A 44,058-nucleotide genomic window follows, 5' to 3' on the forward strand; every position below is an offset into this window, starting at 1 on the left:
TGAAATTGGCGCTGTCCGTCACCTTCTCGGCGTCGACGCCAAGGTGCTCGACGACGATCTTCTTCACGCGCTCGGCGATATCACTCATCGGTTTGTCCTCAGTTCCACTTGTCGAAGGCCCGGGAGCATCACTCTCACTCGCGGACCCGGGAAAACACAACTTCCAGCTTGAGGCCAAGGCGGAGCGGGCTCTCCTGCCCCCTCCCGCACCCGGCCAGCCAGCACGAAACCCATGGGTATCGGCGGGCACGGACAGGGTTAGAACGGCTTGTTAACACACTCGGATCGTGAAGGCGAGAGGCCTTGCCGGCCCGGTGAAACGATTCCGGATTCCGCTATAACTCATTCAGAACATTGCCATTCCGCCGTTCACATGCAAGGTCTGTCCGGTGACGTAAGCGGCTTCGTCGGAGGCGAGATAGACGACCGCCGCGGCCACTTCCTCACCCGTTCCGAGCCGGCCGGCCGGCACGTTGCCGAGGATCGATTCCCGCTGCTTGTCGTTGAGCGCATCGGTCATCGGCGTCTCGATGAAGCCGGGGGCGACGCAATTGACGGTGATGCCGCGGCTCGCGACCTCGGCCGCGAGGGCCTTGGTCATGCCGACGAGGCCGGCCTTGGCGGCGGCGTAGTTGCCCTGGCCCGGATTGCCCGTGGCGCCGACGATGGAGCCGATGCCGACGATGCGGCCGAAGCGACGGCGCATCATGCCCTTCACCGCCGCGCGTGACAGGCGGAAGGCGGAGGTCAGGTTGACGGCGATGACCGCGTCCCACTCCTCGTCCTTCATGCGCATGAAGAGGTTGTCGCGCGTGATGCCGGCGTTGTTGACGAGGACGTCGAGCCCGCCGAGGGCCTGCTCGGCCGCCGGCACCAGCGCCTCCACTTCGGCCGTGTCGGCGAGGTTGGCGGGCACCACGTGCACCCGCTCGCCGAGCTCGCCGGCGAGCTTTTCCAAAGCCTCGCGGCGCGTGCCGGAGAGCGCCACCTCGGCACCGCGCGCGTGCAGCGCCCGCGCGATGGCGCCACCGATGCCGCCTGTCGCGCCCGTGACGAGCGCCTTGCGACCCTTGAGTTCGAACATGCGACCCTCCGCTGTCAGAGCCCGCGCGACGCCTTGTAGGCGGCGACGTCTTCGGGCGCGCCCACGGCCTGGGCCGAGGCCCCGGCGACGATGCGTTTGGCAAGGCCCGTCAGCACCTTGCCGGAGCCGAGCTCATAGAATGAATCAACGCCCTCGCCCGCCATGAAGGCGACGCACTCGCGCCAGCGCACGGTGCCGGTGACCTGCCGCACGAGCCCTTCGCGGATCGCCTGCGGATCGGTCACGGCGCGCGCATGGACGTTGGCGACGAGCGGCGCCTTTGGCGCCGCGATCGCGACCGTCGACAGCGCCTCCGCCATCACGTCGGCCGCTGGCTGCATCAACGAACAATGGAACGGGGCGGACACCGGGAGCAGCATGGCGCGCTTGGCACCGCGCTGCGGGGCGAGCGCGACCGCCCGCTCGACCGCCGCCCTGTGGCCGGACACGACCACCTGCCCGCCGCCGTTGTCGTTGGCGGCCTCGCAGACCTCTCCCTCGGCCGCCTCGGCCGCGACCCTGGCTGCGTCCTCGAAATCCATGCCGAGGATGGCGGCCATGGCGCCCTCGCCAGCCGGTACAACCTTCTGCATGGCGTCGCCACGGATGCGCAGCAGTCGCGCCGTATCCGCCACGGAGAGGCTGCCCGCCGCGGCGAGGGCCGAATATTCGCCGAGCGAGTGGCCGGCGACGAAGGCGACGTCGCGCGCAAGGTCGAGGCCGGCCTCGCTCTCCAGCACGCGCACCACGGCGAGGCTTACGGCCATGAGGGCCGGCTGGGCGTTCGCCGTCAGCGTCAGCGTGTCCTGCGGCCCCTCCCACATCACCTGCGAAAGCTTCTGGCCGAGGGCCTCGTCGACCTCGTCGAAGACGGCTCGGGCCACCGGAAAGGCCTCGGCGAGGGCCTTGCCCATCCCGACGGCCTGGCTGCCCTGGCCCGGAAAGGTGAAAGCGACTGGCATGCGGCACTCCAAGAAAACGTCGGCGGGCAGTGCCATTGGTTCTGCCGCGCTGTCAAGCCGCGCCGGTTTCACCTTGTGGACCGGAGGGCTCCTCGTCCTCCCCTTCCACCGCCTCGACACCGTCGAGGAAGGCGCGCACGCTCGCCTCCAGCGCATCGGCCTGCTGCGACAGCCGCGAGGACCATTCGTTGACGGCGGCGGCAGCGGCGCTGGCGCGGACCACCTCGTGCTCGACGCTGCGCATGGACAGGGCGCCAGCGCGCGCCTCGGCCGCGACGGCCTGGGTCTTGGCCGCCATGCGGGCGACGATGCCGTGCTGCTCGCGCGCCGCTTCCGCAACGCCGGTCGCCACGCCCGACACTTCCGCCACCAGGCCGTCCATGGCGCCGACGGAGTGCTCCGCCGCTGCAGACGCCTCCTGGATCTCCTTGATCTTGGCCGCGATCTCGCTGGCGAACGCGGCCGTCTGGCCGGCGAGCCCCTTCACCTCCTGCGCCACGACCGCAAAGCCGCGGCCGGCATCCCCGGCCCGGGCCGCCTCGATGGCGGCATTGAGCGAAAGGAGGTTCACCTGGTCGGCGATGGCGTGGATGATGTCCGTCACCTCCTCGATGCGGGCCGCGCGCTCTGCCAGGCTGCGGATCGTCTCCACGGTGTGGCCAATGGCGACGACCGCCTGTTCGGCGACGGCATCGGATTGGGCCGCGCGGTTGGCGATGCCTTCCGTCGATGACGTGAGATGATCCACGCCGGCCGCGACCGAAGCCACGTTGTCCGACACGCCCGTGACGGCAACCTCGGCCTCTCTAGCCTTGTGCGACACGCCGGCCGACATGTTCATGAGGTCCGCAGCCATGCCGTCGAGCAGGCGCACGCCATCGCGCACGCTGGCCAGCGTGCGGGAGATGTCCGCCTCGAAACGGGTGACGAGGGCCTCCAGCCGCTCCGCACGCCGCTGCGTGACCATGGCATTCCTGTTCGCATCGGCGATGAGCGCGTCGCGCTGGCGGGCGTGGTCGCGGAACATGGCGACGGCCTGCGCCATCTCGCCGATCTCGTCGTGCCGGCCTTCGCCCATCACGGCCACGTCCCGCTCACCGGCGCGCAGCCGCCGCATGGCGACGATCATGCTCTGCAGAGGCCGCGACAAGCCGCGCGCCATGAGATAGGCGGCGGCGCCGGACAGGACGACGGTGATGACGAGGGCGAGGACCTGCACGTGCCGCAGCACCGAACTCGTCGCGCCCATAGCCTCGAGAGTCGCCGCTTCGTGCTGGGCGGCAAGGCCGACCATGCGCCGGGCCACCGCGATGCCGTCGCGCAGATGCTCCGTGAAGGCGGCCTCCGCGGAGCGCCGCGCCGCCGTGTCAGCGATGTGGCGGTCGAAGGCCGCGCGATAGACGCCGACATACGGCGTCACCTGCTCGGCCAGCCAGCGCTGATCCGCCGGTACGGCCGCCAGCTCCTGCTCGAGCGCCTGCAGGGCCTGCCGGTGCTGCCCCAGCGCCTGCTGGGTGCCGGCGATCATGTAGTCCTTCTCGTAGCGCCGTACCATCAGCAGGGCGTTCATGGCTCGCAGGCGCCACACGGTAGCCTCCTGCGGCGCACGCGGGACGAGCCGCCGCTCCGCCTCGCCCGCCGCCTCGCGGAAAGTGCCGCGCAACCCCTCGTCGAGCGTGAAGCCGATGCGGTCCTGCGCCGCAACGAGGTCGGCGAACCGCTCGCGCATGCGGGCGAGCGCTCCCTGGATGGCGCCGACCTCGCCGCGCAGCACAGCCCCCGCGTCGAGAGCCGTCAGGCGCGCGAGAAGGCTCTCCGCCTGCCCGATATGGCTCTCCACATGAGCGAGGCTCACCTCGCCCTGGCCGAGCAGGAGTTGCTCGACCGACAGATCGATCTCGCGCAGCTCGGACTGCATGACGAGTGCCGTCTGCTCGAGCTGCGAGGCGCGCGCGGCGCCCTCCTGGGCGCTCTCTATGGCGGCAAGGCCGAAGAGCGAGATGGCGGTGACGCCGAGCATGCCCAGAAAAGGCACCCCCGCCAGCAGCATGAGCCGCAGGCGCAGCGATACGCCTGATCGTCGCCACATGAGCTCCCTCACCTTCGCATGGTCGGCCATGTCCGGCTTTTGACGAGATTTCACGCACGGCTCTTAAAAATGTCGGAAAGTCGATCATTAATTTTGCAAATACTCGCTCCGTAGAGAGCCGCACGGTGGCAAGCGCACGTCGGGCTTGCATTGTTTGCCAATGATGCCATGCCTCGATGGTGAGAGTTGCAAGTGGTCCGATTCGCTTGCGCATGGCGCGATCTTGTGGCGCGATCTTGCCGCCCGATCTCGAGGAAGAACGTGACCGATACGGCCTCCACGCATGATGTCTTCAACCAGACGCCCCCCTTCACCGACGTCAACCTGGCCGCGCTCGACCAGGCGCTTCTCGACGCGCTGAAGAGCGCCGGCGTCGACGCCATCGGCAATGGGCTCCTGTCCTTCGGCGAAAGCTGCGGCACAGCCGAGCGGCTGAACCTCGGCCGCCTCGCCAACGAGAACCCGCCGCGCCTGCGCACCCACGACGCCCAAGGCCGGCGCATCGACACCATCGAGTTCCACCCGGCCTATCACGCGCTGATGGAGGCCGGTGTCGAGGCAGGCCTGCACGCCTCGACCTGGGACGCGGGCAGCAACGGCCGTGCCCATCCGTCGATGAACGGCTCCTCGCACATCGGCTCTGCTGCCGGCTCCCATGTCGCCCGCGCCGCGCGGCTCTTCATCACGGCGCAGGTGGAGAGCGGCCACGTCTGCCCCCTCACCATGACGCACGCGTCGCTCGCCGCGATCGGGGCCTCGCCGGAGCGGCTGCGCGACTGGCTGCCCATGGTCCGCTCGCGCCACTACGACCCGCGCTTCGTCCCCTTCTGGGAGAAGCGCGGCGTCACCGTCGGCATGGGCATGACGGAGAAGCAGGGCGGCACGGACGTCAGGGCCAACACCACTCGCGCGGTGCCTGCAAGCGGCGACGAGTACGAGATCACCGGGCACAAGTGGTTCATGTCGGCGCCGATGTGCGACGCCTTCCTGGTGCTGGCACAGGCGCCGGGCGGCCTCACCTGCTTTCTTCTGCCGCGCTTCCGGCCGGATGGCAATGTCAATGCGCTCCACCTGCAGCGGCTCAAGGACAAGCTCGGCAATCGCTCCAACGCCTCCTCGGAGGCGGAGTTCCACAAGGCCTTCGCCTGGCGCATCGGCGAGGAGGGCAAGGGTGTGCGCACCATCATCGAGATGGTGCAACTGACCCGGCTCGACTGCGTCGTCGCCTCGGCCGGCCTGATGCGCATGGGCCTCGCGCTCGCCATGCACCACGCCCGCCACCGCTCGGTCATGCAGCGCAAGCTCGTCGACCAGCCGGTGATGGCGGCCGTCCTCTCCGACCTTGCCCTCGAAAGCGAGGCGGCGACGGCGCTCGCCCTGCGCCTCGCCGCGAGCTTCGAGCATGCCGCCGAGAACCCGCGCGAGGCGGCCCGGGCGCGCATCCTGACGCCGGCGGCGAAATTCCTCGTGTGCAAGGCGGCGCCGGCCTTCCTCTACGAGACGATGGAATGCCTCGGCGGCAATGGCTATGTCGAGGAAAGCCCGATGCCCCGCCTCTACCGCGAGGCGCCGGTCAACGCCATCTGGGAGGGTTCCGGCAACGTCATGGCGCTCGACGTGCTGCGTGCCGCCGAGCGCGACGCCGAGGCGATGGCCTCCGTGCTCGTCACCCTTGGCGAGGATGTCGCTGACCTGCCGGGCGCCCGGCACGCACTGGCAGATGTCGAGGCGATGCTCGCCGGCAGCGAGCGGGAGCCGAACGCGCGCCGCATCGCCGAGACGCTGGCGCTCGTGGCCGCTGCGGGGGCGCTTGCGTGTTCCGCGCCGTCGCCGATTGCCGAGGCCTTCGCCCGCACACGCCTCGCCACGCCGCGACGCGGCTTCGGCGCCAACGACCTCGCCGACTCGGGCGGCCTACTGCTCGGCCGGGCGCTGCCGCTGCTGTGAGGCCGGGTGGCCTTCCGTCACGGCTCATGCGAGAACAGACCCGACGACCGATTGGACAAGAACCTTGGCCCGACGCCTGAAGCCCCCGAAAGCCGCCCACCACCACAGCCCCGTCCGCGGCGATGCGCACATGCCGACGAAGGAGGCCATCGCCGCCTTCATCGCCGAATCGCCCGGCAAGGTCGGCAAGCGCGAGATCGCGCGCGCCTTCGGCATCGGCGGCGGCGAGCGCATCTGGCTGAAGCGCATGCTGCGCGAACTGGAGGACGAGGGCGTCATCGACCGGCGGCGCAAGGTGCTGCACAAGGCCGGGCGCCTGCCGCCCGTCGTGCTCGCCGACATCACCGGCCGCGACACCGACGGCGAGCTCGTTGCCGAGCCGGCGGAGTGGAGCACGGAGGAAGACGGCAAGGCGCCGCGCATCATCATTGCTCCGTCCCGTCGGCAGCGCGCCGGGGAGCCGGCGCCGGGCGTCGGCGACCGCGCGCTCATCCGCGTCGAGCCGGCCGGGGAAGAAGGCCCGCAGGTCTATACCGGGCGCATCATCAAGCTCATCGCCAGGATCAAGGCCCAGGTGCTCGGCGTCTATCGGGCCAACCGCGAGCGTGGTGGCGGCTATCTCGTGCCCGTCGACAAGAAGTCGCTCGGGCGGGAGATCATCATCCCAGCCGGCGCCGAGGGCGAGGCGGAGGACGGCGATCTCGTCAGCGTCTCCGTGGCGCGCGGCACGCGCCTCGGCCCGCCACAGGCCAAGGTGCGCGAGCGTCTCGGCTCCCTCAAGTCCGAGCGCGCCATCAGCCTCGTCGCCATCCACGCCCATGGCATCCCGCACGTGTTCCCACCGGCGGTGCTGCGCGAGGCGGAGGCGGCGAAGCCCGCGACGCTTGCGGGACGCGAGGACTGGCGCGCGCTGCCGCTCGTCACCATCGATCCCGCCGACGCCAAGGACCACGACGACGCCGTCCATGCCGAGCCGGACGAGGACCCGGACAATCCGGGCGGCCATGTCCTCCGCGTCGCCATCGCCGATGTCGCCGCCTATGTGACGCCGGGCTCGGCGCTCGACCGGGAGGCGCTGGAGCGCGGCAACTCGGTCTATTTCCCCGACCGGGTCGTGCCCATGCTGCCCGAGCGCATCTCGAACGACCTGTGCTCGCTGCGCCCGGGCGAGGATCGGCCGGCGCTCGCCGTGCGCATCGTCATCGACGCGAGCGGCCGCAAGAAGCGCCACAGCTTCCACCGCGTGCTCATGCGCTCGGCCGCCAAGCTCGCCTATCCGCAGGCGCAGAAGGCCATCGACGGCAGGCCGGACGAGGTGACCGACACACTCGTCGAGCCCGTTCTGAGACCGCTGTGGGCCGCCTATCACGCGCTCGCCCGCGCCCGCGACGCACGCGAGCCGCTGGCGCTCGACCTGCCGGAGCGCAAGCTCCTCCTCAAGGAGGATGGCACGGTCGACCACGTGCTCATTCCCGAGCGGCTCGACGCGCACCGGCTGATCGAGGAATTCATGATCCTCGCCAATGTCTGCGCCGCCGAGACCCTTGAGAAGAGCGACCTCCCCTTCACCTACCGCGTTCACGACGAGCCCTCGCTCGAGAAAATGCGCGTCCTCGGCGAGGTGCTTGCCTCCATCGGCCTCAAGCTGCCGAAGGGTGGCGCGCTGCACCCCTCCCTCTTCAACCGCATCCTCGCCTCGGTGGACAAGACGCCGCACCGGGCCTTCATCAACGAGATCGTGCTGCGCTCGCAGGCGCAGGCCGAATATTCGACGGACAATTACGGCCACTTCGGCCTGGCGCTGCGCCGCTACGCCCACTTCACCTCGCCCATCCGCCGCTATGCCGATCTCATCGTGCACCGCTCCCTCATCCGCCACCTGAAGCTCGGCGATGGCGGCCTGCCCGCCTCGACGACGCGGGAGGAGATGGCGGAGGTCGCGGCGCGCATCTCGGCGGCGGAGCGGCGCGCCATGGCGGCCGAGCGCGAGACCATCGACCGGCTCATCGCCCACTACATGGCCGACCACGTCGGCGCGACCTTCGAGGGGCAGATTGCGGGCGTGACCGGCGCCGGGCTCTTCGTGAAGCTCGACCACACCGGCGCCGACGGATTCATCCCGGCAGCGACGCTGGGTGCCGACTATTTCCGCTTCGACGAGCGGCAGCACGCTCTCGTCGGCTCGCGCTCGGGCGAGGTCTTCCGCCTCGGCGACCGGGTGACGGTGCGCCTCGTCGAAGCCGCGCCCGTGGCCGGCGCCCTGCGCTTCGAGATGCTCAGCGACGGCAAGGCCGGCGCGCGACAGAGCGCCCAGTTGCGCGCGCGCAGCCGCAATGCCAAATCCTTCCGGCCCGGCAAGAGCGCCAAGGCGGCCGAGCGGACAGCCGCTCGCAAGGCGGCCCGGCAGAAAGGCGCGCGCAACAAGCGGGCGGAACAGGATACGACATGGCCCCGACGGGACGATTGATGAATGCCTTCGAGGAGCGGCGCGACTGGCAGGGCGCGATCAAGCGCGGCCTTGCCTGCCGCTGCCCGGCCTGCGGCCGCGGCCGCCTGTTCTCGGGCTTCCTCAAGGTCAGGCCGCAGTGCGAGGCCTGCGGCGAGGACCTGTCGCACCACCGGTCCGACGACCTGCCGCCCTATATCGTCATCACCATCGTCGGCCACGTCGTCGTGGGCGCCAACCTCACCATCGAGAGCGCGGCCGAGTGGCCGCTGTGGACGCACATGGTGCTGTGGCCCCTGCTCGCTCTCGGCCTGTGCCTTGCGCTGCTGCAGCCGGTGAAGGGCGGGGTCGTCGGCTACCAGTGGGCGCTGCGCATGCACGGCTTCGGCGACAATGCCGATGAGGAAGCGCCGCTGCGCATGAGCGGCCATGAAGGATAACGCCGTGAGTGACCACGCCCGGCACCTGACGACGACCGAACTCCTGACGAACGCGCCGCGGGAGCGGCGCTGGGACAACCAGAGGCCGCGGGATGCGGCGACGCTCATCATCATCGACCGGCGCAGCCGCACACCGAAGGTGCTGATGGGTCGGCGACACCAGGGCCACAAGTTCATGCCCGGCAAGTTCGTCTTCCCGGGCGGGCGCATCGAGGCCGGTGACCGGACGATGCCGGTGGCCGGCATGCTCAACCCGGCGTCCGAGATGCGCCTCGTCTCCCGCGTCACGCGCCCCAGCCTCGTGCGCGCCCGGGCGCTTGCACTCGCCGCGGTGCGCGAGACCTTCGAGGAGACCGGGCTCATCATCGGCTCACGCGAGTACGGGCCGCCGGAGAGCGCGCCGGAAGGGCCGTGGCGCGCCTTCCTGGAACACGGAATCTTTCCCGATCTGGAGGCGCTGCAGTTCGTCGCCCGCGCCATCACGCCGCCGCACAGGCCGAAGCGCTTCGACACACGCTTCTTCGCCGTGGACGCGACCGCCATCGCCGCCACCGTTCCCGACATGGTCGGGCCGCAGTCGGAACTGACGGAACTCGCCTGGGTGTCGCTACGCGATGCCAAGCGTCTCGACCTGCCCACGATCACGCACGTGATCATCGAGGAACTGGAGGCACGCATCGCCGGCGGCTTCGCGCCGGAGCTGCCCGTGCCGTTCTATTACGAACGCCGTGGACGCTTCGTCCGCGAGGAGCTGTGAGGGTGGCCCCGTGACGGTGGAGCCGGTCGATCTGTTGCGCCGCATCTGCCTCGCCCTGCCCGAGGCCGAGGAGAAGGAAACCTGGGGCGGCCCCACGTTCCGCATCCGCGACAAGATCTTCGCCATGCCGAGGAGCGGCGACGGCCGCCCCTCGCTGTGGTGCAAGGCGCCGCCCGGCAGCCAGATGGTGCTCGTCGGCGCCGACCCGGCGCGCTTCTTCGTGCCGCCCTACGTCGGCCACAAGGGCTGGATCGGGGTGCGACTCGACGACGGAACCGACTGGGCGGAGGTCGAGGCCATCGTGCGCCGCAGCTACCGCATGACGGCGCCGAAACGGCTCGCGGCGGGAGTGTGAGGGATCAAGCGGCAGTCGGCAGTCGAAGGGGATGGCAGACCGCGGCAGCCGGAAGCAACCTCGTTTCCCGGACGCATGCAGCGAAGCGGAATGCGACCCGGGAACCAGCGCGAGAATCCGCCGCAGGCGCTGCTTGATAGGCCCCGGCTCAGCACCGCATCATTTCATGCTGCGGTGCGTCCGGGGCACGAGCGTGTGCCCAGGCCCTTCCGCCGCCCGCCGCGTCTTGCCGCCCCTTGCGCTCGCGGGCCCGCGGGTGTAGGTAGCGCGTTCGATCCGTAACATTTTGTCGCTTGAGAGGGAGCCCAGCATGGCTCGCGTTACCGTCGAGGATTGCATCGACAAGGTCGACAACCGCTTCGACCTCGTGCTCCTCGCTGGCCATCGTGCCCGCATGATCTCCGCCGGCGCTCCGCTGACAGTCGACCGCGACCGTGACAAGAACCCGGTGGTGGCCCTGCGCGAGATCGCGGACGAGACCGTCTCGCCGGAAGATCTGAAGGAAGACCTCATCCATTCGATGCAGCGCTATGTCGAGGTCGACGAGCCGGAGGCGGATGCCGTGCCGCTGATCGGCACGCCGTCGTCGAGTGGCGACGACAGCGACGTGCAGTTCGATCGCATGAGCGAGGAAGACCTGCTGCGCGGTCTCGAGGGCCTCGTGCCGCCAGCCGACAGCAACGACGACGACTGACCGGCACGCTGTGACAACAGCGGCTGGCTGGAAAGCCCGGCATCCAGCCGGGCTTTTTTCGTTGGCGGACGCATGCTGCGGCGCCGGAGGCGCGGCGCCAGCCCTTGCGCGGCCGGCCTATCTTCATGATATTTTTTGAAAAATCGAGAACTTATCCCGGTCACCGGCCCATGATGCGGCAGTACGAGCTCGTCGAGCGTGTGAAGCGTTATCATCCGGATGCGGACGAGGCCCTGCTCGACCGGGCCTATGTCTATGCCATGCGGGCGCACGGCCAGCAGAAGCGCGCTTCGGGCGATCTGTTCTTCTCCCATCCCCTCGAGGTTGCGGCCATCCTGACGGACCTGAGGCTCGACGATTCAACCATCGTCGCCGCCGTGCTGCACGACACGATCGAGGATACAGACGCCACGCGCGAAGAGATCGACCATATGTTCGGTCAGGAGATCGGCGCGCTGGTGGAGGGGCTCACCAAGATCAAGAAGCTCGACTTCGTGTCGAAGAAGGCCAAGCAGGGCGAGAACTTCCGCAAGCTCCTGCTGGCTATCGCCGCAGACGTGCGCGTGCTGCTCGTCAAGCTGGCTGACCGACTGCACAACATGCGTACCCTGCATTACGTCGCCCCCGAGAAGCGTCTGCGCGTCGCCGAGGAGACGCTGGAGATCTATGCGCCGCTCGCCGGGCGCATGGGCATCCAGGAGATGCGCGACGAACTGGAGGATCTCTCCTTCCGCTATCTGAAGCCGGAAGCCTACGAGACGATCACGCGCCGGCTCGAGGAAGTGGCCCAGCGCAACGGGCCGCTGATCGATACCATCGAGAGGGATCTGGCAACCCGGCTCGCCGAGCGGGGCATCGCGGCGAAAGTCACGGGCCGGCGCAAGCGGCCCTATTCCATCTGGCGCAAGATGGAGCGCAAGTCCGTTGCCTTCGAGCAACTCTCGGACATCTTCGGCTTCCGCGTCCTCGTCGACAGCATCGATGACTGCTACAGGGCGCTCGGCGTGGTGCACACCACCTGGCCGATGGTACCCGGACGCTACAAGGACTACATCTCGACGCCGAAGCAGAACGACTACCGCTCCATCCACACGACGGTGATCGGGCCGGGGCACCAGCGCGTCGAACTGCAGATCCGCACCGCAGAGATGCACGAGATCGCCGAATACGGCATCGCGGCCCACGCGCTCTACAAGGACGGGCGTACCGGCGCCGGCGGCACGCTGATGAACGAAAGCCGAGCCTATCAGTGGCTGCGGCGCACCGTCGATCTCCTGGCCGAAGGCGACAGCCCTGAGGAATTCCTCGAACATACCAAGCTCGAACTCTTCCACGATCAGGTCTTCTGCTTCACGCCCAAGGGGCGGCTCATCGCCCTGCCTCGCGGCGCAACGCCCATCGACTTCGCCTATGCCGTGCATACGGACGTCGGCAATACGGCGGTCGGCGCGAAGATCAACGGCCGAATCGCGCCGCTCCTGTCGGAATTGCAGAACGGCGACGAGGTCGAGATCGTCCGCGCGGAGGGACAGGTGCCGCCGGCCGCCTGGGAATCGCTCGTCGTCACCGGCAAGGCACGCGCCGCCATCCGCCGCGCCACACGCAGCGCCGTGCGGCGGCAATATGCGGGCCTCGGCCGCCAGATCCTGGAGCGAGCCTTCGAGCGCGCCGGCAAGGCCTTCTCCGACGACAAGCTGAAGGCGGCGCTGCCACGGCTCGCGCGGCAATCGATCGACGACGTGCTCGCGGCGGTCGGACGCGGCGAGATGTTCTCGGGCGATGTGGTGCAGGCCATCTACCCGGAATACCGCGAGGACAGGAGGCCCAGCAGCGATAGCACCAACGGCGTCGGCTGGTTCGACATCAAGGGCGGCGACAACCTGCGCTTCAAGGTTCCCGGCACCGGCGGGGAGGAAGGCCCGAGTTGCGCCATCCCCATCCGCGGCCTCAACGGCGACCTGCCGGTGCGCTTTGCGCCGGAGGGCGGTGCCGTGCCGGGCGACCGCATCGTCGGCATCCTGACGCCGGGCGAGGGCATCACGATCTATCCCATCCAGTCGCCCTCCCTCGCCGCCTTCGAGGATGCGCCCGACCGCTGGCTCGACGTGCGCTGGGCGGTGGAAGACGGCAACCGGCAGCGCTTTCCGGCCCGGATCGCGCTCAACTCCATCAACGAACCGGGCACGCTCGCCACCGTGGCACAGGTGATCGCCGAGCACGACGGCAATATCGACAATGTCATCATGCGCCGCAGGACACCGGATTTCACCGATCTGACAATCGACGTGTCCGTCTGGGACCTGAAACACCTCAACGCCATCATCAGCGAACTTCGCGCAAAGCGGGTGGTGAGCAAGGTAACTCGCGTCACGGGCTGAAAATTCTGCATGCGGTGTGGCACGCAGCGCATGACAAGCCCCCGCAACTCGTCTAGTACAGATAGACAAGTTCAAATCTGCGGCTGACGGCTGGCCGGTTCCTCAGGGGAGTGTGCCCGAAGTCACCGGAAATCGCAGTAGCGGCGCTCGGCAGGAGTGAACGAGGATCTCCATAAAGCCTGCCCGCGCCGGCGAGCCGGACGCGACAAGGCAGGGCATTGTTACGGTGCGGCGCCGGAAAGAGCCGCCCTTTGTTGACCAACAAGCGCGGAATGGTAGAAATAACAGAATAATATTTACGATGCCCTTACGTTTAATCACTCTACCTTGCCCAGAAATGCTGGATAAGCCGAATGGGGTCGCAGAAACTCCAAAGGCGTCGATCCTTCCATCACGCGCCGCGGACGCACGAATCGAGACGTAGAACAGAAACGCCAGCGCCCCATCAGAAACCAAAAGACCCCCGAGTACAATCCATGAGCAGCAAGCAGCGTATCGCACTATTTATCGACGGCGCCAATCTTTACGCAACAACAAAGACACTTGGATTTGACATAGACTACAAACGGCTCTTGAAGGAATTTCAGGACCGGGGGCGTTTGGTTAGAGCTTTCTATTATACAGCAATGATCGAGGACCAGGAGTATTCCTCGATTCGGCCGCTGATCGACTGGCTGGATTACAACGGCTACCGTGTGGTGACAAAACCGACGAAGGAGTTCGTGGATTCCTCCGGTCGCCGCAAGGTCAAGGGCAACATGGACATCGAGCTCGCCATCGATGCGCTCGAGCTTGCGCCCTTTATCGACGAGATGGTGCTGTTCTCCGGTGATGGCGACTTCCGCTCGCTCGTCGAGGCCATGCAGCGGCGCGGCGTGCGCGTGTCGGTGGTTTCCACCATCTCGACCCAGCCGCCGATGATCGCGGATGAGCTGCGCCGCCAGGCCGACGAGTTCATCGAGATCATGCAGCTCGAGCCGCGCATCGGCCGCGACCCGGCCGAGCGTATGCAGCGCATGCAGCACGGCGGCTTCGAGGACAGCCCGCGCGGTCGCGGCCTCGAGCGGCGCTATGGCATCCGCCAGACGCCGCCGCCGGAGAGGGATGACGGCAGCAGCGAGGGCTGATACCTCTCCCGGCATGATCGAGCCTTCGTCCGACTGCCCGCAATGCCCCCGGCTCGTCGCCTTCCGCGACGAATGGCGCGCGCGTGAGCCGCTCTGGCACAATGCCCCCGTTCCCTCGTTCGGCGACATGGGTGCGCGCCTCCTCGTCGTGGGCCTTGCACCCGGCCTGCGGGGGGCCAACCGCACCGGCCGACCGTTCACCGGCGATTATGCGGGCGATCTCCTCTACGAGACGCTGTCGGACTTCGGCTTCTCGTCCGGCGTCTTCGCTGCGCGGCCGGACGACGGCCTGCAGCTCAAGGGAGCGCTGTTGACGAACGCCGTGCGCTGCGTGCCGCCGGAGAACAAGCCGACCGCCCCCGAGATCAAGACCTGCCGCAGCTATCTGGCGGCCACCATCGCCTCGTTGCCGGAACTCAGGGCGATCTTGGCGCTCGGCCGCATCGCCCACGAGAGCACGGTGCGCGCGCTCGGCGCTTCGCCCGGCAAGGTGCCCTTCGCGCATCAGGCGGCCCACGACATCGGCCGCGTCCGCCTCTTCGACAGCTATCACTGCTCGCGCTACAACACGAACACCGGCCGCCTCACGCGCGACATGTTCCGTGCCGTCTTCACCGACATGAAGGCCTATCTCGACGCCCGGTGAGGCGCCTCACATGGACAGGCGGGCGTTGCCGGCGAGGATGTCCGCCGCGAGTTCCCGTGCCGGCCCCGTGAACTCCCGGCCGGCAGCGGCAAGGACGAACTCCACTTCCTCCAGCCCCGGCAGATGACGCCCGGCGCGCAGCTCCACGAGCCCGGCGGGCAGCATGCTGCGCGGCTGCACCAGGACGCCGAGACCGGCCACGGCCGCCGCGCGCAGGCCGCTCAGACTACCGGAGGTGCAGACGATCCGCCACGGCACATTGGCCCGTTCCAGGGCCTCGATGGCCACCGCGCGCGTGATGCTGGGCGGCGGGAAGGCGATGAGCGGCACCGGCCGCTCCGGCACCACCAGGGCCGGATTGGCCGCGGCCCAGACCAGCGCCTCGCGGCGCACGAGCGTGCCCTGCTCCTGGCCGATGCGCCGCTTGGCGAGCACGAGATCGAGATCGCCCGCCTGCAGCATCTCGTTGAGAATGCCGCTGAGCGCCACCGTGATTTCGAGATCGACGGAAGGATTGCGCCGGGCAAAATCGCCGAGCACCTCGGCGAGGCGCGACAGGACGAAATCCTCCGAGGCGCCGAAGCGCAGCTTGCCGCGCAGTTCCGCCCCCTCGAAATAGCGCTCGACACGGCGGTTCATCTCCAGGATGTTGCGCGCGAAGCTCAGCATCGCCTCACCATCCGGCGTCAGCGTCACGGAATGGGTATCGCGCGCGACGAGGCGCCGGCCGACTGCCTCCTCGAGCCTGCGCACGTGCTGGCTCACCGTGGACTGGCCGATGGCGAGAAGACGCCCGGCGCCGGTGAAGCTGCGCGCCTCGGCGACGGCCGCGAAGGTGCGCAGGAGCACGGGATCGTACATGGCTATCTCGTTTCGCGATGACTGATATCCACATCAACTCAATTCCAAATAATCCAGCCGGAGGCTAGATGTGCCCCGAGGCTCTCAACCGAGGTGGCATCATGTTGCGGCTCCTGGCGGACAGGTTTCTTCTCGCGCTCCTTGGCATCGTCGCGCTGTCGAGCGTCCTGCCGGTGCGCGGGGCGCTGGTGGAGCCGTTTAGCATCGCCACCGACATTGCCATCGCGCTCGTCTTCTTCCTGCAGGGCGCCCGCCTGTCGCGGGCGACCGTTGTCGCTGGGTTCACGCACTGGCGGCTCCATCTCATGGTATTCGCGGCCACCTTCGTGCTCTTCCCGCTTCTCGGCCTGGCAGCCGGCCTCCTCGTGCCGACGCTGCTCAGCCCGGCGCTCTATGCGGGCATCCTTTTCCTGTGCGTCCTGCCGTCGACGATCCAGTCGTCGATCGCCTTCACCTCGATCGCGCACGGCAACGTCTCGGCGGCCGTCTGCTCGGCCTCCGCCTCCAACATCCTCGGCATGTTCCTGACGCCGCTGCTCGTCGGGCTGCTGTTCAGCGCGCGCGGCAGCGGGCCGTCGCTGGAGGCCGTCGGCAGCATCCTCGTCCAGCTGCTCCTGCCCTTCGTCGTCGGGCAGGTCCTGCAGCCCAGGATCGGCAAGTGGGTGATCGAGAACGGCCGCATCCTCGGCCTCGTCGACCGCGGCTCCATTCTGCTCGTCGTCTACATTGCCTTCAGCCACGCGGTGGTGGATGGGCTGTGGCACAAGCTCTCGGCGCTCGACCTCGCGGTCATGGTGGGGGTCGACGTGGTGCTCCTCGCCCTCGTGCTCGCCGTCACGACCGCGTCCGCGCGGCTCCTCGGCTTCAGCCGCGAGGACGAGATCACCATCGTCTTCTGCGGCTCCAAGAAGAGCCTCGCCAGCGGCGTGCCGATGGCGAAGGTCATCTTCGCCGGGCAGGACACGGGAACCATCCTGCTGCCGCTGATGCTCTTCCACCAGATCCAGCTGATGGCCTGCGCGGTGCTCGCGCGGCATTACGCCGACCGGCGGCTCAAGGAGATGGATGCGGAGGAGCCGCTGCCGGCACAGGCCTGACGGCGCGCCTCAGCCGTAGGCGATGAACTCGAGCAGCGAGCCGTCGGGGTCGCGGAAATAAACGCTGGTGCCGTGGCCGCGCGCGCCGAAGCGCTCCACCGGGCCGAGTTCGACAGGGACGTGATGGGCGGCGAGATGGGCAAGCGCCTCCTCGATCGTGCCGTGCCATTCGAAGCACAGGTCGCTGTTGCCCGGCATCACCGGCAGGCGCGCCCGCGGCTCGCCGAGCTGGCCGGGGCCGTGGCAATTGAGCTGCATGGCGCCGAAACGAAAGGCGAAGCCGTTGCGCACCGGCACCGCCTCGGCGCCGAGCACGTCGCAATAGAACTTGCGCGACGCCGACCAGTCGGACACGTGGATCACGCAATGGTCGAACGAGATATGCTTCGTCAAAGGCTCCTCCCCCGCCGCTGACCGGACCTCAGCCGCGCTCGCGCAGCACGCGCGCCTTCTCGCGCTCCCAGGTGCGCTGCTTCTCGGTCTCGCGCTTGTCGTGCAGCTTCTTGCCGCGGGCGAGGCCGAGCTCCACCTTGGCGCGGCCACGCTCGTTGAAATAGACGCGCAGCGGAATGACCGTGAAGCCCTCGCGTTGGGTGGCGCCGAGCAGCTTGTTGATCTGGCGTCGGTGCAGCAGCAGCCGGCGCGGGCGCCGCGTCTCGTGATTGAAACGGTTGGCCTGCAGATATTCCGGGATGTAGGCGTTGAACAGGAAGAACTCGTTGCCCGATGGCCCGGCATAGGCCTCGCCGATCGTAGCCTTGCCCTCGCGCAGCGACTTCACCTCCGTGCCCGTCAGCGCGATGCCGGCCTCGATGTTCTCGAGGATCTCGTAGTTGAACCGCGCCTTGCGGTTGTCCGCCACCACGCGCGGCCCGGGCGTCTTGCTGTTCTTCGCTGACACGTCACCCATCCCCGTTCGCCGCAGCGGCTCTCGCCGCCGCGGCGGACATGGTCATTTCTCAAGCGTTGATCAAGCCGGCGTGCACCATGGCGGCACGCATCTGGCGCCTCGTGGCTTCCGTCACCGGCACGAGCGGCAGTCGTGTCTCCTCGCTCATGCGGCCGAGGATGGACAGGCCATATTTCGCCGGCGACGGATTGGTCTCGACGAAGAGCGCCGTGTGCAACGGCATCAGCCGGTCCTGGATGGCGAGGGCCGCCTTGTAGTCGCCTCTGAGGCACGCCTCCTGGAATTCCGAGCACAGCTTCGGTGCGACATTCGCCGTCACCGAGATGCAGCCGTGGCCACCGTGCGCCATGAAGCCGAGCGCCGTCGCATCCTCTCCCGAGAGCTGGTTGAACTCCGGCCCCATCGCTTCGCGCTGCAGGCTGACGCGCGCCACATTGGCCGTCGCGTCCTTGACGCCGGTGATGTTCCTCAGCTCCGAGAGGCGCTTCATGGTGTCGACACTCATGTCGATCACCGAGCGGCCGGGAATGTTGTAGATGAGGATCGGGATGCCGACGGCATCGTTGATCGCCTTGAAGTGCTGATAGAGCCCTTCCTGGGTTGGCTTGTTGTAGTAGGGCGTGACGACGAGCAGTCCGTCGGCGCCGGCGTCCTCCGCGTGACGCGCGAGGTCGATGGCCTCGGCCGTGTTGTTAGAGCCCGCCCCGGCGACGACGGGCACCCTGCCCCCCGCCTCCGCGATGCACCACGCCACCACCTGCTTGTGCTCGTCGTGCGTCAGCGTCGGGCTCTCGCCCGTCGTGCCTACAGGCACGAGGCCGTGCGTACCGTTCTCGATCTGCCACGCGACATGCCCGCGGAAGGCCGCCTCATCCAGTTTCCCGTCCCTGAACGGCGTCACGAGCGCGGTCAGTGAACCGGTGAAGAGGCGATGCGTCGTCATACTGTCGCTCCAAAACGCAGCTGCGTTCGTTGTCCTTGCGGGAATGGCGCATGGTCGGACGGCCATACGTCTGCCGCAGTCATACCGCTCATTGAGATGGAGGCAAAGGGGCGCCATTCCGTTTCAGCGTCCGAACAACGTTAGCATTTCCTCAACGGAGGGCTGGGAAAATCCATACCTGCGTGATCGAGGCCGTCATCTTCGCGACGAGGGCGCGATGAAGCCGTTCACACGTTTTGTCGCCGCGAGCACGGCGCTCGGGCTCGTCGGCGCCGTCGTCCTCACTGCAGCCATGCAGCGGCCGAGCGGTGCGGCCGTGCTGCCGCCGCCGCGCCCGGAAAGCACGGCCACCTCCGTCTCCCTGCCTGCTCCCCCTGCCCGACCCGAGAACGAGGCGGCGCAAAGCCCCGCCCCTTCGCCGCTGCTGACACTCGACGAGACCATCAAGCTCTATCGCGCCGGCCGCATCAGCGACGGCGATGCGCTGGCCCGCTCCCTCGAGACGCCAGCCGCGCGCTCGCTCGCCGAATGGGTGGCACTGCGCCACAATGCCGGCGCGGTGCCCTTCGAGCGGATCAACACCTTCCTCAACCGGCATCCCGGCTGGCCGGGCGAGGAGGGTCTGCAGAAGAGGGCGGAACAGGCCCTGCTCGAAGAGGCGAAGCCCGCCCGCATTGTGCGCGGCTTCTTCGCGACGCGCGAGCCCGTCAGCCCCGAAGGGCAGATCGCCCTTGCCGAGGTTCTCGCTGCCGAGGGCCATCAGAGCGAAGCCGCCGAGATCGCCCGGCGCGTCTGGCGCCGTGAGACGATGAGCGACGCCCTGGAGAAGCGGATCAATGCCCGCTTCGGCTCCGAATTGCTGCGCTCGGACCACGAGCGACGGCTCGAGCGCCTCTTGTTCGCCGAACGACTCGTCGAGGCCCTGCCCGAGGCCAAGGCGCTGGGCCCCGGTCACGAGGCACTGCTCAAGGCTTTCGGCGCCGCCATGAAGAACCCGGCGAGCGCCGGCAAGCTGCTCGACGCCGTGCCCGCCGCCCTGCGCAGCACGCCGGCCTATGTCTTCGCGCGGGCTCGCATGCTGCGCCGGCAGGACAAGCTTCACGAGGCGGCCAAGGCGCTTGAGGATGCCCCGCGCGTCGTCGCCGCGCTCGCCGACGGCGACAGCTGGGCGCTGGAGCGGCGCATTCTCGCCCGTGGCCTGCTCGATGCCGGGGATGCGCACACTGCCTATGCGGTAGCGCGCATCAACGAGGCCGAGAGCGAGACGGCAAAGATCGAGAATGCCTTCTTCGCCGGCTTCATCGCCCTGCGCTTCCTCAACGAGCCGGAGCGCGCGGCGGCGCATTTCGCCGAGGCGGCGCCCGCCGCCACCCTGCCCATCTCCGTCTCCCGCGTCGCCTACTGGCGCGCCCGCGCCGCCGAGGCGGCCGGGCGAGGCGAGGAGGCGCGGCGCTTCTACCAGGAGGCGGCGCGGCACGGCACCGCCTATTACGGCCAGCTGGCGCGACACAGGCTCGGTGCGGCCGAAGTGCCGGCACGGGCGGAGGCCCTGCCCGACCCCGCCGCCCGGGCCCGCGCGGAGGCCGAGCCGCTCGTTGGCGCCCTGCGCCTCGCCTATCGCCTCGGCGACGCGAGCCTCAGCGTGCCGCTGCTGGCCCAGGCCGCGCGCACGGCGCGCGATGCGGAGGCCTTCGCCCTTCTTGCGGAGCTCGCCGCCGAGGCAAACGACACGCGCGGACGCCTCCTCGTCGGCAAGCGGGCGCTCCATGCGGGGCACCTCCTCCACGCCGAGGCCTTCCCGACCGACGGGGTGCCGCCGGTGGACGACGCCGGCGCCGTCGAGCGCGCCATGGTGCTCGCCATCGCCCGGCAGGAGAGCGCATTCGAGCCAGGCGCCATCTCGCCCGCCGGCGCGCGCGGCCTGATGCAGCTCATGCCGGCGACGGCGCGCGAGACGGCGAAGCGCGCCGGCCTCGCCTTCGACCTCAACCGGCTGACGGCGGACCCTGCCTACAACGCCACGCTCGGCACCGCCCATCTCGGCGAGCTCGTCGGCTACTGGCGCGGCTCGTACATCCTGACCTTCGCCGCCTACAACGCCGGGCCCGGCAACGTGCGCCGCTGGATCGCGGCCTATGGCGACCCGCGCAGCCCGGGCGTCGACCCGGTGGACTGGGTGGAGCGCATCCCCTTTAACGAGACGCGCAACTACGTGCAGCGGGTGATGGAAAACCTGCAGGTCTACCGCGAGCGCGTGGACGGCCGCACGGCCCTCCTGATCGACGAGGACTTGCGCCGCGGCGCCAACTAGACCAGCTTGCGGGTAGCCGACCAAGCGCCGGCCCGATCCCCGCCGATCTTCACGGACTGCCGCCTTGCACGCCGGAACCGACCCCTACGAGAGCCGTTTCGTGACCGCGCGCGACGGCCTGCGCCTGCACGTGCGCGACTATATACCGACTGCCCCCGCCCGGGCCCTGCCCGTGGTCTGCCTGCCGGGGCTCGCCCGGACGGCGGCGGATTTCCATGCGCTTGCGCTCGACCTGGTCGCCGACGAAAAGCGCCCGCGCCGGGTGCTCGCGGTGGACTATCGCGGGCGCGGCGCCTCCGAGCGCGACCGCAACTGGCGCAACTACGACGTGCGCGTGGAGCTCGACGATCTCATGCAGGCGCTCGCCGCCCTCGGCGTGGAGCGCGCGATCTTCATCGGTACCTCGCGCGGCGGCCTCATCACCATGGCCATGGCCGCCGCCCGCCCCGCCGCCATCGCCGCCGCCGTGCTCAACGACATCGGCCCGGTCATCGAGGCGCGCGGGCTCATGCGCATCCGCGGCTATATCGGCAAGCTACCGAGCCCGCGCACCATCGAGGAGGCCGTCGACATCCTGCGGCGCCTGCAGGATGCGCAGTTCCCGGAGCTGACCTATGCGGAATGGCACGAGATGGCGGCGGCGACCTGGCGGCAGGACGCCGACGGACGCCTCCTGCCCGATTACGACCCGGCGCTCCTCAAGACGCTGGAGGCGCTCGACCTCGAATCGAAGCTGCCCGAGCTGTGGCCCCTGTTCGGCGGCCTCGCCGGGGTGCCGGTGTTGGCCTTGCGCGGCGCCAATTCGGACATCCTGTCCCCCGACACGCTGGCACGCATGCGCGCCGCGCACGAGCGTCTGGAGGCGGTCGAGATCCCGGCCCAGGGCCATGCACCGCTGACGAGCCACAAGGACGTCAGGCGGCCCATCCTCTCCTTCATACGCCATCTGGGCTGAGACTGCGGACCGGTATCGGAAAACAGAAGCCCTCGCAGCGGCCTGCGAGGGCTTCGGATCAGCCTGTCGATGGACGATCAGAACTCGCGCTGCAGCCGCAGGCGTGCCTCCCAGATGTCTTCGGAGCGCTTGACGATGACCGGCGCGGCAAGGTCGCGGTCGACGTCGAGCTTCTGGTAGATGACCTCGAGGCCGATGTCGAAGGCCGAGACGGGTGACCAGATCACGTTGCTGCCGACAGTCCAGACCTTGAAATCCTGCTGCAGGGTCGCCGCCGAATAGTCGAGCGACGTGTAGTTGCCGAACAACGCCTGGCGGATGGACGGCGTCCAGTAGTGCAAGAAGGCGGCCGTGGCGCCCCAGCCCCTGGTCTTCTTGATATCGCCGTTGACGATGACGCCCTCGCTGACGAGGCCGGAGACCGGGCCGATGTTGAAGTCGTCATAGACGCCGAGATAGGAGATGGCGCCGTCGGCATAGGCCGCCTGCAGCCACAGCGTGTCGCCGGGCGCGAGCATCGGCAGGTTGACCTGCACGCCGGCCTGGATGGCGTAGCCGTATTCGGTACCGACACGGCTGCCGAGGGGTCCCGAGCCGAAGCCGACGCCACCGAGGCCGGCGCCGATATCGACCGAGTTGAGCTGGTGCAGCGCACCCGCGAGCTGAGCCGAGCCCCAGTCCTGATCGAGGCGCAGGTTGGCGACAACGTCGGGCATGCGCTGGCCGGCCTGGGCATAGGTCACGCCGTTGAGCGTATGGGCGCTGCGGTCCTCCAGCGCGATGGTGGCCGAGAAACCATTGCCGAAGGTGGCGGTATAGGCGAGGAGGTTGACCGTCAGGTCGGAGCCAAGGCTGCCGAGGGCGCCGGCGCCGAAGTTGAGATCGTTGGCGTAGAAGTCGAAGAACGAGGTGGCACGACCAGCCGTGATGCCGGCCCACTGGATGTAGGCCTTGTCGAGAACGACATCCGTGCTGTCGCCGGCGGGACCGGGCTGTGCATTGTAGACGCCCGTGTCGGCGAAGACGTCGACCTGGACGAAGGCCCGGAGCGTCCCCCAATCGGTCGCCGTGCGCGCATCGACATTGAGGCGGCCAACGGCGCGGAAGCCGGTGGCGTCATTCTCGCGGCCATCACCCGGCGTGTTCCACAGCGGCTCGAGGTAGCGGTATTCGGCGCGAACGCGGCCGCCGATCTTGATGCAGGTGTCGGACCCCGGGATGTAGAAGAAGCCGGCCCCGTGCAGCGAGCAGACGCGCACGTATTCGACGGGCGCCGCTTTGGTCATCGGCAGGTCGGCGGCCTTGGCGCCGCCCGCAAGAGCAAGGCCCGCGACGCCGCCCAACAACAGCTGCGATACGACACGCATTCGTCCTCTCCATGATCCGAGCCGCCTGACCGATAACCGGCGCCCATGGATGACAGTCTGACGACGGCAGCGGGAAGCTCAAGTTAAAACGCAGAGATCGGCGACCAAAGACAAGGATTCAGGGACGTTGTTGCATGACAACAACATCAAATAAATGCGGAATAAAGAAAATGAACACTAAGCGGGCAGACTGCATAAGGAATGGGATAAGACCTGCGCGCATCCTGTGCAGCCCGGGCGCACGCGCCACTTGCATCATGCGCTCCATCCGGAGCTGACGCTGCCGCCCGACAGGCCGATTCCCAGCCGGCGTGATCCCAAAAGAAAAACCCCGGCGCTGACGCGCCGGGGTCTCGATATCACCCTTGCGGGATGAGATCAGAAGTCGCGCTGGAAGCGGATACGAGCTTCCCAGACGTCCTCGGAGCCCGCCGTAGCGACGATGTCGCCAGCGCCATTCGTGAGGATCACGGTGCCGCGCGGGTCAACCTTCTGGTAGAGAACCTCGACGCCAATATCGAAGGCCTTGACCGGCGACCAGATCAGGTTCGTGCCGACGGTCCAGATCTTGAAATCGTTGAGGCCGTAGGTGGTGAACGCCTGACCGGAATAGTCAACCGACGTGAAGTTGCCGAACACGGCCTGGCGGATCGACGGCGTCCAGTAGTGCAGGAACGCACCGGTGACGCCCCAGCCCTTGGTCCGCTTGATGCCGCCGTTGATAACGGCACCATCGACAACCGGCGCGAAGCCCGTGACAGCGGCGAACGAGGGCGAACCCGTCAGACCAAGGCGCCCAAGCGCGCCGTCAGCATAAGCCGCCTGCAGCCACAGGGCATCACCGGCGGCGAGCATCGGCAGGTTGAACTTCAGACCAGCCTGAATGGCGTAGCCATACTCGGAGTCGATGCGGGTACCGAGAGCGTCAAGCGCCGTCGTGTTCAGCTGCTGAACGGCACCGGACAGCTGGGCAGAACCCCACCCCTGATCGACGCGCAGGTTGGCGACGACACTCGGAGTACGCTGACCGGCGAGCGCGCCGCCGAAGAGCGGCTGCACAAGCGAGCTACGATCCTCAAGGGCGAGGGTCGCCGAGAAGCCGTTGCCGAAGGTCGCCGTGTAGGCGAGGGTGTTGACCGAGCCGTCGTCCGAGCCGAGCGAGCCCATATAGCCCGAGCCGAAGTTGACGGCCGAGGCATAGAAGTCGAAGAACGAGCTGATGCGACCAGCGGTGATGCCAGCCCACTGGATGTAGGCCTTGTCGAGCGTGACCGAGGTCACCTCAGCGGCCGGGCCAGCACCGTTACGACCAGTCGAGTTGTAGTTGCCGGTAAAGGCGTTCACGTCGACCTGGATGAACGCACGCAGCGTGCCCCACTCCGTCGCCGTACGGGCATCGACATTGATGCGGCCAAGAGCGCGCGTGCCGGTGGCATCCGAGTTACGGCCGTTGCCCGGCAGCGACCAAAGCGGCTCGAGGTAGCGATACTCAGCGCGGACACGACCACCGATCTTGATGCAGGTGTCCGAGCCCGGGATATAGAAGAAGCCGGCGCCGTGCACCGAGCAAACACGAACGTACTCGACAGGCGCAGCCTTCTTCATGGGAAGATCGGCAGCCTGAGCCCCGGCGGCAGCGGCGAGGCCGGCAACCGATCCGAGGAGAAGGCTCTTGGCGAGCTTCATAGTGACCTCCAAAGTTTCGAGACCCTTCGGGAGCGGTTCTTTTTCCTCAGCCGGCAACGCCGCTCCTTGGAAAGTCCCCTTGTCCCCCAACCTGTCGAGCCTGCCGTCATCCTCGGCATTGCGGCTGAGCATAGCGCCAGGCTCGAATCTGCGGCCGGGTCGCCCCCGAACGCAGAGCCAACATGTCCGACAGCCTCTTTTGGATCAACCTAAACCAAGCCCGGTTGTGGCGTTTTCGAGGCGCTGTTGCAGAAACGCCACTTTCTTTGACTCCGCCCTGCAAGTCGTTCTGTTTACACAATTTTAACGACTTGAGGAGCGCGGGGGCGGCGCCCCTTTGGGGGCGCTCGTGAGCCGGCGGAACGAGCCAGGGCCTGCCCGCAATGCCCGGCAACCTGCGCTCAGCGCGCTTTGGCGAGGAAGAGACCCGGGCCGGGGAATCACGCCTTCGGGCGAATCTCCCGAGCGGGCCGGAGGGGTGGATGCAAGCGCGCCAACCGGCGTTAAGCCCGAAAACGCGATGGAACAGGACCGCCAGGGGCACCGCGCGAGCACCTTGATACGGTGCCTTCGGCAAGTTCTTGTGCTGGTTCCCGGGTCGCATTCCGCTTCGCTGCATGCGCCCGGGAAACGAGGTTGAGGCGGACCGCATGCGGGCTCCCGGTTCGACGGCCCGTGGCTGGCGCCTTGCCGCCCTACCGCCTATTGCCTATTGCCTATTGCCCCACCGCCTATTGCCGACTGCCCGCCACCCTCACACCCAGCCGCCGTCGACCACGTAATGCTGGTTGGTGCAGGCGGAGGCCTCCTCGGAGGCGAAGAAGACGGCGACGCGGGCAACGTCGTCGGGCACCAGCTTGCGCTTCAGGCACTGGCGCTGCATGAGCTCGGCCTCCCCCGCAGGGGTCAGCCACTTCTCGATCTGCCGCTGCGTCATGATCCAGCCCGGCGCGATCGCGTTCACGCGGATGTTGTCCGGCCCGTAGTCGCGCGCGAGGGAGCGCGTGAGGCCGAGCACGGCGGACTTGGCCGCGGTATAGGCCGCCATGCCGCCCTGCCCGACCATCCAGGACACCGAGCCGAAGTTGATGATGACGCCGCCGCCGGCTGCCTTCATGTCCGGCAGCACAGCCTGGGCGGCGAAGAACTGATGCTTGAGATTCACGGCGATACGATCGTCCCAGTATTCCGGCGTGACCTCCTCCGTCGGATGGCGCTCATCGTGCGCCGCGTTGTTGACGAGCACGGCCACGGGACCGAGCGCGGCACGGATGCGCGCGACGGCCGCGCGCAGGGCGGCGATGTCGGTCAGGTCCGCCTCCTCGAAATGCACCTGCGCGCCCGAGCGCGCGAGTTCGGCGACAAGGGCGCGCGATTCGTCGCCCTTGATGTCGATGAAGCCGACCTTCGCCTTCTGCTGCGCGAAACGGCGCACGATCGCCTCGCCGATGCCTGAGCCGCCGCCGGTGACCAGCACCACCTTGCCGGCAAGATCCGGATAGATCGCCCCCATGACCATGTCTCCCTGAGCCGAGCGCCTGGAAGCGGCTGCGCGCCCCACGCGAGCCGCGGCCGCCACCTTTCGATGCCCGCACACTAGCGCCATGCGACGAATGTTCAACGATAATGACATGCGCACCTCAGAATTTTTGAGGTGCACCGCAAAAATGAGTTGCGCACCGTCATCCGATTGGGCATCGTCAGCCCCAGGGAGCCGCCATGAAGAGCGGCCTGCCGGATCATCCGTGGACCGGCCAAGACCAGGGGAGGAATGACATTTGGCGCTTCTCGAACTGAGGGGAGTGGGCAAGGAGTTTGGCGCCATCCGGGCGCTGGGCGACGTCGATCTTGCCATCGAGCCGGGCGAAGCCGTCGGCCTGATGGGGGACAACGGCGCGGGCAAGTCCACGCTCGTCAAGATCATCGCCGGCAATTTCGCGCCGACCAGCGGCAGCATCGCCTTCGACGGGCAGCCGGTTCATTTCACGCGGCCGGTGGATGCGCGCGACGTCGGCATCGAGGTCGTCTACCAGGACCTCGCGCTCGCCGACAACCTGACCGCCGCCGCCAACGTATTCCTGGGCCGCGAGCTCCGGCGCCGCGTGGGCCCCTTCAGCTTCCTCGATCACGGGGCGATGAACCGGCGGGCGGGCGAGCTCTTTGCGGAGCTGAAGTCCGAGACGCGCGCCAACGACGTGGTGCGTGCCATGTCGGGCGGCCAGCGCCAGGCGGTGGCCATCGCCCGCACGCGCCTGTCGGACGCCAAGCTCGTGCTCATGGACGAGCCGACAGCCGCCATCTCCGTGCGCCAGGTGGCGGAGGTGCTGGACCTCATCCGCCGCCTCAAGGACCATGGCGTCGCCGTCATCCTCATCTCCCACCGCATGCCGGACGTCTTCAGCGTCTGCGACCGGGTGGTCGTGCTACGGCGCGGCCGCAAGGTGGCCGACAAGGCCATCGCCCAGTCCAGCCCCGAGGAAGTTACGGCCCTCATCACCGGCGCCAAGGAGGCCGCATGATGGCGAGCGAGACCTCATCTGCGTCCGCGGGCGCCATCAAGACGGGCGACTTTGCCAATGTCGGACGCGCGGCCTGGTGGCAGCGCGGTTTCTTCGCCAGCCAGACCGCCTATGTGGCGGCGGCGCTCTTGGCCATCGTCATCGTCATGGCCCTGATGAGCCCGGCTTTTCTCTCGGCTGGCAACGTTGCCAATGTCGCCAAGAACTTCTCCTTCATCGGCATCGTGACGCTCGGCATGACGCTCGTCATCGTCACCGGTGGCATCGACCTGTCGGTCGGCTCGGTCATGGCGCTGTCGGCCATCGCCTGCGCCATGGCGATGCAGGCCCTCGCGGGCACCGGCCTCGCCAGCGTGCCGTTCGCCACCATGACGCTCGCGATCGCGGCGGGGCTCGGCGTCGCCGTCCTCGTCGGGCTCACCAACGGGCTCCTCGTGGCGCGCGTCGGGCTGTCGCCCTTCGTGACCACGCTCGGCATGCTGTCGATCGCGCGCGGCCTCGCCTATGCGGTGACGGAGGGGCGAGGCCAGACGCCGGCGGGGCCGGACATCGATGCCTTCTACGCCTTTACCGACGGGACGATCCTCGGCGTGCCGATGGCGGTCGTCTATCTGCTCGGCCTCGCTGCGATGCTCGGCGTCGTGCTGCACCACACGGCCTTCGGCCGGCACGTCTTCGCGCTCGGCGGCAACGAGAAGGCAGCGGCGCTCACCGGCATCTCGGTCGAGCGGGTCAAGGTCTCGGTCTATGTGCTGTGCTCGCTCTCGGCCGGCTTCGCCGGCATCCTGATGACGGGCTGGCTCGGCTCTGCACCGGCCAATCTCGCAACGGGTTACGAGCTCACCATCATTGCGGCGGCTGTCATCGGCGGGGCGAACCTCGCCGGCGGCATGGGCGGGCCGGCGGGTGCCGTCATCGGCGCGCTGCTCATCGAGGTCATCCGCAACGGCCTGGTGCTCGCGGGCATCAATGCCTACTGGCAGATCGTGCTCGTCGGCATGATCATCATTCTCGCCGTGCTCGTGGACCGCCTGCGCAGCGGCCGCGCGGCCTGAGGATGCGCCCCGGCGAGCCGGGGCGAACACCCGTCATCCGGCGCGGGGCCTTGCCCCGCTCCCGATACTGCCCGATTGCCGGGCCAAGAAGCACAAGCTGAAGCGCGACAGACACGACAGGCCATGACCCTTCGCCAACGAGGGGCGCCCATCACCGAGGAGGAGGAAACCCATGCGAAAGATGCTTCTGGCGGCGGTGGCACTCGCCGCTCTCACCCTGCCTGCCACGGCGCAAACCTACCGCTTCGCCGTCGTTCCCAAGGCGATGAACAACCCGTTCTTCGACCTTGCCCGCGACGGCTGCGTCAAACGCGCCAAGGAGCTCGGCAACGTCGAGTGCATCTATAAGGGCCCGGTTGAACACGAGCCGGCGAGCCAGGCGCAGATCATCCAGGATCTCATCGCCCAGAAGGTCGACGGTCTCGCGATCTCGGTTTCGGACGTGGCCGCCGCCACACGCTCGATCAAGGCGGCGGTCGATGCGGGCATTCCCGTCATCACCTTCGATGCCGATGCGCCGGGCTCGGCGCGCACCGCCTATATCGGCACCAACAACAAGGACTTCGGCCGCGCGCTCGGCGAGATGCTGCTGCAGATGCGCCCCGAGGGCGGCAAGTTCGCCATGATTTCCGGCGGTCCGGCGGCCAAGAACCTCGCCGAGCGCGTCGAGGGCGTGCGCGAGGTGCTGAAGGGCTCGAAGTGGGAGGAGATCTCGGGTTCGCCCCTGTTCTGCAACGACGACATCGCGCTCGCCGTGCAGCAGATGCAGGACCTCAAGACGGCGAACCCCGATCTTGCGGCCATCGTGCCGGTTGGTGGCTGGCCAATGTTCGCGCCCGAGGGCTTCAGGAGCTTCGCCTCGAAGTACAAGAAGGACCTGGAGAGCGGCAAGTTCACGCTGGTGGTCGCCGACACGCTGAAGGTGCAGCTCGAGCTGCTCAAGGACGGCTTTGCCAACGGCCTCGTCGGCCAGCGCCCCTTCGAGATGGGCGAGAAATCCATGGATGCGCTGCTGGCACTCAAGAAGGGTGAGAAAGTCGAGGAGCTCATCTTTACGGGCCTCGACCGCGTGACGCCGGCCAATGTCGGGGAGATGCTGAAGTAACCAGCGGCCGGCCCCGCAACGTCTCCGGCGCTCGCCGCGCCGGAGACGCGCAGGAAGACAACGAACGAACCGGGGAGGTTCAAACCATGAAGCGCTTTTCGATGACGCGCGCTACCATGACGCGCTGCTTCGCCACTGCCGCACTGGCCGCGGGCGTATCGCTGCTGTCGGTTGCAGCGCATGCCCAGTCGGGCGCGCTCGAACGGGCGGTGGGCGGCTATTCCTTCGACGACGCGGCCAAGGAGGCGCCGGGGACGAAGGACTTCAACTCCAAGGACGGCAAGCTCACCTTTGCCATCGTCACCCACACGGCTGGCAACGGCTTCTTCGACCCGACCTATGTCGGCGCCAAGGTGGCGGCCAACGCCTTCGGCATCAACCTGCTGATGCTCGGCTCGGAAGCGCCGGTCGACGACATCCCGCGCGAGATCCAGATCCTCAACCAGATCATCAACGATCCGACCATCGACGGCGTCATCATGACGACGCCGCAGTCGGGCGCCTACGACGACATCGTCAAGAAGCTCATGGAGCGCGGCATCCCCGTCGCCACGACCAATTCGCACGACCCCAACCTCCTCAACCGCTCGCAGATTTCGCACACGGGGCAGGACGCCTCGGCGGCCGCCATCGGCGGCGAGGCCCTCGTCAAGTGCCTCGTCGACAAGGGGGTGAAGGGCGGCTCGATCATCTTTCCCTCCACCACGACGCTCGGCAACGTCGAGGTGAACAACCGCATCAAGTCGGCCTTCGAGGCCACGGTCAAAGCCCTCAACGCCGCCGGCAAGCTGAAGGACTTCAAGGTCGACGCCGGTCCCGAGAACATCGGCATCGACGTGGACGCCAACAATATCGTCGGCTCGGTGGTGACGCTCATCGAGAGCCGCAAGGACGTGGTGGGCGCCTTCGCCGCCAACGGTTTCGTGACGCCGGCCCTGGGCGATGCCATCAGCCAGCTGAAGCTCAACGACAAGGTCTGCGCCTTCGGTTTCGATCTCGGCCCCAAGCAGCAGGAACAGATCCGCACCGGCGCGCTCACCGGCTCGCTGGGCCAGCAGCCGTTCCTGCAGGGCTTCTGGCCCGTCGCGCAGCTGTACCTGCAGATCGACCGCGGGATCGCGGCGGCCAACCTCGACACGCGCGCCCAGCTCGTGACCAAGGAGACCGTCGACACGGTCGGCAAGCGTTTCGAGAACTGAACCGTCTGCCCGCCGGCGCCCCTGCGGCACCGGCGGGCCGGCCAAGGCGACGCGGCGCGAAGCCGCGCAACGGACGACACAAGGAACATCGGGATGGCAATTGCGGCGACAGCCGGCCGGCCGGAAACACCTCGTTCGCCCCAGCACCTTCCGATGCAGCTCGTCGGCGGCTGGGAAGCGGGCCTCCTTGCCTTCATGGCCCTGCTCTATCTCGTCGGGGTCCTTCTCAACCCGACCTTCTTCGGCTCGACGGACGCGATCTCGGCGGTCCTGCGGGATACGGCCCGCTACGGCGTGATGGCCGTCGGCATGACCTTCGTCATCGTCAACCGCGACCTCGACCTGTCCGTGGGCTCGACGCTCGGGCTCACCGCCGTCGCCTTCTCGATCTTCTTCTCGCCGACGCATTACGGCCTGGACGCGGTGCCCGCCGCCCTCCTCTGCCTCGGGCTCGGCCTTGCCATCGGCCTCGTCAACGGCGTGCTCGTCGCCATCCTGCGCGTGCCGCCGTTCATCGCCACGCTGACGATGCTCTTCATCGGCCGCGGCCTCGTGCTCGGCCTCACCGGCGGCAAGACCATCGGCTTCGACCTCAAGGCGCAGGGCTACTGGCTTTTCGCCATGGGCGAGACCAATGCGCTCGGCTTCAACAACCAGATCCTCATCTTTCTCGTTTTCGCCGTCGTTGGCGCCTTGGTCCTCGCCAAGACGCGCGTCGGCTATGAGACCTATGCGGTGGGCGGCAACGAACAGGCGGCGCAATATGCCGGCATCGCGACCAAGGCCGTGCGCATCCGCGGCTTCATGATCTCGTCCTTCTGCGCCGCGGTCGCCGGGCTGATGAACGTCACGCAGGACAAGGGCGTCACCTCGCAATACGGCCAGGGGGCGGAGCTCATCGTCATCGCCGCCGTCATCGTCGGCGGGGCCGCGATCGCCGGCGGGCGCGGACGTGTCATCGGCGCATGCCTCGGCGCGGCCCTCGTCGTGCTCATCGACAAGGTGTTGCGCGAGGGCATTCCCGTCACGCGCACCATCACGGTGGGCGGTGTCGAGATGGAGGTGCAGGCGCTGGCCCAGCTGCCGCCCGGCGCCGTGCCGGCGTTCCTTGGCCTTATCCTGCTCGCGGCCGTGCTGATCGAGCCCTGGGTGGTACGCGGCAATGTCTTCGGCCGCCTAAAGGCGTGGCTCACGGGCTCCGAGCCGCCGCCAAGCCTCGATCCCGGCGGCGCGGCCATCGTCGGCGTCAAGACCTTTGGCACGGCGAGCGACGCGCGCAGCGTCGGTGCCCGCGGGCTCAGGGCCTTCCTGCACCGGCGCGATGCGGCGGCCATCGTCCTCGTCATCGCGCTGTGGCTCGTCGGCATGTGGCTGCGGCCGGACTTCTGGGGCTCGCTCAACAATTCCTTCAACCTGCTGCTCGCCTTCTCCGAGGTGGCGCTCCTGTCGCTCGGCCTCACCTATGTCATCGCCAACGGCGACATCGACCTGTCGGTCGGCTCGGTGCTGGCCCTGTCGGGGGCCGTCGCGGCCTATGTGATGAAGGAAATGGGGGGCGATCCGCTGCTCGCCATCTCGCTGGCGCTCGCCGCCGGGGCCCTGTGCGGCGCCGTCAACGGCTGGCTGACGACGCGCTTCAATCTGCCCTCCTTCGTCGCCACGCTCGGCATGTTCTACATCGCCCGCGGACTTGCAGCCTGGATCGTCTCCGGCCGCCAGCTCTCGGGCTTCCCGGAGCGCTTCAACCTCATCGGCCGCAATCTCTACGAGGTGCTGTCCTATTTCGGCATGCCGCCGCAGACGGGGCTGTGGCTGGAGGTGACGCGCGCCGTGAGCGTGCAGACGCTGTTCCTCCTCCTCGTCGCGATTGTCGCCGGCATCGTCCTCGGGGCGACGCCCTTCGGCCAGAAGGTGTATGCGACAGGCGGCAACGAGCGAGCGGCGAGCTATGCGGGCATCGACACGAAGCGCGTGCGCTTCCTGTCGCTCGTCTTCTCGGGGCTGTGCGCCGCGGCGGCCGGCGTCATCTACGTCGCCTTCTACCGCAGCTTCAACCCGTCCGCCGGCCAGCTGCGCGAGCTCGACGCCATCGCCTCGGTGATCATCGGCGGTGGCTCCATCTTCGGCGGCTACGGCACTATCATCGGCTCGCTCGCGGGGGCTGCCGTCATCACGCTCATCCGCTCGCTGCTGTCGCTGCAGGTGATCCTCGCCAATGGCGCCTCATTCGTGCTGCCGCAGCACTGGATGAACGTGTTCATCGGTCTCATCCTGCTGATTGCCGTGATCGGGGACATCTGGTTCCGCCAGAACAACGTCTTCGGCGAGTGGCGCCGTCGCCGGCAGCTCGCGGCCGCCGAGAAGCTGAGACTGCATCAAGGGAGCAAAGGCGCATGACGACGCCGATCATCGAGATGCGCGGCATCATGAAGCGCTTCGGCGCGGTGCAGGCGCTCAACAACGTCAACTTCCGCCTCATGCCTGGCGAGATTCTGGGCCTCGTCGGCGACAATTCAGCCGGCAAGTCGACGCTGATGAAGGTGATGACCGGAGCCTACCAGCGCGATGCGGGTGAAGTGCTCGTCAATGGCGAGGAAACCCACTTCCGGAGTCCGCACGAGAGCCGCGACCGTGGCATCGAGATGATCTACCAGGACTTCGCCCTGTGCGGGAACATGGACGTCGGACAGAACATCTTCCTTGGCCGCTGGCCGAAGCGCTTCGGTCTCTTCGTTGACCGACCGAAGATGTATGAGGAGGCACGACAGGTGCTGGGCCGCCTCAAGGTGGACGTCAATTCGGTGTTCCAGAAGGTCGAGAGCCTGTCGGGCGGGCGCCAGCAGTCCGTCGCCATTGCCCGTGCCATCTCCTTCGAGCCCAAAGTCATCATCTTCGACGAGCCCACGGCCAACCTCTCCGTGATGGCGACGGAGCGGCTGCTGGAAACGATGGCGGAACTGAAGCGCCAGGGCGTGGCGCAGGTCATCATCTCGCACCGGCTCACCGACATCTTCGAGGTCGGTGATCGCATCATGGTGCTGAAGCGCGGCGAGAACGTCGGCGATCGCTACATCGCCCACACGAGCGAGAAGGAGGTGCTGGAACTCATCGTCTCGGGCACACCCGACACCGCGCTGACCGCTGACGAGGCTCTTCGGCAGGCTGCTTGATGTCGCCTGACTACCGTATAAAGGGCGAGAGGCCCGGCCCTGCGGCCGGGCTTCATCGTCTGTCTATCCCCGCTCGGCCACGACCTCGCCCGCCGAGATCGCCGAGAACAGAGGCATGACCTGCCAGGCGGCAGAAATGCCTACGACGGTGTAGACAATCCGTGACAGAACGGATGCCTCGCCGAACAGGGCTGCCACCATATCCAGCCCGAAAAGCCCGATGAGGCCCCAGTTCAGCCCGCCGACGATGATGAGGGCGAGCGTCGTCAAATTGATGATCTTCATTGCCTCCTCCATCGATGCTCGCCCGCCCGGCCCAAGGCACTCCACGTCAGCGCGGGCGCAACGATTCTCTCGAAGTTCATGATTCCGGCGGGAGGATAACCTTGTCGATGACGTGGATCGTGCCATTCGAGGCGGCGATGTCTGTTGCCGTGACCGCAGCATCGTTGATCATGACCTTTCCGGATTTCTGAGTGATGCTGATCATCTTGCCATTCACGGTTGTGGCCTTGTCGAGTTTCACGACGTCGGCAGAGGCGACATTGCCTGGCACGACGTGATAGGTCAGCACCGCGATCAGCTTCTCCTTGTTCTCGGGCTTCAGGAGACTTTCGACCGTTCCCGGCGGCAGCTGTCCGAAGGCATCATCGGTGGGAGCGAAGACCGTGAACGGCCCCGCTCCCTTGAGCGTCTCGACCAGCCCGGCCGCCTTGATCGCCGTTGCCAGCGTGCTGAACTGACCGGACGCCATCGCCGTTTCGACGATGTCCTTGTCTCCTGCTGCCCGAGCCGGAGAGCCGGCGAGCACCATGCCGATGGTCACAGCTGCGACCGCCGTCTTGCAGGCGAGCTTGAAGGTCATCACTGCTACTCCCTTTTCTTGAATTGTCCGACGCTATCCGCGACCAAATTCACTTTATGGGAAAACTGATTTTCGTCATTGTAAATTTATCGTGATATGAAATTGATTTTTCATACAGAGATAATATCATCGCGTGCTGCGGATTGAGAAGAAACATCGAGGTGGACATGCTGTCCGAAACGTTGACGGTCGAGCTTCAGCGCTATCAGATCGGCCCGCGCATCCGCACCTTGCGCCTGAAGAAGAAACTGGGCCTTGCCCAGCTCGGGTCCCATACCGGGCTCTCCACCGCGATGCTTTCGAAGATCGAGCGCGGCCAGCTCTTCCCCACCCTGCCAACCCTGCTGCGCATCGCAATGGTATTCGGCGTCGGCCTCGACCACTTCTTCAGCCGCGAAACGCCCCGGCCGCTGGTGGCTGTGGTGCGCGCAAGCGAACGCCTGCGCCTGCCGTCACCACCGGGTGACGAGCCTCCGGCCTACTTGTTCGAAAGCCTCGACTATCCGGCAACCGACCGCAGGATGGAATCGTTCTACGCGGAATTCCCGCTCGACGCGCAGCCATCGGCGCCGCACCAGCACGGCTCAGCTGAATTCGTCTATATCCTCGAAGGCGAACTCGAACTCTCCGTGGCCGGCGAAACGATGCCTCTTTCGGCGGGCGATGCCGTCTACTTCGACTCGAGCGCGCCGCACAGCTACTGCCGGCGGGGCCGTGCCGTCTGCAGGGCCCTGGTGGTGACTGCGGCATGAGGGGACGCCAACGCCGCCAATCGCCCTGATCAGGGTATGTTGTCCCGCAGGAAGATGTCGATACGGATGCGCTCCTGCTCGGGCAGGATGGGCTCGCCTGTACAGTGGGCGAGGAGCAAGCGCGCGGCCGAGCGCGCCTCGTGGCCCGCATCCTGGTTGATGACCGCGTCCATGATGCCGCGCACGAGAAAGCGCTTGGTGTAGGCGGTCAGGTCGTGGCCGATGAAGACGATATCCCGCTCCCGGCCGGCTGCCTCGAGGGCGGCAGCGATGCCGCGGTTGCCGGCGCCGACATTATAGATGCCGACGAGATCAGGATGGGCGGCGAGGATGTCCTCGGTCACCTTGCGCGTCAGTTCGGAATCGTCGCGCCCCTCGCGCAGCGGCAGGGTCCTCAGGTTGGGGAACTCTCCGTTCACCACCTGCATGAAGCCGAACTGCCGCTCGGCGTGGTCGCGCAGGGCGAGCGACCCGGCGATGAGCGCGACAGATCCCTCGCGCCCCCCTGAGAAGCGCCCCATTAACGTGCCGGCCGTGCGACCGGCGGCCGTGTTGTCGATACCGACATAGCGCAGCCTGCGCGAAGTCGGCGCGTCTGACACCAACGTCACCACCGCCGAGCCGCGGGCGACGAGATCGTCGATCGCGGCCCGGACGCGCGGATGATCGAGCGCGATGACCGCAACGCCGTGATAGCGCCCCTCCAGGCGCTCGAGCGCGGTGGCAAGAACATCGGGATCGAAGACATCGACATGCAGCATGTCGACAAAGGCCCGCTGGGTGACGAGCCACTCGGCGGCCACTCCCACCTGTTCCTCGAGATTGCTCATGAAGGTGTTGGTGCCCGTCGGCAGGATGAAACAGAAACGGAAGGTCTCCTTGCGCGCCAGACGCGCAGCGACGGGATCGGGCCGGTAGCCGAGCTTGGCGATGGCCGCCTGCACCTTGGCGGCGGTCTTCTCGCGCACGCCGGGGCGCCGGTTGAGCACGCGGTCCACCGTCGCGAGCGACACGCCCGCCTCCCGCGCGACATCCTCCAGCGTTATCCGTTCGGCGATCATGCTCATGATAGAGGCATGTTGCCCTCATTTTCTGAGGTGCGCAACGCAAGATCACCCCCGGCAAGACAGAAAACGCCCGGCCAGCCTAGCCTCGGAGCAGATGCTCCACCTCCGCCCGGCGGGGGGCGCCGCGGCCACCGCCGAAGCGCGTGCACTTGATGGCAGCGGTCGCATTTGCAAAGCGTACGGCGGGGCGGGGCGCCATGCCCTCCGCCAGGGCAAGGGCGAGCGCGCCATGCCAGACATCGCCGGCCCCCAGGGTATCAATCACATCCACCGCAAAAGCCGGTTCGTGCGCGACCTTGCCGTCCTCGATGAAGAAGACGCCGCCTTCTCCCGTCGTCACGGCAAGCCAGCTGTCACGGAGGCGCGAGGCGAGGCTGCGGAGCCCTTCCCGCGGATCCTCCAGCCCCGTCCGTTCCCGCAACGCCTGTGCGCTGAAGGCGATGTGACTCGCGGCATCGAGGACTCCCGGGTGATCCGGGGCCCGGTCGACGTCGAATACCGCTGGCACGCCGGCCGCGCGGGCTAGCATGAAGATCCGCGCCGCCCCCTCCTGCCAGCGCGTGTCGCCGAGCACAGCGCCGGTTCCCTGCGGCAGCGCCGCGGGAAGGCTCTCCACGGCGGCGGGGTAGCGCGGATCGGAATAGCTGATCACGGTGCGCTCGCCGGCCGCATCGACGAGGATCGCCGACACTGGCGAACGCAGCCCGCCGAGGCGCACGACACCGCTGCAGTCGACGCCCTCGTCCGTGAGCGAGCCCATGATGTCGTCACCGACGCGATCGTCCCCAAGGCGCGCGATGAGTCTGGCCCGGCCGCCGAGGCGCGCGATGGCTACGGCCGCATTGCCGGCGCAGCCGCCCGTCGTCACGGCAACATCCCGGGCGCGATATTTCTCTGCCCGTGTCGGCAGCGCGTCGAGTTTGTAGACATAATCGAGGGTGGCGATGCCGATACACAGGACTGTTTGCATTCAGGGCTCGATATGCGGCCGCACGCGTGCGAGTCTTGACAAGCGGCGATGCCAGCATGACGGACGCACGTCAAGATGCCTTGCGCGGATCGCGCGCCATTCTAGCCCCTCGGATATATGGGTGGTTTTTTACATCAACGGGATGCATTAATTTGGATAAGTAGAATTTTATTTTATTTTTCGGCATATGAAGAAGCGAACAGGCTCGCTATGAACGATTGCCCTTCCTTTTCCGATGGCTTGCCTCTTGATCGAACAGCTTCCGTACCCGTCTGGCGACAGATCCTGAGCGACATCGAGTTCGAGATTCGCGGCGGACTCGTGGCGTCGGGTCAGAAGCTTCCATCCGAGCTGGAACTGTCGCGGCGCTACGGGGTCAATCGCCACACGGTCCGCATGGCGCTACTCAAGCTGGCGGACAAGGGCCTCGTCGTCTCGCGGCAGGGGGCCGGCGTCTTCGTCACGGACGAGCAGCCGGAATACCGCATCGCCCGCCAACCCAGCACGAGCGAACTCGAGCAGGCCATGAATGATGCGGCCACCGGCGAACTCATCGCCTCCTACCGCCGCCCCACGTCGCACTATCTCGCCGGCCTGCTGCAGATCGACAGGGGCGGCGAGTTGCTGGTGCTGGAGACGCTGCGCCAGGCCGGCTCGCGCCTGTTGTCCTACGGCTATCACTATTTCGACGCCGCCCGTTTTGCCGGCATCGACACCGCCTTCGCCCGACTGCGCAGCCTGTCGGCCACCCTTGCGGAGTTCGACTGCCGCAGACTCCTGCGCCGCGCCACCTGGATCGACACGCGCATGCCCCGCAAGGTCGAGGCGGCGGCGCTCGGCATCGATCTCGACGAGCCGGTGATCGTCCTGAGCTATGTGGACACGGACGGGGAAGGCCGCCCGGTCCTGTTCGGCAACACGGTGCTGCGCGGCGGCACCGTGCGCGTGCGTGTGGAAACGACCTGAGCCTCGCGCCAGATAGACGTGGGCGACGCGCCCTCGCCCGAGCGTCAGATCGGCGACGAGATGCAGGGCGGACACGACTTCGAGCACCGGCAGTTCCGCCACCGGCGCCAGCGCATGCGGGTTGAGCGACAGGGCCGCGAGCCCCGTCCACGGCCCTTCGACGACGACGTCCTCGAGGAAATATACGACGAGTTCGCAGATGCGCGGCGTGCCATCGACATGCGGGATGATCTTGAGCGGGAAGTTCGGCTGCATCAGCGCGGCCCGCACGGCATCGAGACCGGCGCTGCGATGCTTGTAGCCTATCGTTCCGGTCGCCACGCACACGCGGATCTTGTCGGGGCAGATCTTGCCGGGCGAGATCTTGCAACGACCTTTCACTGACGGCAAAACTTTGCCGCAACGCAGCAAAAAGCCGCGGGCGCAGCCGCCCGCGGCTTTTTCATCATGGACGCCCGAAGATCGCCGAGGCTTGCGCCGCCGGTCAGTCGGCGTAGGAAATCATCGAGGCTTCGCGGCCCTTGGCGCCGGCGACAACGCTCATGTTGACCCGCTGGCCCTCGGCGAGATCGGCGATGCCGCCGCGCTGCAGTGTCGAAGCGTGGACGAACACGTCACGGCCACCGTCGTCGGGCTGAACGAAGCCGAAGCCCTTGTCACGGTTGTACCACTTGACCGTGCCCGCCATCTCCTCGGCCGGCCCTTCCGGAATCCGTGGGGCGAAGCCACCACCACCGGCACGCGGGCCACGCGGGGCGCGCGGCTGCGGCGGCAGGTCCTCAAGCTCGAGCACCTCGGCGACCTGGTTGCCCTTCGGCCCCTCGCGCAGGCGCACGACGATGCGTGCTCCCGGCTCGGCCCCGCTGAAGCCGGCAGCTTCGAGCGAGCGCATGGAGAGGAAGGCATCGCCCGACCCGTCCTCGCAGGCGACGAAGCCGAAGCCCTTCTCGGGATTGAACCACTTCACCGTCGCGTCCGTCGGCGGGCCGGCCGGCGCCGCAAAAGCATCGCGCGACGGACGACCGCCGAAGCCACCTTCGCGGCCCCCGAAACCGCCGTCACGACCTCCGAAGCCGCCATCACGGCCGCCGAAGCCTCCGTCGCGACCGCCGAAGCCACCGTCGCGCCCCCCGAAACCGCCGTCACGGGAGTCAAAGCTGTCGCGACGGCCACCACCCCTGCGGCGGGCGTCACGGTTATCATCGTATCGGTTCATACAGGATATCCAACTGGGAGAGTTTTCATCATACCCGAAAACACATGGCCACGCCATGCGGCAGGCCGAGCGGTCTCGTCCGTAAGCGTGCTTGCGGCGACAGTCTAATCATAGCCTCGATTCCGGCTTTGCGCGACTGCCTTTTCGCGGGGACCGCCTCTATTCGAAAACGACGAGCAGATCCTTGGCTTCGACAGGTGTGGCGGGCGCCACCACGACCTCGGCGACGCGCCCGTCGCGGCCGGCGTGGATAGCGGTCTCCATCTTCATGGCCTCGATGGTGAGAAGGATGTCGCCGGCCCGGACCTCCTGCCCCGCCTTGACGGCCACCGTGGCGACGGCGCCGGGCATGGGAGCGGCGACATGCTTCTCGTTCGCCTCGTCGGCCTTGCGGCGCACCGGCCGGCTCGCCGCGGCGGCGCGGTTCGGGACTTTGATCATGCGTGGCTGGCCGTTGAGCTCGAAGAAAACCCGTACCTGCCCCTCCTCGTCCGTATCGCCCACGGCCTGCAGGCGGATGACGAGGGTCTTGCCCTTCTCGATGGTGACGGCGATGTCGTCGCCCACCTGCATGCCATAGAAGAAGACCGGCGTCGGCAGGGACGATACGGGTCCATACTTGCGGCTCGCTCCGCAGAACTCGGCGAAGACCTTCGGATACATCAGGAAGGAGGCCAGTTCCCGCTCGCTGACGGCGCGGCCGCAGCGCTTCTCGGCTTCCGCGCGCGCGGCAGAAAGATCGGCCGGCGGCAGCAAGGATCCCGGCCGGGCCGTGGTCGGTGTCTCGCCCTTCAACACCTTGCGCTGCAAGGCCTCGGGCCAGCCGCCGGGCGGCTGGCCGAGGTCGCCGCGCAGCATCTCGACGACCGAAGCCGGAAAGGCGATGTCGCGCTTCTCGTCGAGCACGTCCGCCGGCGTGAGCCCCTGCGCCACCATCATCAGCGCCATGTCGCCGACAACCTTGGACGAAGGCGTGACCTTCACGATATCGCCGAAGAGGTCGTTGGCCGCCCGGTAGGCCTTGGCCACCTCGTGCCAGCGCGTCTCCAGGCCAAGCGAGCGCGCCTGCTCCTTGAGATTGGTGAACTGGCCGCCCGGCATCTCGTGGAGATAGACCTCGGAGGCGCCGGACTTCAGGTCGCTCTCGAAAGCCGCGTATTGGGTGCGCACAGCCTCCCAGTAGAAGCTGAGCTGGCGGATGGCCTCCGGGTCGAGCCCGGTGTCCTCGTCCGTGTGGCGCAGGGCCTCGACGAGCGAGCCGAGGCAGGGCTGGGACGTCGCACCGGACATGGCGTCCATCGCCGCATCGAAGGCGTCGACCCCGGCGGCGACCGCCGCCAGCACGCTCGCTGCCGCTATGCCAGAGGTATCGTGCGTGTGAAGATGGATTGGCAGGCCCACCTCCTCGCGCAGCGCCTTGACCAGCACCCTGGCCGCCGCCGGCTTCAGCAGCCCCGCCATGTCCTTGATGCCGAGGATATGGCAGCCGGCCTTCTCAAGATCCTTCGCGAGGCCAACGTAATAGCTGAGGGAGTATTTGGCGCGGGTAGGGTCTAGGATGTCGCCGGTGTAGCAGATGGCCCCTTCCGCCAGCTTGCCCGCCTCGCCGACGGCGTCGATGGCGACCCGCATGTTCTCGACCCAGTTGAGACAGTCGAACACGCGGAAGAGGTCCATGCCCGCCTCCGCCGCCTGGCGGACGAAATGGCGCACGACATTGTCGGGATAATTGGTGTAGCCGACGCCGTTCGCCCCGCGCAGCAGCATCTGCAGGAGCACGTTCGGCACCTTCTCGCGCAGCAGTGCGAGACGCTCCCACGGGTCCTCGGTGAGGAAGCGCATGGCGACGTCGAAGGTGGCGCCGCCCCAGCATTCGAGCGAGAAGAGCTGCGGCAGGCCATTGGCATAGGCCTCCGCCGCGCCGGCGATGTCGAAGGTGCGCATGCGCGTGGCAAGGAGCGACTGGTGCGCGTCGCGCATCGTGGTATCCGTGACGAGCGCCCGGCGCTCGGCGCGCATCCACTCGGCAAAGCCTTTCGGTCCCAGGCGGTCGAGCACCCGGCGCGTGCCTTCCACGCCGGACGGCGCCGGAAAGACGGGCGCCTGCGGCGGACGGGCCTCGGCCGGCGGGCGGGCGCGGCCCTTCACCTCCGGATGGCCGTTCACGGTCACGTCGGCGATATAGGTGAGCAGCTTGGTCGCTCGGTCGCGCCGCCGCGGCGCGCTAAAGAGCTCCGGCGTCTCGTCGATGAAGCGGGTGGTGTAGTCGTTGCCGCGGAACTTCGGATGCGACAGCACCGCCTCGAGGAAGAAGAGGTTGGTGGCGACGCCGCGGATGCGGTATTCGCGCAGCGCCCGGTCCATGCGGGCGATGGCCTCGCCCGGCGTCGGCGCCCAAGCCGTCACCTTCTCCAGCATCGGGTCGTAGAAACGGGTGACGACGGCTCCGGAATAGGCCGTGCCGCCGTCGACGCGGATGCCGAAGCCGAAGGCGCCACGGTAGGCGGTGATGCGGCCGTAGTCCGGGATGAAGTTGTTCTCCGGGTTCTCCGTGGTGATGCGGCATTGCAGGGCGTGGCCGTCGAGCACGATCTCGGACTGCGGCGGAATGCCGGTCTCTGCGGCGACGCCCAGCCGCCCGCCCTCGGCAATCCGGATCTGCGCCTTGACGATGTCGAGCCCGGTGACGACCTCGGTTACCGTATGCTCCACCTGGATGCGCGGGTTGACTTCGATGAAGTAGAAGGCGCCCGTGTCGGCATCCATGAGGAACTCGACCGTGCCGGCGCCGACATAATCCGTCGCCCGGCCGATCTTGAGTCCCGCCTCGCACAGGGCGGCGCGGGTCGCCGCGTCGAGATAGGGCGCCGGCGCGCGCTCGATCACCTTCTGATTGCGGCGCTGGATGGAGCAGTCGCGCTCGAAGAGGTGGACGAGGTTGCCGTGCCTGTCGCCGAGGAGTTGCACCTCGACATGGCGGGCGCGGCGCACGAGCTTCTCGAGATAGACCTCGTCCTTGCCGAAGGCGGCCTTCGCCTCGCGCCTCGCGCTCATGACGGCGTCGATGAGCTTGTCCTCGCTCTCGATGGGGCGCATGCCGCGTCCGCCGCCGCCCCAGGAGGCCTTGAGCATCACGGGATAGCCGATCTCGGCGGCAAGGCGCCTGATCTCGGCAGGATCCTCCGGCAGCGGGTCGGTCGCGGGCATCACCGGCACGCCGACCGAAATGGCGAGGTTGCGCGCCGCCACCTTGTTGCCGAGCGTGCGCATCGTTTCGGGCTTCGGCCCGATGAAGACGATACCGGCAGCGGCACAGGCCTCGGCGAATTCCGGGCTTTCGGACAGGAAGCCATAGCCGGGGTGGATGGCGTCGACCCGCGCTTCTTTCGCGACACGGATCACCTCGTCGATCGAAAGATACGCCTCGAGCGGCCCCTTGCCCCTGCCGACCTGATAGGCCTCATCCGCCTTGAAGCGGTGCAGCGAGAGCTTGTCCTCCTCCGCATAGATCGCCACCGTCTGGATGCCGAGTTCCGTCGCCGCTCGAAACACGCGAATGGCGATCTCGGAGCGGTTGGCAACCACCAGGCGCTTGATCTTCATGCAGGCCCCCTCAAACAGCGCAAAGCTCTTTTGCCATACACGCAATGCAGCAGGGCGCAAACAACGGAATCATCATGTCATTTGGCTCCGCGCCCACGCATGCCGCTGCGCTGCAGCATCCCTTCGGCCACGCGCACTCCCCGCCCCTCACCGAGAAAGCAGGCTGGCCGCGGCCCAAAGTGGCGGTGCATGACCCAACTGGCATGTTGACCGGAATCCGCGAAAAGGTTAGGGCTTGGCCGCCGCAGGAGACGTGGCCGAGTGGCTGAAGGCGGCGGTTTGCTAAACCGTTATACGTGGTAACACGTATCAGGGGTTCGAATCCCCTCGTCTCCGCGGAAATCAAGGAAAATCAACGTATTGAAGGCCAGCCCACCGCCCGTGAAGGCTCGCGCGGGGTCGCGGCGATAGCAAGGCAATAAGCACCGGCGCGAGTGCCGGCACCGCCGCGAGTTTCCGTCCGCGCCCCCGCACGGGGAGCGACGCCATGGAAGGAGACGGCCTTCGGACGCGCGC

Annotated in this window: 37 protein-coding genes, 1 tRNA gene and 1 pseudogene (1 of these 39 cut by a window edge); 21 read left to right on the forward strand and 18 right to left on the reverse strand. The window is 67.5% G+C overall.

The features are described 5' to 3' along the window. The 4 genes from ASC46_RS14495 to ASC46_RS14510 all read right to left on the reverse strand — a co-directional run. A protein-coding gene (locus ASC46_RS14495; protein WP_019401507.1) for an acyl carrier protein crosses the window boundary here: on the reverse strand, positions 1 to 88 show its 5' end (the start). The gene continues 152 nt to the left of window position 1, outside the view; only the first 88 of its 240 coding nucleotides appear in the window; the start codon lies at positions 86 to 88; its stop codon lies off the left edge, out of view. Positions 89 to 346: 258 nt separating this feature from the next. Then, positions 347 to 1,084 carry a 3-oxoacyl-[acyl-carrier-protein] reductase gene (gene fabG / locus ASC46_RS14500; protein WP_055460015.1) on the reverse strand — a complete coding sequence of 246 codons (738 nt, stop codon included), beginning with the start codon at positions 1,082 to 1,084 and terminating at the stop codon, positions 347 to 349. Between the two features lie 14 nt (positions 1,085 to 1,098). After that, complete coding sequence (gene fabD, locus ASC46_RS14505; RefSeq protein WP_055460090.1) at positions 1,099 to 2,046, reverse strand: ACP S-malonyltransferase; 948 nt, start codon at positions 2,044 to 2,046, stop codon at positions 1,099 to 1,101. 52 nt (positions 2,047 to 2,098) lie between these two features. After that, positions 2,099 to 4,189: a methyl-accepting chemotaxis protein gene (locus ASC46_RS14510; RefSeq protein ID WP_141659691.1), complete on the reverse strand. Its 2,091-nt coding sequence runs from the start codon at positions 4,187 to 4,189 to the stop codon at positions 2,099 to 2,101. Positions 4,190 to 4,396: 207 nt separating this feature from the next. On the opposite strand from ASC46_RS14510, the gene ASC46_RS14515 reads away from it, so the two are divergent. The 9 genes from ASC46_RS14515 to ASC46_RS14555 all read left to right on the forward strand — a co-directional run bounded on the left by ASC46_RS14515 (position 4,397) and on the right by ASC46_RS14555 (position 14,925). Beyond that, entirely contained in the window at positions 4,397 to 6,082 is a 1,686-nt protein-coding gene (locus tag ASC46_RS14515; RefSeq protein WP_055460017.1) for an acyl-CoA dehydrogenase family protein, read from the forward strand. A gap of 130 nt (positions 6,083 to 6,212) precedes the next feature. Next, a complete protein-coding gene (rnr, locus tag ASC46_RS14520; RefSeq protein ID WP_055460018.1) occupies positions 6,213 to 8,549 on the forward strand; it encodes a ribonuclease R in 2,337 nt (778 codons plus the stop codon). Beyond that, entirely contained in the window at positions 8,528 to 8,968 is a 441-nt protein-coding gene (locus ASC46_RS14525; protein WP_245280562.1) for a DUF983 domain-containing protein, read from the forward strand. The genes rnr and ASC46_RS14525 overlap by 22 nt, the downstream gene beginning before the upstream one ends. A 4-nt stretch (positions 8,969 to 8,972) precedes the next feature. Beyond that, positions 8,973 to 9,725: an NUDIX hydrolase gene (locus ASC46_RS14530; protein ID WP_082464853.1), complete on the forward strand. Its 753-nt coding sequence runs from the start codon at positions 8,973 to 8,975 to the stop codon at positions 9,723 to 9,725. 10 nt (positions 9,726 to 9,735) lie between these two features. Next, the gene (locus ASC46_RS14535; RefSeq protein WP_055460020.1) at positions 9,736 to 10,080 is read left to right on the forward strand and encodes an MmcQ/YjbR family DNA-binding protein; all 345 of its coding nucleotides are present in this window, start codon (positions 9,736 to 9,738) and stop codon (positions 10,078 to 10,080) included. Positions 10,081 to 10,390: 310 nt separating this feature from the next. Further along, complete coding sequence (rpoZ, locus tag ASC46_RS14540; protein WP_055460021.1) at positions 10,391 to 10,774, forward strand: DNA-directed RNA polymerase subunit omega; 384 nt, start codon at positions 10,391 to 10,393, stop codon at positions 10,772 to 10,774. Between the two features lie 170 nt (positions 10,775 to 10,944). Continuing rightward, positions 10,945 to 13,152 carry a RelA/SpoT family protein gene (locus ASC46_RS14545; protein ID WP_055460022.1) on the forward strand — a complete coding sequence of 736 codons (2,208 nt, stop codon included), beginning with the start codon at positions 10,945 to 10,947 and terminating at the stop codon, positions 13,150 to 13,152. Positions 13,153 to 13,628: 476 nt separating this feature from the next. Next, positions 13,629 to 14,279 carry a LabA-like NYN domain-containing protein gene (locus ASC46_RS14550; RefSeq protein ID WP_055460023.1) on the forward strand — a complete coding sequence of 217 codons (651 nt, stop codon included), beginning with the start codon at positions 13,629 to 13,631 and terminating at the stop codon, positions 14,277 to 14,279. Then, on the forward strand, positions 14,257 to 14,925 hold the full coding sequence (locus ASC46_RS14555; protein WP_055460024.1) for a uracil-DNA glycosylase: 669 nt from the start codon (positions 14,257 to 14,259) through the stop codon (positions 14,923 to 14,925). Before ASC46_RS14550 ends, ASC46_RS14555 begins: the two co-directional genes overlap by 23 nt. Before the next feature lie 6 nt (positions 14,926 to 14,931). Here the strand turns inward: ASC46_RS14555 and ASC46_RS14560 are convergent, their stop codons facing one another. After that, positions 14,932 to 15,786, reverse strand: a complete 855-nt coding sequence (locus ASC46_RS14560) for a LysR substrate-binding domain-containing protein (protein ID WP_055460025.1) — start codon at positions 15,784 to 15,786, stop codon at positions 14,932 to 14,934. A 101-nt stretch (positions 15,787 to 15,887) separates the two neighbouring features. Here ASC46_RS14560 and ASC46_RS14565 point away from each other — a divergent pair, with 101 nt between their 5' ends. Further along, positions 15,888 to 16,883 carry a bile acid:sodium symporter family protein gene (locus tag ASC46_RS14565; protein ID WP_055460092.1) on the forward strand — a complete coding sequence of 332 codons (996 nt, stop codon included), beginning with the start codon at positions 15,888 to 15,890 and terminating at the stop codon, positions 16,881 to 16,883. 9 nt (positions 16,884 to 16,892) lie between these two features. Here the strand turns inward: ASC46_RS14565 and ASC46_RS14570 are convergent, their stop codons facing one another. From ASC46_RS14570 to dapA, 3 genes are read right to left on the reverse strand one after another with little or no spacing between them, the layout of a single operon-like run. Then, entirely contained in the window at positions 16,893 to 17,276 is a 384-nt protein-coding gene (locus tag ASC46_RS14570) for a VOC family protein (RefSeq protein WP_055460026.1), read from the reverse strand. A 28-nt stretch (positions 17,277 to 17,304) separates the two neighbouring features. Further along, positions 17,305 to 17,793, reverse strand: a complete 489-nt coding sequence (smpB, locus tag ASC46_RS14575) for an SsrA-binding protein SmpB (RefSeq protein WP_055460027.1) — start codon at positions 17,791 to 17,793, stop codon at positions 17,305 to 17,307. Between the two features lie 49 nt (positions 17,794 to 17,842). Continuing rightward, positions 17,843 to 18,736, reverse strand: a complete 894-nt coding sequence (gene dapA / locus ASC46_RS14580; RefSeq protein ID WP_055460028.1) for a 4-hydroxy-tetrahydrodipicolinate synthase — start codon at positions 18,734 to 18,736, stop codon at positions 17,843 to 17,845. 217 nt (positions 18,737 to 18,953) lie between these two features. On the opposite strand from dapA, the gene ASC46_RS14585 reads away from it, so the two are divergent. Together ASC46_RS14585 and ASC46_RS14590 are read left to right on the forward strand one after the other, a co-directional pair. Beyond that, the gene (locus ASC46_RS14585; RefSeq protein ID WP_055460029.1) at positions 18,954 to 21,047 is read left to right on the forward strand and encodes a lytic transglycosylase domain-containing protein; all 2,094 of its coding nucleotides are present in this window, start codon (positions 18,954 to 18,956) and stop codon (positions 21,045 to 21,047) included. A 100-nt stretch (positions 21,048 to 21,147) separates the two neighbouring features. Continuing rightward, complete coding sequence (locus tag ASC46_RS14590) at positions 21,148 to 22,002, forward strand: alpha/beta fold hydrolase (protein WP_245280563.1); 855 nt, start codon at positions 21,148 to 21,150, stop codon at positions 22,000 to 22,002. A gap of 77 nt (positions 22,003 to 22,079) precedes the next feature. Here the strand turns inward: ASC46_RS14590 and ASC46_RS14595 are convergent, their stop codons facing one another. From ASC46_RS14595 to ASC46_RS14605, 3 genes are all read right to left on the reverse strand, one after another. After that, positions 22,080 to 23,369: a porin gene (locus ASC46_RS14595; protein WP_055460031.1), complete on the reverse strand. Its 1,290-nt coding sequence runs from the start codon at positions 23,367 to 23,369 to the stop codon at positions 22,080 to 22,082. Positions 23,370 to 23,747: 378 nt separating this feature from the next. Beyond that, a complete protein-coding gene (locus tag ASC46_RS14600; protein WP_055460032.1) occupies positions 23,748 to 25,055 on the reverse strand; it encodes a porin in 1,308 nt (435 codons plus the stop codon). Between the two features lie 754 nt (positions 25,056 to 25,809). Further along, on the reverse strand, positions 25,810 to 26,568 hold the full coding sequence (locus tag ASC46_RS14605) for an SDR family NAD(P)-dependent oxidoreductase (RefSeq protein WP_055460033.1): 759 nt from the start codon (positions 26,566 to 26,568) through the stop codon (positions 25,810 to 25,812). A 265-nt stretch (positions 26,569 to 26,833) separates the two neighbouring features. Here ASC46_RS14605 and ASC46_RS14610 point away from each other — a divergent pair, with 265 nt between their 5' ends. The 6 genes from ASC46_RS14610 (at position 26,834) to ASC46_RS14635 (ending at position 34,103) form a co-directional block, all read left to right on the forward strand. Beyond that, a complete protein-coding gene (locus ASC46_RS14610) occupies positions 26,834 to 27,574 on the forward strand; it encodes an ATP-binding cassette domain-containing protein (RefSeq protein WP_055460034.1) in 741 nt (246 codons plus the stop codon). Further along, positions 27,574 to 28,629 (forward strand): ABC transporter permease, encoded by a 1,056-nt coding sequence (locus tag ASC46_RS14615; protein ID WP_055460035.1) that lies wholly within the window; start codon positions 27,574 to 27,576, stop codon positions 28,627 to 28,629. The genes ASC46_RS14610 and ASC46_RS14615 overlap by 1 nt, the downstream gene beginning before the upstream one ends. A 172-nt stretch (positions 28,630 to 28,801) precedes the next feature. Beyond that, entirely contained in the window at positions 28,802 to 29,734 is a 933-nt protein-coding gene (locus ASC46_RS14620) for a sugar-binding protein (RefSeq protein ID WP_055460036.1), read from the forward strand. A gap of 116 nt (positions 29,735 to 29,850) precedes the next feature. After that, positions 29,851 to 30,933: a substrate-binding domain-containing protein gene (locus tag ASC46_RS14625; protein WP_055460093.1), complete on the forward strand. Its 1,083-nt coding sequence runs from the start codon at positions 29,851 to 29,853 to the stop codon at positions 30,931 to 30,933. A gap of 153 nt (positions 30,934 to 31,086) precedes the next feature. Beyond that, positions 31,087 to 33,330 (forward strand): ABC transporter permease, encoded by a 2,244-nt coding sequence (locus ASC46_RS14630; protein WP_245280565.1) that lies wholly within the window; start codon positions 31,087 to 31,089, stop codon positions 33,328 to 33,330. After that, positions 33,327 to 34,103: an ATP-binding cassette domain-containing protein gene (locus ASC46_RS14635; RefSeq protein WP_055460038.1), complete on the forward strand. Its 777-nt coding sequence runs from the start codon at positions 33,327 to 33,329 to the stop codon at positions 34,101 to 34,103. The genes ASC46_RS14630 and ASC46_RS14635 overlap by 4 nt, the downstream gene beginning before the upstream one ends. Before the next feature lie 63 nt (positions 34,104 to 34,166). Here the strand turns inward: ASC46_RS14635 and ASC46_RS14640 are convergent, their stop codons facing one another. After that, positions 34,167 to 34,388: a DUF378 domain-containing protein gene (locus tag ASC46_RS14640; protein ID WP_055460039.1), complete on the reverse strand. Its 222-nt coding sequence runs from the start codon at positions 34,386 to 34,388 to the stop codon at positions 34,167 to 34,169. 76 nt (positions 34,389 to 34,464) lie between these two features. Further along, positions 34,465 to 34,968, reverse strand: coding sequence for a fasciclin domain-containing protein (locus tag ASC46_RS14645; protein WP_055460040.1), 504 nt, complete (start codon positions 34,966 to 34,968; stop codon positions 34,465 to 34,467). A gap of 167 nt (positions 34,969 to 35,135) precedes the next feature. Between ASC46_RS14645 and ASC46_RS14650 the strand changes: the two genes are divergently transcribed. Then, on the forward strand, positions 35,136 to 35,720 hold the full coding sequence (locus tag ASC46_RS14650) for a helix-turn-helix domain-containing protein (RefSeq protein ID WP_055460094.1): 585 nt from the start codon (positions 35,136 to 35,138) through the stop codon (positions 35,718 to 35,720). Positions 35,721 to 35,749: 29 nt separating this feature from the next. On the opposite strand, the gene ASC46_RS14655 is transcribed toward ASC46_RS14650, so the two are convergent. Together ASC46_RS14655 and ASC46_RS14660 are read right to left on the reverse strand one after the other, a co-directional pair. Then, on the reverse strand, positions 35,750 to 36,787 hold the full coding sequence (locus ASC46_RS14655; RefSeq protein ID WP_055460041.1) for a LacI family DNA-binding transcriptional regulator: 1,038 nt from the start codon (positions 36,785 to 36,787) through the stop codon (positions 35,750 to 35,752). 79 nt (positions 36,788 to 36,866) lie between these two features. After that, positions 36,867 to 37,757: a PfkB family carbohydrate kinase gene (locus ASC46_RS14660; protein WP_055460042.1), complete on the reverse strand. Its 891-nt coding sequence runs from the start codon at positions 37,755 to 37,757 to the stop codon at positions 36,867 to 36,869. Positions 37,758 to 37,997: 240 nt separating this feature from the next. Between ASC46_RS14660 and phnF the strand changes: the two genes are divergently transcribed. Further along, the gene (phnF, locus tag ASC46_RS14665; protein WP_157672343.1) at positions 37,998 to 38,723 is read left to right on the forward strand and encodes a phosphonate metabolism transcriptional regulator PhnF; all 726 of its coding nucleotides are present in this window, start codon (positions 37,998 to 38,000) and stop codon (positions 38,721 to 38,723) included. 3 nt (positions 38,724 to 38,726) lie between these two features. Here the strand turns inward: phnF and ASC46_RS20905 are convergent. The 3 genes and pseudogenes from ASC46_RS20905 to pyc all read right to left on the reverse strand — a co-directional run. After that, a pseudogene (locus tag ASC46_RS20905) lies at positions 38,727 to 39,050 on the reverse strand (acetoacetate decarboxylase family protein); the annotation flags it as partial. Positions 39,051 to 39,207: 157 nt separating this feature from the next. Next, entirely contained in the window at positions 39,208 to 39,939 is a 732-nt protein-coding gene (locus tag ASC46_RS21865; RefSeq protein ID WP_055460045.1) for a cold-shock protein, read from the reverse strand. 159 nt (positions 39,940 to 40,098) lie between these two features. Next, a complete protein-coding gene (gene pyc, locus ASC46_RS14680) occupies positions 40,099 to 43,542 on the reverse strand; it encodes a pyruvate carboxylase (RefSeq protein ID WP_055460046.1) in 3,444 nt (1,147 codons plus the stop codon). Positions 43,543 to 43,789: 247 nt separating this feature from the next. On the opposite strand from pyc, the gene ASC46_RS14685 reads away from it, so the two are divergent. Then, positions 43,790 to 43,878 (forward strand) — tRNA-Ser (locus ASC46_RS14685). Positions 43,879 to 44,058: the final 180 nt, after the last annotated feature.

The sequence above is a fragment of the Chelatococcus sambhunathii genome (assembly GCF_001418005.1).
GTDB classification, from domain to species: domain Bacteria; phylum Pseudomonadota; class Alphaproteobacteria; order Rhizobiales; family Beijerinckiaceae; genus Chelatococcus_A; species Chelatococcus_A sambhunathii.

What these genes read in the sequence shown, in the direction of transcription:
- rnr (WP_055460018.1), top strand. Translation starts at nt 6,213, where the DNA reads ATGCCGACGAAGGAGGCCATCGCCGCCTTCATCGCCGAATCGCCCGGC.
- smpB (WP_055460027.1), bottom strand. Translation starts at nt 17,793, where the DNA reads ATGGGTGACGTGTCAGCGAAGAACAGCAAGACGCCCGGGCCGCGCGTG.
- ASC46_RS14615 (WP_055460035.1), top strand. Translation starts at nt 27,574, where the DNA reads ATGGCGAGCGAGACCTCATCTGCGTCCGCGGGCGCCATCAAGACGGGC.
- fabD (WP_055460090.1), bottom strand. Translation starts at nt 2,046, where the DNA reads ATGCCAGTCGCTTTCACCTTTCCGGGCCAGGGCAGCCAGGCCGTCGGG.
- ASC46_RS14645 (WP_055460040.1), bottom strand. Translation starts at nt 34,968, where the DNA reads ATGACCTTCAAGCTCGCCTGCAAGACGGCGGTCGCAGCTGTGACCATC.
- ASC46_RS14640 (WP_055460039.1), bottom strand. Translation starts at nt 34,388, where the DNA reads ATGAAGATCATCAATTTGACGACGCTCGCCCTCATCATCGTCGGCGGG.
- ASC46_RS14600 (WP_055460032.1), bottom strand. Translation starts at nt 25,055, where the DNA reads ATGAAGCTCGCCAAGAGCCTTCTCCTCGGATCGGTTGCCGGCCTCGCC.
- ASC46_RS14660 (WP_055460042.1), bottom strand. Translation starts at nt 37,757, where the DNA reads ATGCAAACAGTCCTGTGTATCGGCATCGCCACCCTCGATTATGTCTAC.
- ASC46_RS14560 (WP_055460025.1), bottom strand. Translation starts at nt 15,786, where the DNA reads ATGTACGATCCCGTGCTCCTGCGCACCTTCGCGGCCGTCGCCGAGGCG.
- ASC46_RS14630 (WP_245280565.1), top strand. Translation starts at nt 31,087, where the DNA reads ATGCAGCTCGTCGGCGGCTGGGAAGCGGGCCTCCTTGCCTTCATGGCC.
- ASC46_RS14555 (WP_055460024.1), top strand. Translation starts at nt 14,257, where the DNA reads ATGACGGCAGCAGCGAGGGCTGATACCTCTCCCGGCATGATCGAGCCT.
- ASC46_RS14595 (WP_055460031.1), bottom strand. Translation starts at nt 23,369, where the DNA reads ATGCGTGTCGTATCGCAGCTGTTGTTGGGCGGCGTCGCGGGCCTTGCT.
- ASC46_RS14565 (WP_055460092.1), top strand. Translation starts at nt 15,888, where the DNA reads ATGTTGCGGCTCCTGGCGGACAGGTTTCTTCTCGCGCTCCTTGGCATC.
- ASC46_RS14550 (WP_055460023.1), top strand. Translation starts at nt 13,629, where the DNA reads ATGAGCAGCAAGCAGCGTATCGCACTATTTATCGACGGCGCCAATCTT.
- ASC46_RS14655 (WP_055460041.1), bottom strand. Translation starts at nt 36,787, where the DNA reads ATGAGCATGATCGCCGAACGGATAACGCTGGAGGATGTCGCGCGGGAG.
- ASC46_RS14650 (WP_055460094.1), top strand. Translation starts at nt 35,136, where the DNA reads ATGCTGTCCGAAACGTTGACGGTCGAGCTTCAGCGCTATCAGATCGGC.
- ASC46_RS14620 (WP_055460036.1), top strand. Translation starts at nt 28,802, where the DNA reads ATGCGAAAGATGCTTCTGGCGGCGGTGGCACTCGCCGCTCTCACCCTG.
- pyc (WP_055460046.1), bottom strand. Translation starts at nt 43,542, where the DNA reads ATGAAGATCAAGCGCCTGGTGGTTGCCAACCGCTCCGAGATCGCCATT.
- ASC46_RS14605 (WP_055460033.1), bottom strand. Translation starts at nt 26,568, where the DNA reads ATGGGGGCGATCTATCCGGATCTTGCCGGCAAGGTGGTGCTGGTCACC.
- rpoZ (WP_055460021.1), top strand. Translation starts at nt 10,391, where the DNA reads ATGGCTCGCGTTACCGTCGAGGATTGCATCGACAAGGTCGACAACCGC.
- ASC46_RS21865 (WP_055460045.1), bottom strand. Translation starts at nt 39,939, where the DNA reads ATGAACCGATACGATGATAACCGTGACGCCCGCCGCAGGGGTGGTGGC.
- ASC46_RS14585 (WP_055460029.1), top strand. Translation starts at nt 18,954, where the DNA reads ATGAAGCCGTTCACACGTTTTGTCGCCGCGAGCACGGCGCTCGGGCTC.
- ASC46_RS14525 (WP_245280562.1), top strand. Translation starts at nt 8,528, where the DNA reads ATGGCCCCGACGGGACGATTGATGAATGCCTTCGAGGAGCGGCGCGAC.
- dapA (WP_055460028.1), bottom strand. Translation starts at nt 18,736, where the DNA reads ATGACGACGCATCGCCTCTTCACCGGTTCACTGACCGCGCTCGTGACG.
- ASC46_RS14635 (WP_055460038.1), top strand. Translation starts at nt 33,327, where the DNA reads ATGACGACGCCGATCATCGAGATGCGCGGCATCATGAAGCGCTTCGGC.
- ASC46_RS14545 (WP_055460022.1), top strand. Translation starts at nt 10,945, where the DNA reads ATGATGCGGCAGTACGAGCTCGTCGAGCGTGTGAAGCGTTATCATCCG.
- ASC46_RS14625 (WP_055460093.1), top strand. Translation starts at nt 29,851, where the DNA reads ATGACGCGCTGCTTCGCCACTGCCGCACTGGCCGCGGGCGTATCGCTG.
- fabG (WP_055460015.1), bottom strand. Translation starts at nt 1,084, where the DNA reads ATGTTCGAACTCAAGGGTCGCAAGGCGCTCGTCACGGGCGCGACAGGC.